Genomic DNA, 42,883 nt, shown 5'->3' on the forward strand with positions numbered 1-42,883 from the left:
GTCCGCCCCGTCGCCCAAAATGGCGATTCAGGTTTGGCGGCCTGACCACAGAGAATGCGAGGGCTATCCGCTTTATTGCAGGGGCCAACGTACCCGCAAAGCCGCTTTCAATGGCGGCTGTGCGCGGGAGACCTTCGGGTCTGCCGGTGTTCTCTGTGCCGGTTCGCCAACCTGCGCACAGCTGCCACCCAATCGTTTGGCGACGACTGAGTGAGATTGGCTGCGACACCGTGGTGCTGTCCGACTTCTCCAAACTGCTAGCCATTCCGCTGCGCGATGGTTGTGACTTGATGGATGTGATCGGCCGACGCTTGCAGGCTGCGGAGTAAATGAAAACGGGGGCCTTAGGCGCAATGCCGATCAGTTAAGGAGTCTGAGGTTCAACACTGTCCTCCGTAGCAGCTGGCGAAGCCTGCGTTCGGCTGCGCAGCAGTCGTAAAATCAGACGCTGCGGTACTTCAGACAAACCGTGCAAGCAGCATTTGCGACTGCTTCGCAGCCGAACGCAGCCTTCGGCAGCTGCTACGGTTCGCGTAACGTCTTAACTGATCGGCATTGGGCCTTAGGCGCCCATTTTGTTTAGGGCTACGTGCTAGCTTGACCGCCTCCCTCAGTAACACAGTGGTCTGCCCTCCCAATACCTGACCCCAAAGGTAGTATCAGGCAGCACAACGAAACGTACCTCTCACTGCAAAGGATTGCCATGTGAACACCCCCATTATCCTGCAACCCTTACTCGACACCCTGATATGGCTACTACCGCTGATGCTGGTGTTCGCGCTGCTGAAAACACGCATGTTCAAAGGCTGGTTCGGTGAGCAACTAATACGAGTGTTCGCCCACTTTCTATTGGATCGTCAGGTCTACCACCGTCTGCATGACGTAACGTTGATCACCCTGGACGGCACCACGCAGATCGACCATGTGTTTCTTTCGCCCTTCGGCATCTTCGTGTTGGAGACAAAGAATATGAGTGGCTGGATCTTCGGCGGTGAAAAGCAGGCTCAGTGGACGCAACAGCTTTACAAAAAGCGCTCACAATTCCAAAACCCTATTCACCAGAACTACAAGCACTTGAAAGCACTGCAAGCCGTGCTGGGGATCGGCCCGGAGCATGTGCACTCGGTCATCGCCTTTGTCGGTGGGAGCACCTTCAAGACCAGGATGCCGGCCAATGTCACCCAAGGCATGGGCTCTGTGCGCTACATCAAGTCCTTCCAGCAACCGGTGTTCAGCGAAGCACAGGTGATGACCATGTTGCATACCTTGCAAGCAGGTCGTCTGGCGCCGACGCTCGCTACCCGGCGTGAGCATGTGCAACGTCTGAAGCAGCGCAGCAATCCATCGGCCTCGCGCCAATGCCCGCGCTGCGGCAGTGCGCTGGTGGTCCGTACATCTAAAAGCGGCCATAAAATCGGCCAACAGTTTTGGGGATGCAGCACATTCCCCAAGTGCCGGACGATGCAACCCATAGCGCCCAGTAGCTAAGCTTTATCAGGAGGCCGCTTCGCGAAGTACTGAACAGTCAGGAGGTGAAAAATGAGCAAACAACCTCAACCCCGTAGTCGTTCCAACCCTCAGCCCAGATCCCGTCCGGTAGTGCCTGACCTGCCCAGCAAAACGGGCAACAAATCCGGGGGCTTGCGCGGCAACTACCCGGCGAAGCAGTCGAAATGAGCTCAGGCGTACGGCAGGCTTTGCAACTGAGTCTGCTGTGCCTCCCTGTCAGTCTTTATGAATGGTGGGTGCTCGTCGCAAGCTATCTGTCGATGACGCCCCTATCGCATTGCCCCTCTTCAATGATCCGCATTGAACGCTGAATGCCACTGGTCGAAACAACCTTGATCTGTAGACTCAATACATATAATTTTGAGTCTATGGATTCATGGTGAGGCATAGAACATGGCAGTCCCCCTCCAGGAACAAGCATTTACCAAGACCCAGTGCGTCACGGGCCTGCGTGCAGCGGTAGGCATACTCGAAAAATGGGGTGCGTCCAGCGATCAGGCCTGCCGCATCCTGCGCATTTCCCGCAGCACCTACACCCGAGCCCGGCAGCGCGATCCTGATTGGGCCGTGGCTCTGGATTCGGATCAGATGCAGCGCATCAGTTTTGTTCTCAACATCCACGCAGCCCTACGCGTTGTCTTCGATAACCCGGAAAACGTCTACGGTTTCCCGGCGATGGCCAACGACAACGAGTTTTTCAATGGCCGTAGCCCGCTCGAGGTCATGTCTCAGGGCGATATGATTTCCTTGTATGAAACCTTTCGGCGCATTGACGTGCTGCGTGGTGCGCAATGGTGAGGGTGAACGAACTCGCAGAGCTTGCGGGTGAGCAGATACAGGCCTACCGACTGGTTAATTCCAAGTTCCCCCCTATAACGTTGTTTGATGACGTGGCGGACAAGGACGAGTTTGAGGTGCTGTATCAGATACAGGCGCTGACTAATCCCAGACTGCAAAATGAAGTGGGTCGTCTTGAGTTGATTCCGCGAGATCAGATCCCGTTCGGTATTGCTGGCTGCTCTTACGCGACATCGCCTTTTACCCACGTCAACCCGGCAGGTTCGCGGTTCAGCGATGGCAGCTTTGGCGTGTTGTACCTGGCGGGCTCAATGGAAACGGCGCTGGCAGAGGTGCGACATCATCAGAGTCTGTATTGGTCGAATGTCCCCAGCCTGAACTATGAGCGCTTTGTTTTCCGCGGACTGTGCTGCGCCTTCGTGGACGTATCGATGAAAGATGCTGCATCCATCCCGATAACCGATCCTGTCTACGCGCCTGACGATTACACGCATTCCCGTCAATTGGGGAGGTCGATCAAAGAGGCGCGATGTCCCGGTCTTCGTTACAACTCCGTGCGTATGCAAGGCAGTTACTGCTGGGCGCTGATGACCCCGAAACCCGTTTCATCAATTATTCAAACCGCTCATTACGAGATGATCTGGAACGGTCAGATCACCAGTGTCAGCAAAATCAGCGAAGCCTGATCGCCATAGGGTGGGCGTTGCACTGTGCATAGAGCTCGGCGCTGTCGCGCATTACTTGCAGCAGTAGTCCCCCAGTATCAGCCCGGGCCATCAACCCACGGGATCGCCTAATCGAAAACAGCTTGACCGCGTCCCTCAGTAAAACAGGGATCTTCCCCAATACCTGCGACATTCCACAGGACTAAGTATCTACTTTCTGCCCTCGCAGTCTCTGACGACGAACCCGGCCCATATACAGAGGTCAAAGCAAGTGATGACATCGCCAATGATCAAAGGCCTCTGGCCTGCTTCATTCAAGGGCGAAGCCAGGAGCTCACACACTTTAGGGTGCGCCGGATAATTTCAGTAGGCTCGGATTCTGCCGGGGGCAGGCGCTGACTGCTGCTCACATCCAATGCTCCCGTATCGGAGTACGAAAATGACTCAGTCAATGCGGTTCTTCCTATCGATCGTCCTTGCGACAGCCTCACTGGCATCGGCGAGCTTCCTGAACACTGCAGGTGCGGCAACCGCCGAGGATCTGGATGTCGACTCTCGGCAAGCGTTGCAAACGCTCTACAAGTCCACGCCATTTGCCGAAACCATTTCGCACAACGCCAAAGCGATACTTGTTTTCCCGAAAATCATCAAGGCAGGCCTTGTGTTTGGTGGCAGCTATGGCGAAGGCGAATTGTTGAAGGGCAAGAAAGTAGAGGGTTATTACAACTCTGTAACCGGGTCATGGGGGCTGCAGGCAGGCGCCCAGTCGTATGGCTATGTGGTTTTCCTGATGACCGAAAAAGCCGTGAACTATATACGCGAAAGCAAGGGCTGGGAAATTGGCGTAGGACCCACTGTTGTTGTGGTTGATGAAGGGGTGTCGAAGAATCTGTCCAGCTCGACGCTGAAGGACGATGCCTACGCGTTCATTTTCGACCAGCAAGGGTTAATGGCCGGGGTCAGCATCGAAGGAACGAAGATTTCCCTGATCAAACGCTAAAGCCACAGGTCCTGGACGTCTACGGCCCTTTCGGTAACCGGATTCGGTTCCGCCAAAACTGACCCTGCTGTGCGGACTGGGTTGACCCAGTCCGCTTTGGGTCCGAAAGCCGCCCTTCTACTGTCCGTTCTCACTGCGCAGTCTCACTGCTCAGCCTCCTCAATGAGCCATAGCAGTTTTACCGGGACTGCCATGGAATGCACCAATAGCTTTAACAACCCCCACGACAATCAGTGTGATGCCGATCGCTTCAGGCGCCGTGGGCCACCGGTAATAGAACAGCAGACCCAGGCAGGTCGCAAAGACCATCTCCATTGACAGCAACTGGCTGGCCAGTGTCATGGGAAGCCGTTGGGACGCGATGGTCCAGGCCCATGCGCCGCCAATCGACGCAACAGCCGCCAGTACAAAAGCTGGCAGGTAAAGCTGGCTGATAGCGCTTTGCCCGAAACCGAGCATGGGGGCGTTGAACACATCCATGGCCGTACCCAGCGGGATGAACATCAGCGTTTGCAGGCTACCGCCAATCATCATCATGGCTGTCCAGACCCAGGCATTCATGCCGGGCCTTTTCATCAGTGCTCGTTGATTGGCCAGTCCAAACCAGGTCCACAGTGCGACCGCCGCCAGTGACGCGCCGATCCCGAGAGCCAGAGTGGTGTGTGATTGCCCCTCGAACCGGGCGATGTTCTGGCCGTTGACCAGGAGCAAGCCGAGCACGGCCAGTGCAAATGGCACTTGAAGCAAGCGCCAGGAGATCCCGCCATGAACATTTCCGCTGATGGCCAGCGCGATCGGCACGAGCCCTAAAAAGGCTGGCGCGACGACGGGGCCAGCGTATTTGGAGGCGATGATGACGGCGATGAAGTAGCCCACATAACCGATGAATCCCAGTCCGGCAGTGACCAGCCAATCGTTAAGGGTCAGGTGACGCCAGGCTTTGATATTGGCAATCAGGATCAGGGCGCCGATCAGCCCGGAAATAATGAATCTGCAGGCGGCAAGGTCGAATATCGAATACTCACCAATGACCAGGGGGGCGACAAAGTTCATCGACCATGTCAGGGAGGCCAATACCGCTGCGCTCACACCGGTGACGGATAAATGATGGCTGTGTGAGTCTTTCATCACGACCTCTACAGACGAATCAGGGATTGGTTATAGGGTCGGCCCGCTAGATCAAAATGGAACAAAGCGCGGGAGTTCCCTTTGGAAGAATTCTCAAGGATGCAAAAACAAAAGGGAATCCATTGATTTTGACCGACACCTGTTCCATAACGGAACAAAAGAGGCGCATATGGACAGGTATAGCGATATGGCGATCTTGATCGCCGTGGTGGATGCGCGTGGCTTTTCGCCCGCCGCGCGCAAGCTGAGGATGACCCACTCGGCGATCAGTAAAAGGGTTCAGCGCCTGGAGGAGCGGCTTGGCACGCAGTTGCTCTCACGCACGACGCGCTCAATGACGCTGACGCAAGCAGGAGAAATGTATGTGCAGGCAGCTCGGCCAATCCTGGAGGATATACAGGCGTTGGAAGCAGCCGTCGTGCATGATTCCGATGCACCGAGGGGGACGTTGAAAGTGTCTGCGCCCAATGCGCTCGGCCAGTACCATGTAGTACCTGCCCTGATCGACTTTATGCGGCTCTATCCTGACCTGAAGATAGATTTGACCCTGACCGACGCCATTGTCGATATCAGACATGAGCGCATTGACGTGGCGATCAGAAGCGGTGCGTTATCCGATCCAAGCCTTGTCGCCCATAAACTCAGTTCCAACGAGCGCCTTGTTTGCGCTTCCCCGGCTTATCTCGACGCACATGGGGTTCCTGGCGAACCTTGCGAACTCGCTGACCATCCCTGCTTGAAACTCAATTTTGAAAGCCGCTTCAACGACTGGGAATTTCGTGCCCCCAACAGTAGGGCGATTCCGATTGAGGGGGGATTTACCTGCAATAGTCTCGACGCTATTCGCACGCTATGCCTGGCGGGTTCGGGCATCGCTCGCCTGCCCAAGTACATGGTCAACGAGGATGTGCAAGCCGGGCGACTGATACCGCTGCTGCAGGCGTTTTCATGCCCAACCACCTCTGCCATTTATGCGCTCAGGGCCGCTGGCGATTATGTTCCGGCCAGAACCCGGGTGTTTATCGCCTTTCTCGCGGAACGCCTCACGGCAGCCTGCTTGAATGAACACCGATCCTCACGACAGCCCTAGCGAACCAGCCTCGTCCACCGCCGCCGGGAAGCCGCCCTCCTCTTTCAAGACCGGCAGTGGGTCAAGACGATCTGCACAGTACTCAATACGTTCAGAACCCAAGAGTGTGGAATCAAAGACAACAATGTCTCCACTCCCGACGTAAACCGCGCTGGGGTTTGAGTCACCACACTATTGGAAGCCTTTATCATGACTACCTTGAATATTGAGAACCACAGAACCATCGCCACATCGAAAAAATCATCGCTCGGCGTCAGAACCACGGCGTTTGGAACCTACGGTATTTTCTTCGCTCTCGCCGTCATCTACTTCTGGTTCGGCGGCATGAAGTTCACGCACTATGAGGCACAGGGACTGGTTCCGCTGGTGAGCAACAGCCCGTTCCTGGGTTGGGTTTATGACATTTTCAGTGTCGATACCTTCTCCAGTTTACTCGGCGTCCTGGAGGTCTCGATCGGGGTTCTGATTGCAGGTCGCCTGCTGTCACCAAAGCTTTCGTTGATCGGTGGTGCGTTGTCTGCCGGATTGTTCTTCACGACCTTGAGCTTTATGTTCTCGACACCCGGCGTGATTGAACCCGGCCTCGGTTTTCCAGCCATCACGGTTGCGCCGGGCCAGTTTCTCCTCAAAGACATCGGGTTGCTTGCCGCTTCCATCTTCGTGGCCGGCCATTCTCTAACTGCGCTGGAAACCCGTTAAACCGATGACTTTACTCTTGGGACGGCCTGAAGCAATTCGATGCTTTCAGGCCGTTGTCCCATCACCCTCTTCTGCCAAATCCTTCATCCAGCCCCGTGGGCTGCAGCCCGTCTTGCGACGAAACGCGCGTGCAAGCGCCGAGGGACTTTCGTAACCGACTTCGGCGGCGATGAGGGTAATCGGTCGCCCTTCACGCAGGCGCTTCTGCGCCAGGCTGATACGCCAACTCAACAGATAATCCGCAGGTGTCTGCCCTATTACGGCCCGAAAATGCACGGCATAGGCAGCGCGCGACATGTTCGACTCGCTCGCAAGCTCCGCAACCGACCAGGCACGATGAGGGGCGTTGTGCATCTGTACCAGAGAGCGCGCCAGCCGCAAATCGGCCAGCCCAGCCATCATTCCAGTACGCAACTGCTGGTGGTCGAGCAGATGCCGAAACAACAATATGATCAGTAGTTCGAACAAGCGTTCCAGCGCTGCCTCCCGGCCACAATGTCCGCCTGCCGCCTCATCGAACATCCATTTCAGTGTATCGGCCAGCAACGGCAGCTCATCCAGGGACAACACCAGAATGTCAGGTAACGATGCAGACAATGGGTTATCGACACCCCCCTCAAACTCCATTGACGCACACAAGAGTTGAGCCCCCTCGGAATCACCTGCGAACAGTTGATACCGGCTTGGGCGTGGCAGAAAAATCAGGCTGGGCTGGGTAAGCAGCAGGTCCTTGCGATCGGCCCCCTGCAAAGTGACGGTACCTGCCTGCAGCAGGTGAATATGACCGCGCCGGTCAGCGCCATCGTATGCCGCCATGCCGCAAAGCTTGCCGTTGTAAAACAGGTTTGCGCGCACGCCGAACTGCGAAAACAACGTAGACAGGCGATCCATGGGCAATCTCGTAGCGAGATATAGACGCTCGGTATCATATCACCGACTGTTTCGGTCTAATTGAACTCATTCCCCATCGCAGCCTTTGCTGGCCATCTCGTTGCGCGATGGCTGTGATGGATCTGATCGGCCGAACCCGCCCTCTCCCACTGCGGGAGAGGGCAACTGCCAACCTTATGTGTGATGAATTTCCCGATCCTTGGTTTCCGGCAGGAAGAACGTGCCAAGAATAGCCGTCATCACGGCGATGACGATGGGGTACCACAGCCCGTAGTAGATATCACCCGTGGCCGCGACCATGGCGAACGCCACCGTGGGCAGAAAGCCGCCAAACCATCCATTGCCGATGTGGTACGGCAGCGACATCGAGGTGTAGCGGATGCGCGCCGGGAAGAGTTCCACCAGCCAGGCGGCGATCGGACCGTAGACCATGGTCACGTAGATCACCAGGATAGTCAGGAGCAGCAGCACCATCGGGTAGTTGGTCTTGGCCGGGTCGGCCTTCTCGGGGTAGCCGGCGTCCTTGAGTGCGGTACCGAGGGTGGCGGTGAAAGCATCGTTGCGGGTCTTGAAGTCGGCGACCGGCATGGCGGTGCCGTCGAAGCTCTGGATCACCTTGTCGCCAATGCGGACCTGCGCGACCGCACCTGGCTCGGCCTTCTCGTTGGCGTATGGGATGGCCTTCTTCGCCAGCAGGCTCTTGGCGAGATCGCAGGAGCTGTTGAATTTGGCCTTGCCCACCGGGTCGAACTGGAACGAGCACTGGCCGGGATCGGCGACCACAGTGACCGGACTCTTCTCCTGTGCGGCGAACACGTCGGGGTTACCGTATTGGGTCAACGCATGGAAGATCGGGAAGTAGGTCAGCGCTGCGAGGATGCAGCCGGCCATGATGATCCCCTTGCGGCCGATGCGGTCGGACAGGCTGCCGAATATGACGAAGAACGGTGTGCCGATCAGCAGCGAGCCAGCAATCAGCAAGTTGGCGGTCTGCGGCTCGATCTTCAGCGTCTGCAGCAGGAAGAACAGCGCATAGAACTGCCCGGTGTACCAGACCACAGCCTGGCCGGCAGTGCCGCCGAGCAGGGCCATGATCACTATCTTGAGGTTGTCCCAGCGGGCGAAGGATTCGGTCAGCGGCGCCTTGGAGGACTTGCCTTCGGCCTTCATTTTCAAGAACACCGGCGACTCGCTGAGCTGCAGGCGGATGTAGACCGAGACGATCAGCAGCAGGATCGACAGCAGGAAGGGAATCCGCCAGCCCCAGGCTTCGAAGGCTTCGGTACCGAGGATAGTGCGGCAGGCAAGGATCACCAACAGCGAAAGGAACAGACCGAGGGTCGCGGTGGTCTGGATCCACGAGGTGAAGTAGCCGCGCTTGCCTTTGGGCGCATGTTCGGCCACGTAGGTCGCCGCGCCGCCGTACTCACCGCCCAGGGCCAGGCCTTGCAACAGGCGCAGGGTGATCAGGATGATCGGCGCCGCCACGCCGATGGTCGCGTAGCCGGGCAGAAAACCCACAATGGCCGTGGAAATACCCATGATCACAATGGTGATGAGGAAGGTGTGCTTGCGCCCGATCATGTCACCCAGTCGGCCGAACACGATGGCGCCGAAGGGGCGGACGGCGAAGCCCGCGGCGAACGCGAGCAGCGCGAAGATGAAGGAGGTTGTCTCATTGACGCCGGCGAAGAAGTGCTTGGCGATGATCGCGGCGAGGGAGCCATAAAGGTAGAAGTCGTACCACTCGAACACGGTGCCCAGGGACGAGGCGAAAATGACCTTGCGCTCCTCCTTGGTGATCCCGTGGTGGGGCGCGCTACCCGTGGATGTATTGTCGATTGCGGCCATGAGTCTTCTCCGTCTTGCTCTTGTTGTAGGCCGGAGCACCCTCACTACCCTTACCGCACCCAGGCCCTGGGGCTGATGTCATCGGATTACGGATTGCGCGAAGCATAAACACAGACTGACCGCCTCGCATCGCTGCAAGGTTTCTTGAAGCATAATCACCTTCGCGCAGATATCCACTCGCCCTCCCGCTCAAACTCAGGCTGCCGCGCTGTCGAAGGGCTGTTCAGACCTGTGAGACCTCACGCAAAGTGTCTGGGTTGCGCCCCCCCGTTCAAGCACGCAGCGTGATATTCGCTATTCCAAATGAGTCGAAGTCGCCAAGGCCAGGCGTCTGGACTCATGCTACCGTTTCAATTCGTATTGGCAGCGCGTTGGTTACACGCGAAGGCACTATAGCCATGTTCGAAGCCGCACTGCGTCAACTAATGATAGGTATCTTGTTGGCTATCATTTTCCTGATCTCGGGGTGCCTCACCTCGGATAAGCCTTTGATCGGCACTAGCGACTTCCCCATCCCTGCTGGCACGAAGATCTTGCAATACAGCGATAAGACGGGAACCTACGAAAAACCATCAGAATACTCTCTCAAGACATTGTCGATCCGTGACGGTTGGTACGTCTACTCCGAACCTGACGCGTCAGATATTTTCTTCAAGCTGCACAAAGTCACCGCCACGACCTGGGTAATGATGACCCATATCGGGATTGAAACCGGTCAGTACGCCTATGGCTGGATGAAACACGAAGGTGAGCTCTACGTGATATACCCTGGCGAAGCCAAGCAATTGCGCAACTGGAAAGGCCAAGCCGAGTTGAATGCTGACTGGAAAGTGCTGAATAACAACGTCCAGATTCTTACGCTGGACTACCTGGCAAGCATCATGCCTGCTGCCGTTGCCGCTCAGGCGCACGGAAAGCCAATAGCGTTCAAGGTAGCAGACGCGGCGACCCTTGAGGTTGATCGAAACTTTGAAATTTCCAGTCGGGCGGTGGAAAGTTTGCTTAAGGAGAACGAAGAGAAGCTAAAGAAGATCGATGAGGAGCTCAAGAAGTTGTGCGGTGGCCGGGTCTGTAGTATCGAGAATAATACCACTCTCTACCGCACCGAGAAGTATGACCCACCCATGTGGTACTACCAGGATGGCCGCCTGGCCCCTGAATCGGCATGGCCAAAATGAACATCAGATCAAGCCTTGCAAGTGTCCTTGCGCTTACCTGCATCTCAATGGGTGTGTGCGCCCAGTCCCGGCTAACGCTGTGCAATGAAGATCAGAAGGAGAACGTCAGCGCCGCCTTCATCTATCGGCACACCCAAGTCTTGAATGATAAATGGATAGCCTACGGATGGGTGAAAATCGCCCCAAACGAATGCAAGGTGGTAGCTGAAACGCCTACCGGCATTTTGGAGGTGTTCCTGTCCACGATCAGCCAAAGCATTCATGGCGGGGAACTCTACATCATGCATTATGCTTTCGAAGGCGAGACCCTGAAGGAGAATGATACGACGGCATCCGAGCGGTTTTACTGCGTACAGGACGAAAGCTTCAAGCGGACACTGCGAACGATTGAAGAACATCAAAAATGCCCATCTGGCTGGTATAAACAGTTGTTCAACCTATACGTTCATTCCGACCCCGACAGGGATTTCAAACTCCGCCTCTAGTCAGCATACAACAGGTTACGGGGGCTTATCGAAGCACCGGACAGGATGGAACTCACGCTCAATCTTCTGCCACATCTCTGGATAAGTGTGTGGGGCAGGCAAAAATCGGCCAGAAGCACTCAATGGGTTATGCGATCGTTTGTCATTGGATGTACCCGACATCGGTGAGAGGCTGTTGAGCTACTTGCGCTCTCGTTCTTCATACCACTGCATGAACGCTTCGGCGCTTACCGGTCGGCGTGCAAGGCATCCTTGCGTTGACTGTCGAGCTCGACACGCGTACGCCGCAGCACTTGGGCGAACAGACCGGCGACAAGCAGCCCGACGATAAAAATGATTGGAGTGGTATTGGCGTTGAAGGACTCCCGTGTGCGCAGCTTCTCCAGCGCCAGGATAGACTCCTTGTGTTGATCGGCCGATGCTTGCAGGACGGTTTTTTCGATGATTTCGAATCGCGGGTCAGCCTCGTCGTTGTCGATCCAGCGCACCTCGGCATCATGCCCACGGTCAACTGCCTCGAACAACTTATTGATGCTTTCAAGATAGGGAAGCGTTGCAGCGCGAACCTGTTCGACGAGAACTCGGTCCTCAAGCGATCCGGTACGATGAATCTGCTCAAGTGCATGAGTCATCTCCTGCACGGCTTCGTTGAAACGATGACGTACTTGCGGAGCCGGTATCCAAGCGATACAGGCGCTCCAGCGACTCGGCTGCGGCCACCGCAGTCGCAGCCGACGTGTAATGGTCGGACAGAACGCTCGAGGCAATCGCCTCCTGCCCCAAGCGTCCGGTGGTTATTGAAGACCACACCGCAAAGCCGCTGATTGCCAGCAGCACGGCGACCAGACCATAGCGCGGCCACCTGCTGGGTGTCCTCCATTGCATAAGCTTGGGTACGGCAATCACTTGCGCAAAGGCTTCAGGATGCTCCGGACTTGCGGGTGGTAAATTGCTCATGCGCTACTCCAGGAAAACGTGGCTGATTCCATTCTTCTTGGCAATGTCCACCAAAACTAGAGCTTAGTCGAAGACGAAACTAACCCTGAGTATTCGATAATGGCTGTGAGCGTTAACGCATCTAAAAATAGCCAAGTGATATTCAATTGGACGGTAAAACAACCTGAGTCTAAACAGACTCTATCAACCCCGGCGCACCGTCTCATGCGCAAGCCGTGGATTCTATTGGAACTAAGCCGTAACCACTGGCAGCTTCGAGCCCTGAAGACGTCAGTCAATTTGATCAAGGTTGTTGAGCAGCGCTGGACCCTTTTCAAGGCATTCAAACAGATGGGTTCGTCATAGCGTGTCCTGGCCTGCTCCGATGTATTCTGGCGATTTTTTAGTTTCGATAAGTCACGAATTTACGATTAGTAATTCGAAATCGACCAAGGTGAGAGCAGCCAGTCGTGAAAGGCAGAAATCAGCCAGAAGCGCTCCTCGTCCATTTCGTGAAGACGCTACTGCGGGCACACAGACATTCAGCGTCCCTGCGCCCGGCAGATTGATGGACTGCACCTGACAGACCCCCTGCTCGCGCTACAGGCGGTTGATCGCGTCATGGTCGGTCAGTCAGTGGAAGTCCTCGATCTGTCATTGTCATTTGTCGTCCATCTTGGTTGACGATTGTGGCCGACTCTCAGTGCTCTCTTCGGCGTTGGGAGCTTCTGGAAAACTTCCAGGCGTGAACACATGGGTCTGCAAGTCGCTGGCATCGATTTCGGTGACACCATGAACCGAACGGGCCAGACCGATAGCCTTTTCACACTCCCTATGGGTGTTGACGCGGCCGCTCAACGCCACCACGCCCGCATGGGTTTTGACATTGATATGCAGGCTAAGGGATGGGTCGGAAAATGCCAGGGCCGACTTCACCTTGGTGGTAATCCACGCGTCGTGAACGGCCATTTCCAGATCATGAGAGTAATGCTGGAAGGAGTGATTTTTCATGGCTGAACCCTCTCTCACGTAATCAGATGTACTGTCCGTCTCATTTGCTGTGCTGCCCTCTACCTCTCAAGCGAGCGTTATGGAGGTACAGACACACATTAATTATAGTGCGGCCATTGCCTGCGGTCGGGGTGCAACCCCGAAGCTGTTCTAGGTCTTCTTCGCAGCGGATAACGACTCTTCGATCTCCTGTGCGACCAGGCTTTGTATTCGCCACATATTACGGTCACGAATGCCGTACTCTTTCAGCATGGTCACGGTCCGGAATAGGTATTGGGCTGACGAGCCCCAGTGCCCAGCGGCGCGCGCCAATACATGTGCAACCTTTTCCATGGGCAATTTGCCTGCATCGGCCATTCCGTCGCGTGCCGCGACAAAGGCTAATGCACGCACCACCCCAGACTCGGTTTTAACCGAAATCCAGCGCGGAACATTGGTCGGTGGGTTTGCGTCGATTTCCCGGAACATCAACAGTCCCAGTTGCTTGAAGTGGTCTTGCGCTGGAAGCCGGTATGCCAACCCGTTGCAGCTTCCGCCTCGGTCGAGGGCCAGCATCAGGGCTGGCAACTCGCGTGTGCCGCGCCAGCGAGTCAGTTTCAGGCAGAACGAGCGATGCCAGCCATAGGCGGTGGCGCTACGGCTCTCCACAACCTCGAACTCCGGATTCCATATCAGTGAGCCATAGGCAAAGACCCAAAGCTCTTGCGGTTGGTATTCAAGTAAAAGTGCCTCCACCATCGCATCGAACTCTGCCTGGGTGTGTTCGCTCGTGCCTGGTTCGGGTCCAGGATCGGGCTCAAACCGCTCGACACAAGCGACGTGTTCCGCAGTCAGATTTCGCTTTTTAAACTGCGACGTTTTTTCTTTGGCCATACCGGCCTCTCAATAGGGATAACTCCAGGATCAGCGCCCTTCTACTCGTGGTAATAATAAAGCTTATTAACAATCATCCAGCGATGATCAACTTTCAGTAGCGACAGGTAATCGGTAAACCTCATGCCGATATAATCATCTATGATTTTTACCGCTGCGGCATCACCGGTTATATCCAGATTAATAATCTCCCAAAAGGGCGTTACCTCTTTTGCGGCCGGGCCTGCGGTCTTGATTGCGCCGATAAACTCATCAAGGGATAACCAATCAAGCTCTTTAAGGTAGTGGCCAATGATGCGACAGTCTGGGTGGAAGGCCTGCCGCAGCAATACTTCGTCTGCGAATACCATGCCCTCTACATAGTTGCGGACCACAAGGTTGATGAGTTCTTTATCCAACGATTGAGTAGTCATGTCGAACCTCTGGTTTTCTAGTCCTCGCACCGCAGGTGCAGGTGCAGGTGCAGGTGCAGGTTGATCGACTGTCTCCCCAGGGGCTGATCAACCTGAAAGTCTAGCACCGCGTGCTGAATTGTCCTGGACCGAGTAGACATGCTTTGAGCGTCCGTATGGAGTCGACCGGTGCTCCCTGTCGACTCCATGAACAGCTAGCGATCAGCCCGCCGCGACCACGGTAATTTCCACCAGCAAATCCGGCGCCGCCAGACGCGATTCAACGGTAGCCCGCGCAGGTGCATGGCCTTGCGGTGCCCAGGCGTCCCACACCTCGTTCATGCCGGCGAAGTTAGCCTCGATGTCCGACAGCCAGACCTGCGCGGTGAGGATACGGGTCTTGTCCAGGCCGGCCTGGGCCAGGAAGTTGTCGATCTTTTCCAGCACCTGGGCGGTCTGGCCCTTGATATCCTGGGTCCGGTCGGTGGCGGTCTGGCCGCCGAGAAAGGTGAAACCGTTGCATTGAACGACACGGCTCATGCGTTGGTTGGTTTCGATACGGGTAATTTCCAGCATGTTAACTCCTCGATAGTGCTCGATGGTTGAAGGGGGATGAAGGCAGCGTAACAGCAGCCTCATTAAATCGGTCGATGGCGAACGGTTCCAGGGAGATGTCCGAGTGTTCGCCCAGTATGAGCTGGGCCAGGCTGGGTCCCGCTAACCGGAGCGCTGGGCCCGTTCCGATTCATCCAGATGCTCCAGCAGCGCCGCTATCGTTGCATCTCGCAGCCTGATTGCCTCCATCCAGCCCGGCCCCTGCGCCAACAACGGGGAGCAGACGTTGACGTGGATGGCTCCGTGGCGCGGGAACCAGTGACCGTCGCGCAGCACCCTGCGCGTGCCGCGGATGGCGACCGGCAGCAGCGGTACGCCGACACGCCCGGCGAGCACGAAGGCGCCCATGTGGAAGGTGCGCAAGCCTGGCTCGCGGGTAAAGGTTCCCTCGGGGAAGAACACCAGCGGCTGGCCAGCCTGTAGCGCCTCGGCCAAGGGCTCGGTGTCGGCGGCGCTGCGCTGCAGGTCGAAGCGCTCGACGAAGCGGGCGCCGAGCTTGCGCAGGAACAGGCCGGCGATCCACTGGTCAGCCAGTTCGCGCTTGGCAACGAAGCTGAACCGCGGCGGCAGGGCCGCGCAGAGAATGACGCCGTCGAGGTAGCTGGCATGGTTTACGGCCAGCACGCTGCCTCCTGCCTCAGGCAGACGCTCCAGCCCGGTGACGCTGAACGGCACACCCGCCAAGCGCACGAACAGCCGTGCGGCCGCGCGGGTAAAGCTGCGGCACCAATGCTGGCGCGGCAGGATCGCGACGCCCAGCCAGGTCAGCGGTGTGACCAGCCAGAACAACAGCCAGATGTAAGCGGCATACAGCGTGGCGCGGCAGGTTCGCCAGGAGCGGCCGAAATTCCCGCGTACAGCCTGCAGCACCAGGCGCAGAAGCTGGCGCCACACGGCGAGGTGCGGCCGACCCACTTCGCCGCGCTCATACAGTTCGCGGCTGGCAGCACGGCGAATCTTGCCGCTGGAAGTCTTCAGTACGCTATGCGGTGGTGCCAGGACGATATCGTCGGGCGCCACCCCGGTGAGGTCGACCACGATGCGGTTGACCTCCTGCTGCAGGCGTTGCCGCGCGGCAGCTTCCTGCTCGTTGCTTTCCGCCAACACCACCAGGCGCTCGGTGCCGGTGGCCGGATCAGGACTGCCGAACACCGCGATGCAGCCTTTACGCAGGCCGGGCAAATTGCCGACCGCCGCTTCGACATCGTAAGGGTAGATGTTGCGCCCGGCACGGATGATCAGGTCCTTGGCCCGGCCGGTCAGGTAGACCTCACCGCCTGCCATGTAGGCGAAGTCGAGCGAGTCGAACCAGCCATCGCGCAGCACCCGGCGGGTCTCTTCGGGGTTATGGTAGTAGCCACCGGTGGTGGATGGTCCGCGAAATTGCAGGTGACCTTCACTGCGCTCGGGGAGTTCGACCCCGCTGCCATCGACGATGCGAATCTGATGGCCCGGCAGCGGCCGGCCGCTGGAGACGAAGCGCAGTGTTGCGCTGGCGTCCGCTTCGGCGGGCAGTGCATTGCCGCGGACCTGAAACGCCTCGCGCTGCACCCGGTCGATCAGCGGCCCTCGGCCCAAGGGCGGAAAGGCCACGCCCAACGTGGCCTCGGCCAACCCATAGACCGGCGCCAGCGCGGTGGGCGCAAAGCCGTAGCGAGCGAAACGTTCGGCGAAGCGCTGCAAGGTATCCGGGCTGACCGGCTCGGCGCCGTTGAAGGCCACGCGCCAACTGCTCAGGTCCAGGCCCTCGAGGTCGTCGTCAGCGAGTTTGCTCAGGCACAGTTCGTAGGCGAAGTTGGGTGCCGCCGACATCGTGCCGTGAAAGCGATCGATGGCCCATAGCCAACGCACCGGCCGCGCGAGGAAAGCCAGCGGCGACATCAGCACCAGGCTGTAGCCGTAATACAGGCTGCCCAGCCAGGCACCGATCAGGCCCATGTCGTGGTACATGGGCAGCCAGCTGACGAACACGTCCTGCGGCCCCACTTTCAGAACCCCACCCATGGCGCGCAGATTGGCCAGCAGATTGGCGTGGCTGACCATCACCCCCTTGGGCTGGCCCGTGCTGCCCGAGGTGTACTGCAGGAAGGCGATGTCATCCGCTTGCCGCGGCGGTGTGATGCACTCGTCCCCCTCGCCTGTCAGCTCGGCCACGCTGGCAATGCGCGTCAGGCTCGGGACCTGCGGCTGGAGCAGCCGGGCGAGCAGTTTCGCTTGAGTGACGGTAATCAGCAGTTTGGCTTCGGCGTTGCGCAGGATGCCGGCCTGGCGGCGCAAATGATCCTCTATTTGCGAGAGGCGCAGCGGTGGGTAGATGGGCACCGGCACGCCACCGGCCAACAGGATGCCGAAAAAGCCATAGAGAAAGTCGCGCCCTGTGGGCAGCATCAGGGCCACGGTCTGACCGGCCTGCAAACCACAACGTTGCAGCCCCGCGGCAACGGCTTGGGCGCCCTGGTGCAAGGCGCCATAGCTGATGTCTTCCGGCTGGTCGCTTTCACCCAGCAGGCGCACGTGGGGATACTGCGGCTGATGGCGCACATGCCATTCCAGCACCTCGATCAAGGTCCGCGCGGCGTCCGGCGTCTGCTCTGTTGCTGCCCGGGCCTCGCTGGAGTCGCTGGAGTCGCTGGAGGGCAGCGGACGTACCACCTCGGCGCCCTGTCTGCTGTGCAACACGCGTAAAATATCGGCGGGGGTGTCCGCCGAGGCGAACAGCGATTCCGGCAAGCGCACAGCGAATTCGTGCTCGATGCGTGACCAGAGCTCAACCCGGGCCAGGCTGTCTACGCCCAGGTCCCGATCCAGCACGCTGTGCAAGGTGATTTGCAAAGCTTCTGCCGCCTGCGGGCGCAACTCGACCACGGTGCGCCGGACAATGTCGAGCAATTTTTCCGCGTCCTCACCGGAATGGGGAACGGCACGGGTTTCTGGAGGCGGACGAGACATCGGCGGCCCCTCATGACAACGCACTCTGTGTGTGTAAATCCTTGCCAATTGCCATTATGCGCCTATGGCGGGAGCTGGGAATGCCCTCATCGGCAGCTGCTACGGTTTGAGGCTAGGCTCTTAAGGACTCATCGCCTGCGAGAGATCGCCATGCCAGCCATTCTTGCCCCCGGAGTGACACGCCGAGAAATCTGGGCCTGGGCGATGTTTGATTTCGCCAACTCCGGCTACACGACGGTGGTGATCACCGCCGTGTTCAACGCCTACTTCGTCGCGGTGGTTGCCAAGGGCGAAGCCTGGGGCACGCTGGCCTGGACCAGCGCCACCGCCCTCTCCTATGTCCTGATCATCCTGACCGCGCCGCTGATCGGCGCCTACGCCGATGCCTTCGCCTGCAAGAAGCGCCTGCTGCTGTTCAGCACGGTCGGTTGCGTCGCCTTTACTGCTGGACTCGCGCTGGCCGGGCCGGGGGAGCTCGGTATCGCGATCCTGTTCATCGTCCTCTCGAACTTCTGCTTCGGCAGCGGCGAGAACCTGATCGCCGCCTTCCTGCCCCAACTCGCCCGTGCAGATGCCTTGGGCAAGGTGTCCGGCTGGGGCTGGGGGTTCGGCTATATCGGCGGCCTGGTCAGCCTGGGTGCCTGCCTGGCCTACGTCAGCTGGGCCCAGGCGCAGGGCCAGACTGCGGCGCAGTTCGTGCCGGTGTGCATGCTGATCACCGCGGCGTTGTTCGCCATCGCCAGCGTACCGACCTTCCTGTTCCTGCGCGAACGCAGCCAGCCGCAGCCAGGGCGCGGCGACACGCCTATCGCGCAAGCAGCGCTGGCACGCTTCGCGCAGACGCTGCGCGAAGCCGACCACTATCGCGACCTGCTGCGCTTCCTCGCCTGCACCGTCTTCTACCAGGCCGGGATCTCGGCGGTGATCGCCCTGGCTGCCATCTATGCCAATCAGGTCATGGGCTTCAATACCCAGGACACGCTGCTGCTGATCTTCGTGGTGAATATCACGGCCTCCATCGGTGCCGTGCTGTTCGGTTGGCTGCAGGATCGCCTCGGCCATCGCGCCACGCTGGCGCTGACCCTGCTGGGCTGGTTGGGGATGGTCGGTCTGGTCTGGGTCGCGCGCGGCCCCGAGCTATTCTGGCTGGCGGCCAACCTCGCCGGTCTGTGCATGGGCGCCAGCCAATCGGCCGGCCGCGCGATAGTCGGTCTGCTGGCGCCGCCGACGCGTCTGGCGGAGTTCTTCGGCCTCTGGGGGCTGGCGGTCAAACTCTCGGCCATCCTCGGCCCCATGACTTATGGCCTGGCCAGTTGGCTGTCCGATGGTGATCACCGCCTGGCGATGTTGATCACCGGCAGCTATTTCGTGGTCGGCCTGCTGATCCTCGCCGGGGTCGACCTCGAGCGCGGGCGGCAGGCAGCTGTCAGCCCTGCCGAGAGTCTCGGACAGTGAGAGGGACTGCCCTGCCGGGTCAGTTTTCGCCTGTCGCGACCGGCTCATTCGGCCAAAAAACGAACAATGCTCCCGAGCTTTGTGGGGCCAGGTGGCGGTTGTACAGCTGGAATGTTTTTCGTCCACTGGTAGATCGGCGAGGCTTTGGTTCAGCGCAGGCTCTATATAGGCTGATCCAGCCCAACGAGCGTTACCCGGCCATCAGCGAGGTGAGCGTACTGCCGGGTTCGCCTCTATTTACTTGTGTTGGTTCCGGCGCGCGATGGCGAAGCCTGCAGCCAGGCACCAGGTAGAGGCGATGGTCATCATGCTGAGAAGAACGTAAACCCAAGTCATGCTTCTCCTCCAGACTTCTAGTGGGACACAGTTCAGTTCACCCTGCTTTCGTCATCTGCCAGAAACTGCTTTATGCCGGTCGCACCCGCAGTGAGTTCATCGGGCGGATGGGGGTCTTGAGTGACCGGCCCCATCGGGTCGCTCCTCACGCCCACTGGCGGTTCGTGTTGTCAAGCATAGCGAAGTGTGAGCGAACCCTCGGCTTGGGTTACGGACGGTCATGAAGCATGGCGATGTCAGGCGGCGACATCATTTCGCCATCACCCTCTCATCGCCCAGTGAGAGTCGCTCTGGATGTCGGCGCAGTATTCCAAAAGCAGACCGCTATTTTCATGACCTTCAATAGCCACCTGGCAGCCCTTTGGCCACTTCTTATCGCATGATTGCGCGATGGCCAGGCTTGAAACCATTGGCCCTGGCTAGCCAAACCACGGACAGACCGAGCAGCGCCAATACCAGCAGTGTCGGGGGAAAAGAGCTCGGCCCCGCATGCTCCAGCAACACGCCACCCGCGATGCCACCTGCGGCCACTGCCAGGTTGAAGATGGTCACCAGCATCGACTGCGCGACATCGGCGCCATCACCGGCGGTATCGGCAATGGCCGTCTGCAGCAGCGTGGGCGCGCCGCCGAACGTCAGCCCCCAGAGCGCAACGCTGAGGAGCACAATGTCGGGAGAGCTGCTGGCCATTCCCAACACCAGTGCCGCCATCGCGAAGACCGCCAGACTAAGCAGCGTCAGCACACGCAACCGACGATCCACCCACATTCCTGTGACCCCGATACCGACGATAGAGGCGACACCAAAGAGCAGAAGCACGAGGTCTATCCGCTGGCCAAGCCCGACCCAGTCCAGGAATGGCGCGATGTAGGTGTAAAGGATGTTGTGCGCCAGTATCCAGAGGAAAATCACCAACAGTATCGAGCGCAGGCCGGGGGTCAGAAGAATGCTGCGGATCGGCTGGCGTTGACCTTCAGTTTGTCCCGCGTAGTCAGGCACGCCAAACCGCACCCACACCAACAGCAGTAACGCGAGGGCCGACATGATCCAGAACACCCCACGCCAATCAAACAGAGTACCCAGCCAAGTGCCCAGGGGCACACCGAGACACAAGGCAACGGGTTGACCGATACCGACCACCGCCAGGGCTCGCCCCTGCAAATCATCGGGCACCATGCGTCGTGCATAACCGGCCAACAGTCCCCAGATCACGCCTGCCGCCATTCCGGCGATGAACCGCGCGACCAGAGTCAGCACATAGTGGGAGGACAAGGCCGTCACGCTGTTGAAGACCAGCAACCCGCCGATCGCCAGCAGGAACAACGGCCTCCTGCGCCATTTTCGCGTAGCCGCAACGACTGGGATCGCCGCCAGCACCGAGCCTAAGGCATACAGTGTGATCAACTGCCCCGCCATGGCCTGTGAAACACCCAGCCCCTGCCCGATCAGAGGCAGCAGGCCGGCTGGCATGGTTTCGGTCATGATGGTGATGAAGCCCGCCAGCGTAAATGCCAACAGCCTCCACACGGGCAGCCGTTGCGCAGAAGGCGTTTCATCGAGCCCCGTTGCTATCAATCCATTGTCGCCGTGGGTGGTCATCGTGGTATCCCTGATAAAAAATACATGTCCTGTTTCCTGATCGGCTGCCCGAGTCACGGTGGCGCTCTTAAACGGTTTTGAACCTCAGTATTGGAACGATCATTCCAAAACAAGGCAAATAAACCCTGGTCGCTGTCAGTCTTTCACTTGAAGCGTGAGAACCCTCCTCGGTTACAACGCGTCTATCGCGACCTCGACTACATCCAGCAAGCGTTGCCGACGGTTATGGTGAGCACTGCCTTTACTCAAGACCCGCAGGCCCTGAATCGTGTTCACGATAAAGCGTGCGAGCGCGCGCGGTTTCTTGTGCGTGGCGATTTCGCCCTCGGCCTGACCACGGATGAGTGCGCGCTCCAAAGCTTTCTCCAGGCGCAGGAAGTTGCGCGAGACCAACTCGGCAACGGATTCGTCCTGGCCGGCCAGTTCCAGTGTGGCATTGGCGGCAAGGCAGCCACGTTGCCCGGTATCGCTGAGTTCATCATTGACGATCCTCATCAGCAGTTGCTGGATCAGCCCTTTGACCGAGCCCGATTCCTGAAGCAGCGCTACGTTCGCGGCAGTCAGATCGTGATAACGACGCAGTGCATGCTCGTACAATCCATGCTTGTTCTCAAAGGCGTTGTACAGGCTGCTTCGAGACAATCCGGTACCGTCAACCAGATCCTGTATCGACGTGGCGCTATAACCGAGTTGCCAGAAAACCTGCATGGCTGCGTCGACAATCTCGTCTTGCTTGAATTCCTTGGGACGCATTGGGCCAGCCTTTCTGGAATGATCATTCCAGAAAGGTACTGACTTCCTTTTCGCTCGTCAAGGATGGCGGTGCCTCGGCCGAAAGCGGACACCGGAACGGCGCACTTCGATACCTGGGAAAAAAGAGGATGTTATTCTCAGTACGTAACCCGTTGAGGGGTAGTACGCACTGCTGGCGAATCGAGCTGGCACGCAAGGATTTGCAGCCCGTCATAGTCGGCAGCTCGCAGGAATCCTGGATGATTATTTTGATAACGAGGAGCGCTGGATGATTGATTTCAACAACAAGGGTTTCTTCAAGCTGAAACAAAACGATGAGTACGCAGAACGTGTCACTTCCCTTCTGCTGGAGGGAGAGCAGGTCATCGATTCCTATAAATCCATGCGTGATGGCGTGGTATTTACCAACAAAAGAATCATCGCGGTAAACGTGCAAGGCATCACCGGAAGCAAAAAGGACTTCACCTCCCTGCCCTACAAAAATATCGTCGCCTATTCCGTGGAGACGTCTGGAACCTTTGACCTGGACTCCGAACTGGAAATTTATTTTTCGTCGCTGGGCAAAGTAAAATTTGAATTTACCGGAAAGACTTCGATGGTAGAAATTTCGAAGCTCATATCCAGCTATCTTCTCTGAGCCGGGTTCGGACCACCCCGCGCTTCAGGACCGGCAGTCACCAGCAGGCAGGAGGATTGCCCTCTCCCTCACAGGAGAAGGCGGGTGCCAACCTTATGTGTGATGAATTTTGTCCCTGCCTCCAGGATCCAGCGTAATGAAAACACTCACCGCATCCCCATCAGCAGCCGGTGGTAACAGCATGATCGAGGTCACCGAGGTTTCGATTGCTGAACTGCGTGCTGCGCTCGAATCAGGCCGAACAACGGCGGTTGAGCTGGTCCAGGCCTATCTCGCCAGGATCGATGCCTATGACGGACCCGACACGCCCACTGCCCTCAACGCGGTGGTGGTTCGAAACCCCGATGCACTCAAGGAGGCGCAGGCGTCCGATGTCCGTCGGGCCAAGGGCCAGACGCTGGGTCCGCTCGACGGCATCCCCTATACGGCCAAGGACAGTTATCTGGTGAAGGGGCTTACCGCAGCCTCTGGAAGTCCGGCATTCGCCAACCTGATTGCGTATCGCGATGCGTTCACCATCGAACGGCTTCGCGCCGCTGGAGCGATCTGCCTGGGCAAGACCAATATGCCGCCCATGGCGAACGGTGGCATGCAACGCGGCGTGTATGGCCGCGCAGAAAGCCCGTACAACGCTGACTACCTCACTGCCCCCTTCGCCTCGGGCTCATCGAACGGCGCAGGTACTGCAACCGCAGCCAGCTTCGCGGCATTCGGCCTCGCTGAAGAAACCTGGTCGAGCGGACGCGGGCCTGCGTCGAACAATGGCCTGTGTGCCTATACGCCTTCGCGCGGGGTGATCTCGGTGCGTGGCAACTGGCCGTTGACGCCGACCATGGACGTTGTCGTGCCGTTTGCCAGAACGATGGCGGACCTGCTCGAGGTGCTTGATGTGGTGGTGGCGGAGGATCCCGACACACGGGGCGATCTGTGGCGGATGCAACCCTGGGTGCCCATCCCGAGTGTCGCCTCGGTGCGCCCCGCCGCCTATGGGTCGCTTGCCGCGAACACCGATGCGCTCGCTGGAAAGCGCTTCGGCGTTCCCCGTATGTACATCAACGCGGATCCCGCAGCGGGTACGAGCGACGCGCCGGGTATTGGTGGGCCGACGGGGCAGCGAATCAACACCCGCTCTTCGGTGATCGAACTCTGGGAAAAGGCTCGCCAGGCACTCGAAGCCGCGGGTGCCGAAGTGCTCGAAGTGGATTTCCCGATGGTATCCAATTGCGAGGGTGATCGCCCTGGAGCGCCGACGGTGTTCACCCGGGGCCTGGTGTCCAAGGAATTCCTTCATCATGAGTTGTGGGATCTGACGGCCTGGGCGTTCGATGATTTTCTTCGGGCCAACGGCGATCCAGAACTGAACCGTCTGATCGATGTCGACGGACCGCTGATTTTCCCCCACGACCCGGGGACTCTGCCCAACCGGGAGGGAGACCTTGTCGCTGGCATGGACGAGTACGTGCGGATGGCCGAGCGCGGCATTACACCCTGGGACAAGATCGCCACGGTTCCGGACGGACTACGGGGGCTTGAAAAGACCCGTCGAATCGATCTTGAGGACTGGATGGATCGGCTCGGGCTCGATGCGGTGATATTCCCGACGGTAGCCGACGTTGCGCCGGCGAATGCCGATGTCGATCCGAAGTCCGCGGATATCGCGTGGAGTAATGGTATCTGGGTTGCCAATGGCAATCTCGCCATCCGGCACCTGGGTGTTCCCACGGTCACTGTGCCGATGGGCATAATGCCGGACATCGGCATGCCCGTCGGGCTGACATTCGCGGGTCGTGCCTATGACGATTCGACGCTGCTGCGCTTGGCGTCGGCGTTTGAGTCGATCGGGACGAAGCGCTTGATCCCCCCTCGAACCCCACCATTGCCAGGCGGCAAAAAATAGGAATGGCGGGATTGGGGCAGTACACGCTCCAATCCCGACCACCTCCAGCAAGCCAGAGCAATCTGCCCTGCTCAAAACCATCGCAAGGGTGCGCGGACTCAAAAATGGCTTTTACTTGACGAGTCGCGTTTCCTTGGAAGGTCTGTAGCCGAAATACGAGCTATAGCACTTGCTGAAATGACTGGGCGAAACAAAACCACAGGCCACCAGCACGTCCACTTGGGATAGCTCTGTGTGCTGCAGGAGTCGACGTGCCTCGGTGATTCGCAGCTCCATGTAATACCGTTGCGGCGTCGTGCCCAGTTGCTCCTTGAACAAGCGCTCGAGTTGTCGCCGTGAACGGCCGGCGTAGACCGCCAGCTGCTCCAGCTCCAGCGGTTCTTCGAGGTTGGCATCCATCAGCTTGACCACCTCGCGCAAGGGCGCGCTCACACAGATATTCTCAGCCGGTTTGATGCGCCGGTAGCGAGACTCTTCGAACGCCAGAATGTCCTCGATACCCTCGACCAGGGCTTTATCGTGCAGCCCTTTGATCCAGTCCAGGGCCATATGGAATGCCCCAGAGGGACTGGACGCCGTGAGCCGGTCTCGATCGATGACATAGGGCTCACTGGTGACATGCGTCGCCTTGGAGATTTCCGCGAGCGCGGGACGATGTTCGGGGTGAATGGCGCAACGATATCCATCGAGCAAGCCTGCGCTGCCCAGGAACCATGCGCCATTCCACAACCCGGCGAGACTGACACCCAGGTCTGCCGCCGCTCGCAACAGGCTGATGAGCTCATCGGTTGCCTTGAGTTCTGTCCTGTAGCCGCCGCAAATGACCAGCAGGTCCAGGTTGTGAATGGCTGAAGAATCGATACGTGCGTCTGGACGAATGACCAGGCCCAGATCGCTGACGACCTCCCCGTCATTCAGGCCGAACGTTCGGGACGAGAACAACCCGGGTCGTAGAAGATTCGCGGTGACAATCGTATCCAGTGCCTGGGTAAACGCAGGCAGCGAGAAATGCTCGAGCAGCAAGAAGCCTGTCCGAGTCATTTGAGCGGGCTGCCCAGGGTTTTCATTCAGATAGCGAAGGTTTTTCCCCTTCATGCCTCCGCTGAATTGACGTCGTTCGATCAATGTTTGACCCACTCGGTTACGTTAACCAACCTGTCGCTTGACGCGCTGATAAGGCGTAATGCTAACCGCAGAAGCGCAAAAAGCCCTAGCACCATTATGCGACTGATCAGGCAAGCTGGAAGCCGTGACGTAGCGGGTCTTTGTCATCGACAAAAATGGTGTTGTGTCCGGTGATCTGCGCCCAGCCACCGATGCTGGGCCGGCGATTGCCACCGATATCAGAACCGCGACCGAGACCAGTCCACCTCCACGACGCGCGACGTCGGGGCGACCATATCCGGCAAAGCAGGAAATGTCGCCAACTATTCCGGTCACCGCTCGTCGAGCAGGATGCTCAAACAGGTCGTGCACAATGGCGCAGTTGTACAGTGACTGAGCCAGGACCTCGACAGAGCCACTGAGCTAAAGGCTCTGCATCAGTTATTTATACTCAAATGCCAGCTTAATAATATTTTACCGATCCAAGGGCGATCCCTAGTCTTGACCCCAAGAAATGGCAGGCCACAACCGACCTGAATCCAACTTCGAAGGGTATAGAGATGACCACTGAAAAAATAAAAACAGATACGCTGATTGTGGGTGCCGGTCAGGCTGGCGTGGCCATGAGTGAGCACCTGAGCAAACTCGGCGTGCCGCACCTGGTGCTGGAGCGCAATCGTATCGCCGAACGCTGGCGCACCGGCCGCTGGGATTCGCTGGTGGCCAATGGTCCGGCCTGGCACGATCGTTTTCCGGGGCTTGAGTTCGACGATGTCAGCCCTGACGGCTTCGCCCCGAAAGAGCGGGTAGCCGACTATTTCGAAGCCTATGCCAAGAAGTTCAACGCGCCGATCCGCACCGGCGTAGACGTGAAGAAGGTCGAGCGCAATGTCGGTCGGCCTGGCTTCACGATTGAAACCTCTGAGGGGGTGATCGAGGCCAACCGCGTGGTGGCCGCCACCGGGCCTTTCCAGCGTCCGGTTATCCCGCCGATTGCACCGAAAGACCAGCAATTCCTGCAAATCCATTCCGCCGAATACCGCAATCCACAGCAACTGCCCGAAGGTGCCGTTCTCGTCGTCGGCGCTGGGTCGTCGGGGGTGCAGATCGCCGATGAATTGCAGCGTGCCGGCAAGACAGTTTACCTCTCCGTCGGCGCGCACGATCGCCCTCCTCGCGCCTATCGCAACCGAGATTTCTGCTGGTGGCTGGGGGTGCTCGGCGAATGGGATCAGGCAGCCATGAAACCTGGTCGGGAACACGTGACAATCGCTGTGAGCGGTGCCCATGGCGGCCGCACGGTGGACTTCCGCGGGCTGGCCCATCGCGGCATGACGCTGGTGGGTCTGACGCAATCGTTCAATGGCGCGGTGGCAACCTTCCAGCCGAATCTGGCCGACAACCTGGCGCGCGGCGATGAGAACTATCTGGCGCTGCTCGATGCCGCTGATGCCTACATCGAGCGCAACGGTCTGGACCTGCCGCAAGAGCCTGAAGCGCGCATTACCTTCCCGGATCCTGAGTGCGTGACCAAGCCGATTCTGCAGCTCGACCTGGCCGAGGCCGGGGTAACCTCGATCATCTGGGCCACCGGTTTTGCCACCGATTACAGCTGGCTGAAGGTCGACGCCTTCGACGACAACGGTAAGCCACAGCATCAGCGCGGTGTGTCGAGCGAGCCTGGCGTGTATTTCCTGGGCCTGCCGTGGCAGTCGCGTCGTGGCTCTTCGTTCATCTGGGGCGTTTGGCACGACGCCAAGTATGTGGCTGACCACATCGCCATCCAGCGTTCATACCTCGACTACCGGGATGCCCTGCAGCGTGAGGCTGAGACCGTCCCGGTCGCCCATAAAACGACCGTCAGCGCTTGATATCCGCGCCAGCGCTTGAACAGCGCCGGGCCGAATTTTTCTTTAGGAGCTTCAAATGTCCACGCCAACCCATACCCGCATTCGCATGTTCAACACCAAGGAAACCTACCCCAACCAGAGCCTGGACAACGACCTGTGCCAGGCGGTCCGTGCCGGCAACACCGTGTATGTTCGCGGTCAGGTCGGTACCGATTTCGACGGCAACCTGGTGGGCCTCGGTGACGCTCGCGCGCAAACCGAGCAAGCCATGCGCAACGTCAAACAGTTACTGGAGGAAGCCGGCAGCGACCTCAGCCACATCGTTAAGACCACCACCTACCTGATCGACCCGCGTTACCGCGAGCCGGTCTATCAGGAAGTCGGCAAGTGGCTCAAAGGGGTCTTTCCGATCTCGACCGGTCTGGTGGTTTCGGCATTGGGGCAGCCGCAGTGGTTGATGGAGATTGATGTGATTGCGGTGATTCCTGAGTAAGCAGGTAGACCGAGTCGCCCCAATCGCGAGCAAGCTCGCTCCCACAGTAGATCTTCAGTGGGCAGAGATTTGTGTACGACAGTGATCAAGTGTGGGAGCGAGCTTGCTCGCGATGGCGCCAGCACAGACAACCCTTTCGCCAAGGCTAAACAAGGAGCAAAACCATGACCTTTTCCATCGCCGCACGTTGCCCCGAAACCGGTCAGTTCGGCATTGCGATCAGTTCCTCAAGCATCGCCGTCGGCGCACGCTGCCCCTGGTTGCTTCCCGGTGTCGGCGCCGTATCGACCCAAAACATCACCCTGCCGTCACTCGGCCCGGAAGTCCTCGCCCTCATGGAACAAGGCCTCGCGCCAGCCGAGGCCCTGGACAAAGTCTTGACCCGCAACGGCTACAGCCAATATCGACAAATCACCGCGATTGACCACCTCGGCCGCACCGCACACTTCAGCGGCTCGGAAACCTTGGGCAGCCACAACGCCGTGTCAGGCGAACAATGCGTGGCCGCCGGCAACATGCTGGCGGATCGTTCGGTGATCGAGGCCATGGTCAGGGCGTTCGAGAACGGTGAGGGCCAACTGACCGATCGCTTGCTCACGGCGATGAAAGCGGCGGTGGTGGCGGGCGGCGAAGCCGGGCCGGTGCATTCGGCTGCCGTGGTGGTGGTCGGCGAGCTGACCTGGCCGATCATCAACCTGCGGGTCGATTGGGCGGATGAGGATCCGATCGGCCAGCTTGAGAACATCTGGGACGCCTATCGCCCGCAGGTTCAGGACTACATCGACCGCGCCCTGGCCCCGGACAAATCGCCTGGCTACGGTGTCGCCGGAGACGACCGATGAGCAACAGTCTCGATTTGCTGAAAGCGTTGGTGGCCTTCGACACCACGAGCCGCGAATCAAACCTGCACCTCATCGAATTTGTCCGGGACTACCTCGCAAGCTTCGATGTGCCTTGCGAGCTGGTCTACAACGAGCAGTGCAGCAAGGCCAATCTCTTCGCGACCATCGGCCCGAAGGATCAGCCCGGCATCGTGCTGTCGGGACACACCGATGTGGTCCCCGTTGACGGCCAGCCGTGGACCGTTCCTGCGTTCCAGCTCACTGAGCGCGACGGCAAGCTGTACGGCCGCGGCACAGCGGACATGAAAGGCTATATCGCCTGCGTACTCGCCTTGGTCCCATCCCTGGTGAAGGCCCCTCTTCGGCTGCCGGTGCATATCGCGCTGTCCTACGATGAAGAAGTCGGCTGTCTTGGGGTCCGCTCGCTGCTGAAAGCGCTCGAACAGCGCCCGGTCAAACCGATGCTCTGCATCATTGGCGAACCGACCGGGCTCAAACCGGTGCTGGGCCACAAGGGCAAGCTGGCCATGCGTTGCGATATTCACGGTGAAGCATGCCATTCGGCGTACGCCCCGCTCGGGGTGAATGCCATTGAATACGCCGCCGAACTGATCGGTGAACTGGGGCGCATTGGCAACAGACTCAAAGCGCCAGAGCATCACGACGGCCGTTTCGATCCGCCATTTACCACGGTGCAAACCGGCGTCATCTCCGGCGGCAAGGCCTTGAATATCGTCCCCGCCGATTGCCGCTTTGATTTTGAAATCCGCGCGCTGCCCTCACAGGACCCAGGCGTTGTGGCGCAGGAACTGAAGACCTATGCCGAGCAGCAAGTGTTACCCCGCATGCGCGCCGTGAGTGATCAGAGCGCTATCCGCTTCAGTGAGCTATCGGCGTATCCCGGTCTGGCTACCGATACTCACAGCGAAGCCGCTGAGCTGATCGCTGCATTTTCCGGCTCCCGGGAGTTCGGTACGGTGGCTTTCGGAACCGAGGGCGGGCTGTTTGACGCGGCGGGGATTCCAACGGTGGTCTGTGGGCCGGGCAGCATGGACCAGGGGCATAAACCGGACGAGTTTGTCAGCCTGGCGCAATTGACCGGCTGCGACGACATGCTGCAACGGATGCTGTTATCGATCTGCTGAGTCGCGATGATCGGCCCGACGCTCAGGTATACAGCCGGGCCAGTTCTTCCCGGCAATGATCAACGAACAGCTGCACCGGTTTGGTCAGTTGCGCCCGACGCAACCAGGCCGCTGACAAGCCCGAGCCGGTCACGGTTTCGGCAAGCGGTACACACACGACTTTTTGCCCGTCATAGGTGTATTCGCCAAAGGGCCTGGTGACCAGGATGGAGAATCCAAAGCCGCGCCCGACCATGCCCCTGACCATCTCGATGGACGGTGAGCTGAACACGATGTGCGGGGTCAGCCCGCGCTCTTCAAAAATGCTGACGAAATAGGTTCGGCTCGGCACCACGTCCAACAAAATCATCGGCTCCAGCACCAGATCGTGCAGCGATACCTTCGCCTGTTGCGCGAAGCGGTGGTCCGCCGGCAGCAAGGCGTAGGGCTGCTGCGGCGGCATCAGCGCAACGGTCTCGATCGTGCTGTCCAGGTCATGCTCGAACAGCATCGCCAGATCAATGCTGCCGGCCGTGAGTGCCTGCACCAACTCCTGCTGCTCGCCATCGCGAATCCGTATCTCGACACCCGGCCAGCGCTCTTTGAAACCGGCGATCAACCGTGGCAGATACAGCGGCGCAACCGTTTCAAAGCAGCCAATATCGATCTGCCCCGCCACCACATCATTGTCCGCGAGGGCATTCTGCTCAAACTCGTGAGCGACCCGCAGCAGTTCCTGCGCTTTTCGGTAAAAACGCGACCCGCTCGGTGTCAGTGAAACACCCTGGGCGTGATGCCGGATAAACAGCTGCACGCCGAAGCTTTCTTCAAGGTGTTTGATCGCCGTCGACACCGACGGCTGGGCGATGTAGAGCTTGCGCGAGGCTTCAGCCACACTGCCGCAGTCGGCGGTGGTGACGAAATACCTGAGCTGTCGCAGGTTGTATGCGGCCATGCGGACCTCCAGAAACAGAACATCAGGATCAAAAGATCGTTCCGAGCCACATGGCCTACACGGTCTTATGGCTGCACACGGTCCCTGTAGGAGCTGGCGAAGCCTGCGATCCTTTGATCTTGATCTTGAAAAACAAAGTCATAAGATCGCAGCCTTCGGCAGCTCCTACAGAGATCTGAGGCGACCCGCGATCAAGCCTGAACATACCGGAGGCGGAAAAACCGCGGGCATATTTTTTTTAAGGTCTGAAGCAACAAACTTAATAATTTATCTATCCCAAGGCATTGCACATGATGACTCCAACAAGAAAAGCGTCGTTCACGCGGCGCTCACCGAAGTACGTCCACGTACTCACTTTGCCTTGGAGTTCGTCATGGTTACCGCTACAACACCCTCCGCTCCGCTCATCGAAAAACACACGATTGGATACGTGCCTCCCGAAGATCGCCATGGAAAGGTAAGAGACCTGTTCACGCTCTGGTTCGGTGGCAACATCGCGCCGTTGCCCATCGTCACCGGTGCTCTGGGTGTGCAACTGTTTCAGCTGAACCTGGTGTGGGGCATTGTCGCCATACTGGTCGGGCATCTGGTCGGCGGGGTGCTGATGGCCCTGCACTCGGCCCAGGGCCCACAGATGGGCATTCCGCAGATGATCCAGAGCCGCGCCCAGTTCGGCTCGCTCGGCGCGCTACTGGTGGTGCTGATCGCCGGGGTCATGTACATCGGCTTCTTCGCCTCCAACATCGTCCTCGCCGGCAAATCGCTGCATGGCGTGGTCGATAGCGTGCCGGTGCCGGTGGGCATTGTCATCGGCGCCCTCGGTTCGGGCATCATCGGCATCATTGGCTACCGCTTCATTCACGTGCTCAACCGTATCGGCACCTGGGTGCTGGGCATTGGCATCGTGCTGGGCTTCGGCTACATCCTGACCCATGTCCAGACCGCCGACTTCCTCACCCGCGGCAGCTTCAACATTTCCGGCTGGTTGGCCACGGTATCGCTGGCAGCGCTCTGGCAAATCGCCTTTGCACCCTACGTATCGGACTACTCGCGCTACCTGCCGGAGGATGTGCCAGTCGCCGCAACGTTCTGGACCACCTACCTCGGTTCGGCACTGGGCTCCAGCCTGTCGTTCATCTTCGGCGCCGTCGCGGTACTGGCAACGCCCGTGGGCATGGACACCATGGACGCGGTAAAACTCGCCACCGGCTCCATTGGCCCATTGATGCTGGTGCTGTTCCTGCTCAGCGTGATCAGCCACAACGCCCTCAACCTCTACGGCGCCGTGCTGTCGCTGATCACCCTGGTGCAAACCTTCGCTCACCGCTGGATCCCCACCGCCAAGAGCCGCGCCGTCATCTCGGTCATCGTCCTCGCGGGTTGCTGCTTCGCCGCCGTCGGCGCCTCCGCCGACTTCATCGGCCACTTCGTCGACATGGTACTGGTGTTGCTGGTGGTACTGGTGCCGTGGACCGCGATCAACCTGATCGACTTCTATGCGATTCACAAAGGTCAGTACGACATCGACTCGATATTCCAGGTCGATGGCGGGATTTATGGGCGATATAACCCGCAGGCGCTGTTGGCTTATGCGATCGGGATTGCCGTGCAGATTCCGTTCATGAACACGCCGTTGTATGTCGGGCCGATTTCAGAGCACATCAATGGCGCTGATTTGTCCTGGGTGGTGGGATTATTGGTGACTTCGCCGTTGTATTTCTGGTTGGCCAGCCGCGACAGCGCCTATAAGCGCCGGTTGTCTATCGGGAAACTGGCTAACGGCATGTGAAACAGCGGGATAGACCACGATTTCAAAATCCGCAGAACGGAAAAATCGTGGTCTGTCCCTAATGTGTTCGAATGAGACCGACAGGACCAGGGTTCAGCCGCCCTCCTGGCACCTGAACCGATCATTAACCTGGCCCAACGTGCGCTCTGCGTATGAAAAGCTGCACTCCTCCCGCTGAAGACACAACGAAAGCTAAGGAACAAATACAGACTCAATCGTGGGCTTTGCTTAAACGCGTGAATAGCTCTTCGGGCGCGTCCTTGCCGTTGGATTGGTAGACTTGCTTCATGTAGTTATAGGTTTCGGCCTCGGAAAGGAAACCATTGTGGTCGGCGTCGATCACTTCGAAATCCGCGCCTCGGGTTGGCGCCACGGCCAGGAACTCCTTGCGCGAAACCTGGCTGTCGTCGTCGGTGTCGGTGCGCGAAAAGGAAGCGTCACCACACTTACCTTCACCACACTTGCCTTCGGCCTCCGCCACCTTGTCGCTGGCGCCAGTGGCGCCGCATTTTCCTTCACCACACTTGCCCTCTGCGGCCTTGGTAGCGGAAGCCAGCTGATACCCCTGTGGCAACGCCTGCGCAGCGAAGGCGGAAGAAGTAAGGTTAATACCGCCGACCAGGGCGACGGCGATCAAACCCATACGGGTATTGGTCGAGATTCGGGACATGGTATTTCTCCGGATAGTGTGCACGGCTAACTCGTGCGGGTAATGCCATGACATCGTGGGTTCTCGTCGGTGTCATGCGCAGGGTCGAACAGCGAAGTTCGGTCGACGTCGCTTACTTCTCCAGCACTAACAGTGGCTCACCTTTTTTGACAATGTAGGTGGCCAACTCTGATGCATTGCTCTGACCGATATTCTTCGCGACATGCGCAACGCCAGCGGGGATGAACAATGAATCACCCGCTTTAAGCGTGACAGGTGCCCGCCCCTCGAGCTGATACTCGAACGTGCCCTTGAGTACGTAGGCAACCTCCACGCCAGGATGAGAATGCTTGGGGGAAGCCACACCTGGATCGATATCAACACGTGCCTGGATAACCTCGTGCTCGGCGGTGCCCAGGTCCTGACGCAGTAGATCCGTGCGCTGGATACCGGTCTGCCAGCTTTTTACCGGCTGCGACTCATGGCCAGCCTCAGCAAGCGGCTTCACCTCTTGAGCTTGAGCGTAGCCAGCCATTGCGGCGAGTACCGCAGTGGTGGCCAGGAGAAGATTGCATCGCATGATCATGCCCTTTCAAAGTAGTGGAGGCCCTACTTTGTTCGCAGCATGTATTGGCGATGTGTCGCAATGGCGGAGTTTTTAAAGCACGTGTGTACGCGGCCCGAATAGATACATGAGAATACAAAAGCCCCCACGTACAGACCGCTGGCATTGCGCGCTAACGGCGCGCCAACTCATGCTTGATGCAGCCCTCATAGTAGGCCTGCTTGACGCTGGCAGGCTTCATGCGGGAACTGCTGTTATAGGTTTGTTCGGTGATGCCCATCGCCATCATTCGCATCCAGGGCTGAGTGAACTTGCGGGCCTGGAGCTTTCGTCGCGCTCCGTACAGACTCACTCCGGAAAGCTTCGTTTCCTGGGCAACGCCAGCGATTCCTGAACCCCAACTGCACACGAACCGATCGTTTTTACTCAATTCCTTTGCCTGTGCCGAAATAGCGGCGCCAGCCAGGACGCATGTTGCCAGGGTCAATACCAAAATCCGCATGCCGCTACGCCTAACTTACTGAAAATAAAGAAAGTTCGACAATAAGTCCAAGACGAAGGTTCCAGCAATGTGCCCAATGCCAGTCAATTAAGGAGTTGGAGACGAACAATGCACCTGTGGCGAGGGAGCTTGCTCCCGCTGGGCCGGGGACGCGCTCGTTCGCCCTGCCCTGGCAAACTTCGCTCTACACCAACACCGTCAACCAGGCCGATACCAGCAGCAAAACACCCAGGGCATGGTTCATGCGCTTGAACGTCCGTGGTGAGCCAAATGCCCGCGCGCTCGCCACGCCGAGCAACGCCCACAGGGTCATGCACGGCAACGAGACCAACAGAAACACCAACGACAGCAACAGCACCCGCAGGGTCTTGTCGCCACCCCCGGCAAACACGCTCACTACCGCCACCGCCATCATCCACACCTTGGGGTTGACGAGTTGCAAGAGGGCGGCACCCAACACACCCATGCCCTCCTCACGCGGCGCGGCCCGGTCCAGGCTCGGCGGCGCGTTGTGAAAGATTTGCCAGGCCAGCCAACTCAACCAGAGCACCCCGGCCCAGCCCATTGCATCCTGCACCCGCGGAAAACGCAGCAGTGTCTCGCCCACGCCCAGCCCGACGGCCAGCACAATCATCGCCGCGGCCACGCAGGCGCCAAAGATGATCGGCAACGTAGCGCCCAACCCCCGCCGCGAACTGTGGCTCAGCACCAGAATATTGGTCGGGCCCGGGGTGATCGAGGCCACGAAGGCAAACAACAGAAAAGGCAGCATTGATTCCATCACTTACCCGCCCAACGGCGTATTGGCGGGAAAGCAAACAACAGCGAAAAAGACATGGCAGGACTCCTTGATCAGACAGGAGCCCATGGTCGCGAGTAAACAGGTGTCAGTCTGGAAGGTTTGAGCAGCGCTTGCGGTAATCTGCCGGCGTGAGCCAGTAGGCACGGCGGAACCAGCGCCCCAAATGGCTTTGATCGGCAAAACCCAGTGCACTGGCCACTTGCGCCGGCGTCTCGCCCCGCGCCAGCAATTGCCGTGCCTTGGCCAGGCGCAGCTGGATCAGATACGCATGGGGCGCCAGCCCAAAGGCCGACTTGAACGCCCGCGTCAGGCGAAAACGATCAACGCCACACACCCGGGCCAGATCATCCAGCCCGATGTCCTCATAGACATGGGCATGCAGGTAGTCACGCGCAACCTGGGCCACCAACGGTAGCCGCGGGTCAAAGGCCGCCTGCTTGCGCCAATCCAGGTGGCGCGTGAGTGAACCCAATAAACCGTCGATAGCGCTCTGACGCACGATGCGCAAATCACCCTCATGCAACGCATGGAAGGCCCGGTAAATGGCGGTGGCCAAGCCAGGGTCCTGACTCAGGGTGTCGGCAAAACCCGGCTGACTGTTGGCCGGCGCGTGCTCGAACAACGCGTGCATTTCCCGCTCCAACCAGTGCGGATCGAGGTACAGCATGGAATAGGTAAACCCCTCCTCGGTCGGCGCATGCCCATCGTGGATTTCCCCCGGCTCAAGCATGAACACCTTGCCTGGCGTGCTGAAGTGGCGAACGCGCCGGCAATTGAACTGCTGCACGCCTTGCTCGGTGACACCGACCAGGAAGCTGTCGTGCCAGTGGGGGTCGTAGGCATGGCTCTGGAAATGGGCGCGGATTGACTCGATCCCGGTATCGGCATCCTGGGAAAGCTCGATCCAGTTGCGGTTGTCCACGGAGGGCTCCAGGGGTTGTGGTGGAGTGTTGAGGGTTGTAGTGAGTATTTGGGGGCTGGAGGACTAAATTACAGCTGTTTGGAGAGCAGTGTTTAGAAGATTTGTGCAGGTTGAGTGAGGGTTGAGGGGGTTGGGTTTTTGCTGGAGTTGATCCCTGGCTACCGATTCTGAACGGCGGAAAATGGCCAGAAGCAGCAACGGGATCATTGCGGGTCCAGACGACCGACCACTCGTCGCCGAGGCGTAGGACTACCCCTTGACTCCGATTGGCATCGGCGCGATTATTGTTTGCATCGCATACGATCTAATCGTATACGTCAAGAAACTCTTACCTATCGCAACTGTTGAGGATCCATCCCATGAGCAAGATCGAAAAAGTCCTGGCCTCCGGCAAGACTCACACCACGCTCAGCGACACGGGCAACACTTCGCGTGGCCATAACGGCAGCCTCGACATCGAGCTTTCGTCGCCCGGAAACGCGAAGCCGGCGCATGTGTTCGCCGCCACCCAGCCGCACCCACACGCCGAACAACTGTTCGCGGGGGCCTGGTCGGCCTGTTACATCGCCGCCGTCGGAGTAGCCGCCAAGGAGATGAAAGTGACGCTTCCAGCCGATCTGTCCGTCGACATCGAGGTTGATCTGGGCCAGACCGGTCCGGCCTATTTCATCCAGGCCCGGTTCGATGTCTGCATACCGGGCGTGGCCCAAGAAGTCGCGACGGCGATAGCGCACAAAGCGCACGAAATATGCCCGTACTCGAAGGCGACTCGAGGCAACATCGACGTGGCCCTGAATGTCCGCACGGCGTGATGCACCGCGCGACCGGTTCGACTTTGCCATGCTCGTCGAACCGGCCGCCGGCCTCCACTGCCAGCAACCGGTTCGCCCGAGCGCGGACCGGCCGATCGGGGGCAAGCCCTAATTCCGTTCAGTTAAGGAGTCTGAGGTTCAACACTGTCCTGCGTAGCAGCTGGCGAAGGCTGCGTTCGGCTGCGAAGCAGTCGTAAATCCTGCTTGCACGGTTTGTCTGAAATACCGCAGCGCCTGATTTTACGACTGCTGCGCAGCCGAACGCAGCCTTCGGCAGCTGCTACGGTTCGCGTAACGGCTTAACTGAACGGAATTAGGGCAAGCCCCCTCGCCACAGTTTTCGGCAGCCCTAGAAAAGTGTGTAGATACCTACGCCACGTAACCGCCGCCGACAGTTAGAGCTCTTCCGACACAATCGCATACGATGTATATTTCACGCTTGCGAAACATCAGACTTTGGCCAAGAGGATGCACATGAAACCCACCGACAAGACGCTCCCCGCGGACCTGAAGCTCTCTGACTTCCTGTGTTTTGCGGTCTATTCCACGAACCTGGCCTTCGGCAAGGCCTACAAGCCGATACTCGAGCAGCTTGGGCTTACCTATACGCAATACATCACCATCGTTGCGCTATGGGAGGAAGACAATCAGACCGTCGGCAGCCTGGGCGAAAAGCTGTTCCTCGAATCAAACACGCTTACGCCGATCCTCAAGAAGCTGGAGGCTATGGGTTATCTGCAGCGCCAGCGCGATCCCGAGGACGAGCGCCAGGTGCGGATCAGCCTGACGAAGAACGGTCGACGGCTGCGCGAAGGCCGCCCGGAAATGGGCCTCTCCGACGCGACGGGCCTGACGCCGGACGAATTCACGCAAATGCAGAAGTCGGTCGCGAAGCTGCGCAACAATCTCATCCAGTCGGGTAAAGCCGGGGAATGAGCGCTTGCCGGCCGCAATGACGCAATCCCCTTCGCGACGCAACGATCCTGCCAGGCGTGCATACGGGACGGCCTGCTTTTGTGGCGGGCGTCCGAACGCTTTGGCTCGAAAGTCGACTGTCATTTGTCACCACTCGTGGCCAACCGTTCAGAGCTGGATGAGGCCGACGAACCCTGGAATGCTCAAGTCAAATTCCGAGTTTGGTTGCACTTCAAGTCAGCGTCGATTTGGCGCCAATTTTCCAGTTCCCGAAAGGGTTCGCCATAGCACGATTCAATTTCTGTTTACCGCTGCTTGATACTACTTTGACTCTATAACGCCATCAGAGCATTTCAGCCATGAGGGAACGAGTCATGCGTGTAAGAGGGAGCGAATATTGGGCCTGGGCCGATCACCAGCTACCCGAAAAATCTCATCAAGAGAGTCTGAGCGACGGTGTCGAAATGGATGTTCTGGCTCGGCTCTCACGTTCGGGCGCGACCCAACTCTTTATCGGGGTATATGCACAAAGCGGGGCGATTGTCGCCGAGGAGTATTACCCGCTGATGCATGATGAAACGGTTACCAGCGCTCTGGCATGGGGTGCTCAACGAGCTCGAGCGATAGCGACAGGCGCTCAGGCTCCGACCAGGTATTTTCTCAAACCCCCTACGGGAGGTGGCTTCATGGATAGCTCGCCGGGCTAATACGGGTATGAATCAACCACCCGCTTGACCTTTTCGAGCGCTTCCTGGAGCGCGGCTAGCGATACCGATCCTAGCGCCAGGCGGATCGCATGGGGGACATGGGCAGACGTCGCAAACGGTTCGGCAGTCGATACCGAAACCTGCTCGCGCATAAGCGCCGCCGCTACCTGGTCGGCTCGAACCTCTTCCCCCAAAGGTAGCCAGACAAAATAGGAGGCGTGGTGGCTGATGCAGGGGAGTCCCGAGAGGGCTGCGTTGGCGATTGATTGACGAGCCCTGGCATCGCGACGCTTCTCTTCCTCCAGTCGGGTGACAGTGCCATCCTCAAGCCAGCCACAGGCGATAGCCGTCATGACGCTGGGTGTGTTCCAGGTGGTGGCCCTGATGATACGTTCAATCGCGCCCACCCATTGAGTGGGCGCTGCCACACATCCAACGCGAATCCCGGTGGCAATACTTTTGGAAAATCCTGAGACGTACACGGTTGTTTCTGGCGCGAGTGTCGCCAATGGCGGGGATGGATCCTCTGCCAAAAAAGCATAGGCCGCATCCTCGATAATCAGCAGACCGTATTCACGGGCTATCGCTACCATCCTGAGTCGCCATTGCAGGCTGGTCACCCATCCCAGCGGGTTGTGCAGTGTCGGCATCGTGTACACGGCACGTACTCGCCGGCTCTTGCACAGCAGTTCCAGAGCATCCAGGTCGGGCTCATGGCCTGCCGAAGGAATGGCTGCCAGTTCGAGGCGGTATGACTGCGCAAGCAGTTTGAATCCTGGATAGGTCAAAGCGTCGGTCGCCACCACGTCACCGGGGCGAAGCAACGCCATGACAGTGGCCGCCAGCCCATGCTGTGCTCCACTCACGATTAACACTTGATCCTCGCACACGGCCAACCCGCGACACTCGAGATGGCGCGCCACCATGGCCCGCTCATGCTTGCGCCCGGCATGCGGTTGATAGCGCAGCATGGCCTCCATGTCGCCGGAAATCGCCAGTTGGCGCAGTGCACCTCGGAGCAACTCGGCCTGGCCAGGCACAGAGGGGTAGTTAAAGTTGAGATCGAGGAGGCCTGAAGCAAGCGCATGCTGGTCGATGCCCAGCCCTAGAGGTAACGAGGTTTCCCGAACAAAGGTGCCTCGCCCGACTTCCCCGCTGACCAGCCCCATAGCCTCAAGCTCTGAATAAACTCGGGTAGCCGTCACCAAGGCCAGCCCCTCCTTGGCCGCGAGTTCGCGGTGTGTCGGTAGCCGGGTGCCGGGCTGCAATCGCCCGGCCTGGATATCGGCAGCAAAGGCATCGACCAACACTTTGTAGCGGGAGCGAGCCATGGACAATGTATCCATTACAATAATTTGATTGTACTGATTCTCAGCCCTAGCATCTTCCTGCGCAACTGATTCGCTTGGCCATCACGGCCATCGTCTTGAGCGGCGATAGCAGCAGTCATTTCTCAACCCGATTTGCACAGGAAGGCGTCGACATGCACATCGCTATTTTGACCTTCGAAGGCTACAACGAACTCGATTCTCTCATTGCACTGGGTGTACTGAATCGCATCAAGAAGCCGGGTTGGCGCGTGTCGATTGCCAGCCCCACTGCCCGTGTTCGTTCGATGAATGGGGTGGTCATCGAATCACAAGCAACGCTTCGAGAAGCGAGTGACGCCGATGCGGTCATTGTTGGCAGCGGTATGCAGACCCGTGAGGTGGTCGCTGACGCCGCCCTGATGGCGCAGTTGCAGTTTGATCCAGGGCGACAGCTGTTGGCTGCACAGTGCTCTGGCACGCTTGTATTGGCGAAGCTGGGCCTGCTTGAAGGTGTTCCCGCCTGTACCGATCTGACGACCAAACCCTGGGTTCAGGCAGCGGGTGTGGACGTGCTTAACCAGGCTTTTTTTGCGAAAGGCAATGTGGCCACCGCCGGAGGCTGTCTTGCCTCGCAATACCTTGCCGCGTGGATTATTGCCCGTCTGGAAGGTATCGAAGCAGCGGCAAGCGCGCTGCATTACGTCGCGCCGGTGGGGGAGAAAGAGGACTACGTGTTGCGTGGGATGCGGCATATCACGCCTTACCTGCACAACGAATAAGTCTCTGGCAGGAAAAGCTGAACGCAGCGTCCGAGGAGAGTCAACGAAGCGCTGCCAAACGAGCCTGAGGTCTCACGCCCCGCACGCAAGCATTCATGGGCGATGGGACCTGCCCGGACAACAGCGCAATGCCACCTATACTACAAGCCACCTACCCCCCGGGGCCTGCACTGAACAATAAAAAGCAGAGGTGGAACATGGTCTGGCAGCAAATCTACGACCCCTTCGGTAACTCGGTGCTATCGACCATCCTGGCGGCAGTGCCGGTGGTGGTGATGCTGGCAGCCCTGGCGTTTTTCCATATCAAGGCGCATCTGGCGGCGCTGCTGGCTCTTACGTCGGCCTTGCTGATCGCGATCTTCGCCTTCGGCATGCCCGCGAACATGGCGGGCTCAGCCGCGCTGTATGGCGCCGCCAACGGCCTGCTGCCGATTGGCTGGATCGTGCTCAACATCATCTTCCTGCATCGGCTTACCACCGAGAACGGCTCGTTCAAGGTGCTGCAAGACTCCCTGACGCGCATCACCGACGATCGCCGTCTGCAATTGCTGCTGATTGCCTTCTGCTTCGGGGCTTTCTTCGAAGGGGCTGCCGGCTTCGGCACGCCCGTGGCGGTCACCGGGGCCATTTTGATCGGGTTGGGCTTCTCGCCCCTGGCCGCGTCCGGCCTGGCGTTGATCGCCAATACCGCGCCCGTGGCATTCGGCGCCCTGGGCACGCCCATCATCACCCTGGCCAAGGTGACCGGGCTGGATGAAATGGAGCTGTCGATGATGGTCGGCCGGCAATTGCCGTTCTTCTCGGTGATCGTGCCGTTCTGGTTGATCTGGGCCTTCGCCGGCTGGCGCAAGATGCTGGAAATCTGGCCGGCGATCCTGGTCGCCGGGGTCAGCTTCGCCGTGCCGCAGTTCCTCGTGTCCAACTACCACGGGCCGATGCTGGTGGACGTGATCGCCGCGCTGATTTCCATGGCCAGCCTGACCGGTTTCCTCAGGGTCTGGAAGCCGGCCACCGTGCATACCTCCGCAGCCCTGTCCGGGCGGGTCGACAACTCCAAAATAGCTGAGGAGCATGACGAACAACCCGTGGCCAGCGCGACCTTTGCCAGCGATGTCAAACCCGCGGTCATGCGCGCCTGGATGCCGTGGATCATCCTCACGGTCTTCGTCTTCGCCTGGGGCACCCAGAGCTTCAAAAACATGTTCGATACCCGGCAGGCTGTAGATCCGCAAACCAGCTCGGCCAAGCTCGATCCCCAGGGCAAGCCGATGCGCGAAGCGAACCCGATCTTCGCCCCGACCCTGACCTTCACCACCATTCACCAGCAGATCGAGAAGGTTCCGCCCGTGGTGCCCGCGGCCAAAACCGAGGAAGCGGTCTACAAGTTCAACTGGTTCACCAGCACCGGTAGCGGCATCCTGCTGGCGGCGATCCTGGGTGGATTGCTGATGGGTTATTCCATCCCGCAACTGATCCACCAATACCTGCGAACGCTGTGGGTGGTGCGTTACTCGCTCATTACGATCGTGGCCATGCTCGCCCTCGGCTTTCTCACCCGCTACTCCGGCCTTGACGCCACCATGGGCCTGGCCTTCGCCGCCACCGGCATCTTCTACCCCTTGTTCGGCACCCTCCTCGGCTGGCTCGGCGTGGCCTTGACCGGCTCGGACACGGCCTCCAACGTACTGTTCGGCGGCCTGCAACGGGTGACCGCCGAGCAACTGGGGATCAGCCCGGTATTGATGGCCGCCGCCAACAGTTCCGGCGGGGTCATGGGCAAGATGGTCGACGCCCAGTCGATCGTGGTGGCCTCCACCGCCACCCGCTGGTACGGCCATGAAGGGGAAATCCTGCGTTATGTGTTTTTCCACTCCATCATCCTGGCCATTCTGGTCGGTGGGCTGGTGACGTTGCAGGCGTATGTGGTGCCCTTCAGCCATATGGTGGTGGGCGGGCCTTGATGACGCGACGTGGTTGATTTTCTCGGCCCAAGGACGGGGCTCTCGTAGCAGCTGC

Annotated in this window: 42 protein-coding genes and 1 pseudogene; 22 read left to right on the plus strand and 21 right to left on the minus strand. The window is 58.9% G+C overall.

Going from position 1 to position 42,883, the window contains the following annotated elements; all coding sequences use genetic code 11:
- Nucleotides 1–110 precede the first annotated feature (110 nt).
- The 6 genes from F8N85_RS24340 to F8N85_RS24360 all read left to right on the plus strand — a co-directional run bounded on the left by F8N85_RS24340 (nucleotide 111) and on the right by F8N85_RS24360 (nucleotide 3,972).
- Complete coding sequence (locus F8N85_RS24340; RefSeq protein WP_150806065.1) at nucleotides 111–329, plus strand: hypothetical protein; 219 nt, start codon at nucleotides 111–113, stop codon at nucleotides 327–329.
- 436 nt (nucleotides 330–765) lie between these two features.
- Nucleotides 766–1,488 carry an NERD domain-containing protein gene (locus tag F8N85_RS24345; protein WP_150806103.1) on the plus strand — a complete coding sequence of 241 codons (723 nt, stop codon included), beginning with the start codon at nucleotides 766–768 and terminating at the stop codon, nucleotides 1,486–1,488.
- A 51-nt stretch (nucleotides 1,489–1,539) separates the two neighbouring features.
- Nucleotides 1,540–1,677, plus strand: coding sequence for a hypothetical protein (locus F8N85_RS34630; protein ID WP_191636250.1), 138 nt, complete (start codon nucleotides 1,540–1,542; stop codon nucleotides 1,675–1,677).
- Nucleotides 1,678–1,902: 225 nt separating this feature from the next.
- Nucleotides 1,903–2,307, plus strand: coding sequence for an antitoxin Xre-like helix-turn-helix domain-containing protein (locus tag F8N85_RS24350; protein ID WP_150806066.1), 405 nt, complete (start codon nucleotides 1,903–1,905; stop codon nucleotides 2,305–2,307).
- Complete coding sequence (locus F8N85_RS24355) at nucleotides 2,301–2,993, plus strand: RES family NAD+ phosphorylase (RefSeq protein ID WP_150806067.1); 693 nt, start codon at nucleotides 2,301–2,303, stop codon at nucleotides 2,991–2,993. The genes F8N85_RS24350 and F8N85_RS24355 overlap by 7 nt, the downstream gene beginning before the upstream one ends.
- A gap of 418 nt (nucleotides 2,994–3,411) precedes the next feature.
- On the plus strand, nucleotides 3,412–3,972 hold the full coding sequence (locus F8N85_RS24360) for a YSC84-related protein (protein ID WP_150806068.1): 561 nt from the start codon (nucleotides 3,412–3,414) through the stop codon (nucleotides 3,970–3,972).
- A 159-nt stretch (nucleotides 3,973–4,131) separates the two neighbouring features.
- Here F8N85_RS24360 and F8N85_RS24365 read toward each other — a convergent pair whose 3' ends face one another.
- Nucleotides 4,132–5,061, minus strand: coding sequence for a DMT family transporter (locus F8N85_RS24365; RefSeq protein WP_191636251.1), 930 nt, complete (start codon nucleotides 5,059–5,061; stop codon nucleotides 4,132–4,134).
- A 208-nt stretch (nucleotides 5,062–5,269) separates the two neighbouring features.
- Between F8N85_RS24365 and F8N85_RS24370 the strand changes: the two genes are divergently transcribed.
- Both F8N85_RS24370 and F8N85_RS24375 read left to right on the plus strand, forming a co-directional pair.
- Nucleotides 5,270–6,190, plus strand: coding sequence for a LysR family transcriptional regulator (locus tag F8N85_RS24370; RefSeq protein WP_150806070.1), 921 nt, complete (start codon nucleotides 5,270–5,272; stop codon nucleotides 6,188–6,190).
- 189 nt (nucleotides 6,191–6,379) lie between these two features.
- Nucleotides 6,380–6,889 carry a YkgB family protein gene (locus F8N85_RS24375; protein WP_150806071.1) on the plus strand — a complete coding sequence of 170 codons (510 nt, stop codon included), beginning with the start codon at nucleotides 6,380–6,382 and terminating at the stop codon, nucleotides 6,887–6,889.
- Nucleotides 6,890–6,934: 45 nt separating this feature from the next.
- Here F8N85_RS24375 and F8N85_RS24380 read toward each other — a convergent pair whose 3' ends face one another.
- Together F8N85_RS24380 and F8N85_RS24385 are read right to left on the minus strand one after the other, a co-directional pair.
- A complete protein-coding gene (locus F8N85_RS24380; RefSeq protein ID WP_150806072.1) occupies nucleotides 6,935–7,780 on the minus strand; it encodes a helix-turn-helix transcriptional regulator in 846 nt (281 codons plus the stop codon).
- A gap of 174 nt (nucleotides 7,781–7,954) precedes the next feature.
- A complete protein-coding gene (locus F8N85_RS24385) occupies nucleotides 7,955–9,631 on the minus strand; it encodes an MFS transporter (protein WP_150806073.1) in 1,677 nt (558 codons plus the stop codon).
- Nucleotides 9,632–10,029: 398 nt separating this feature from the next.
- On the opposite strand from F8N85_RS24385, the gene F8N85_RS24390 reads away from it, so the two are divergent.
- Both F8N85_RS24390 and F8N85_RS24395 read left to right on the plus strand, forming a co-directional pair.
- On the plus strand, nucleotides 10,030–10,809 hold the full coding sequence (locus F8N85_RS24390) for a hypothetical protein (protein WP_150806074.1): 780 nt from the start codon (nucleotides 10,030–10,032) through the stop codon (nucleotides 10,807–10,809).
- Entirely contained in the window at nucleotides 10,797–11,294 is a 498-nt protein-coding gene (locus F8N85_RS24395) for a DUF1036 domain-containing protein (RefSeq protein WP_150806075.1), read from the plus strand. Before F8N85_RS24390 ends, F8N85_RS24395 begins: the two co-directional genes overlap by 13 nt.
- Nucleotides 11,295–11,521: 227 nt before the next feature.
- Here the strand turns inward: F8N85_RS24395 and F8N85_RS24400 are convergent, their stop codons facing one another.
- The 7 genes from F8N85_RS24400 to F8N85_RS24430 all read right to left on the minus strand — a co-directional run bounded on the left by F8N85_RS24400 (nucleotide 11,522) and on the right by F8N85_RS24430 (nucleotide 18,070).
- A complete protein-coding gene (locus tag F8N85_RS24400; RefSeq protein ID WP_150806076.1) occupies nucleotides 11,522–11,926 on the minus strand; it encodes a hypothetical protein in 405 nt (134 codons plus the stop codon).
- Nucleotides 11,910–12,251, minus strand: a complete 342-nt coding sequence (locus tag F8N85_RS24405) for a hypothetical protein (RefSeq protein ID WP_150806077.1) — start codon at nucleotides 12,249–12,251, stop codon at nucleotides 11,910–11,912. The genes F8N85_RS24400 and F8N85_RS24405 overlap by 17 nt, the downstream gene beginning before the upstream one ends.
- Before the next feature lie 639 nt (nucleotides 12,252–12,890).
- Nucleotides 12,891–13,241, minus strand: coding sequence for a BON domain-containing protein (locus F8N85_RS24410; protein WP_150806078.1), 351 nt, complete (start codon nucleotides 13,239–13,241; stop codon nucleotides 12,891–12,893).
- A gap of 150 nt (nucleotides 13,242–13,391) precedes the next feature.
- Nucleotides 13,392–14,114 carry a gamma-glutamylcyclotransferase gene (locus tag F8N85_RS24415; protein WP_150806079.1) on the minus strand — a complete coding sequence of 241 codons (723 nt, stop codon included), beginning with the start codon at nucleotides 14,112–14,114 and terminating at the stop codon, nucleotides 13,392–13,394.
- Nucleotides 14,115–14,155: 41 nt separating this feature from the next.
- Nucleotides 14,156–14,527, minus strand: a complete 372-nt coding sequence (locus F8N85_RS24420; protein ID WP_150806080.1) for a nuclear transport factor 2 family protein — start codon at nucleotides 14,525–14,527, stop codon at nucleotides 14,156–14,158.
- A 201-nt stretch (nucleotides 14,528–14,728) separates the two neighbouring features.
- Nucleotides 14,729–15,079: a RidA family protein gene (locus tag F8N85_RS24425; protein ID WP_412072508.1), complete on the minus strand. Its 351-nt coding sequence runs from the start codon at nucleotides 15,077–15,079 to the stop codon at nucleotides 14,729–14,731.
- Between the two features lie 144 nt (nucleotides 15,080–15,223).
- On the minus strand, nucleotides 15,224–18,070 hold the full coding sequence (locus F8N85_RS24430; RefSeq protein WP_191636252.1) for an AMP-binding protein: 2,847 nt from the start codon (nucleotides 18,068–18,070) through the stop codon (nucleotides 15,224–15,226).
- A gap of 150 nt (nucleotides 18,071–18,220) precedes the next feature.
- Between F8N85_RS24430 and F8N85_RS24435 the strand changes: the two genes are divergently transcribed.
- On the plus strand, nucleotides 18,221–19,525 hold the full coding sequence (locus F8N85_RS24435; RefSeq protein WP_191636253.1) for an MFS transporter: 1,305 nt from the start codon (nucleotides 18,221–18,223) through the stop codon (nucleotides 19,523–19,525).
- Between the two features lie 708 nt (nucleotides 19,526–20,233).
- Here the strand turns inward: F8N85_RS24435 and F8N85_RS24440 are convergent.
- Both F8N85_RS24440 and F8N85_RS24445 read right to left on the minus strand, forming a co-directional pair.
- A complete protein-coding gene (locus tag F8N85_RS24440) occupies nucleotides 20,234–21,460 on the minus strand; it encodes an MFS transporter (protein WP_150806082.1) in 1,227 nt (408 codons plus the stop codon).
- 171 nt (nucleotides 21,461–21,631) lie between these two features.
- Nucleotides 21,632–22,213 carry a TetR/AcrR family transcriptional regulator gene (locus tag F8N85_RS24445; RefSeq protein ID WP_150806083.1) on the minus strand — a complete coding sequence of 194 codons (582 nt, stop codon included), beginning with the start codon at nucleotides 22,211–22,213 and terminating at the stop codon, nucleotides 21,632–21,634.
- A 268-nt stretch (nucleotides 22,214–22,481) separates the two neighbouring features.
- Here F8N85_RS24445 and F8N85_RS24450 point away from each other — a divergent pair, with 268 nt between their 5' ends.
- Entirely contained in the window at nucleotides 22,482–22,850 is a 369-nt protein-coding gene (locus F8N85_RS24450) for a PH domain-containing protein (protein WP_150806084.1), read from the plus strand.
- A 181-nt stretch (nucleotides 22,851–23,031) separates the two neighbouring features.
- Nucleotides 23,032–24,747, plus strand: a complete 1,716-nt coding sequence (locus tag F8N85_RS24455; RefSeq protein ID WP_150806106.1) for an amidase — start codon at nucleotides 23,032–23,034, stop codon at nucleotides 24,745–24,747.
- Between the two features lie 111 nt (nucleotides 24,748–24,858).
- On the opposite strand, the gene F8N85_RS24460 is transcribed toward F8N85_RS24455, so the two are convergent.
- Together F8N85_RS24460 and F8N85_RS24465 are read right to left on the minus strand one after the other, a co-directional pair.
- On the minus strand, nucleotides 24,859–25,872 hold the full coding sequence (locus tag F8N85_RS24460; protein WP_191636254.1) for a GlxA family transcriptional regulator: 1,014 nt from the start codon (nucleotides 25,870–25,872) through the stop codon (nucleotides 24,859–24,861).
- A gap of 106 nt (nucleotides 25,873–25,978) precedes the next feature.
- Nucleotides 25,979–26,074 (minus strand): annotated as a pseudogene (locus F8N85_RS24465) (proline racemase family protein); the annotation flags it as partial.
- A gap of 337 nt (nucleotides 26,075–26,411) precedes the next feature.
- Here F8N85_RS24465 and F8N85_RS24470 point away from each other — a divergent pair.
- The 4 genes from F8N85_RS24470 (at nucleotide 26,412) to argE (ending at nucleotide 30,181) form a co-directional block, all read left to right on the plus strand.
- Nucleotides 26,412–27,722: a flavin-containing monooxygenase gene (locus F8N85_RS24470; RefSeq protein WP_150806086.1), complete on the plus strand. Its 1,311-nt coding sequence runs from the start codon at nucleotides 26,412–26,414 to the stop codon at nucleotides 27,720–27,722.
- Nucleotides 27,723–27,777: 55 nt separating this feature from the next.
- The gene (locus F8N85_RS24475) at nucleotides 27,778–28,194 is read left to right on the plus strand and encodes a RidA family protein (protein WP_150806087.1); all 417 of its coding nucleotides are present in this window, start codon (nucleotides 27,778–27,780) and stop codon (nucleotides 28,192–28,194) included.
- Between the two features lie 164 nt (nucleotides 28,195–28,358).
- A complete protein-coding gene (locus F8N85_RS24480; RefSeq protein ID WP_150806088.1) occupies nucleotides 28,359–29,036 on the plus strand; it encodes a DUF1028 domain-containing protein in 678 nt (225 codons plus the stop codon).
- A complete protein-coding gene (argE, locus tag F8N85_RS24485; protein ID WP_150806089.1) occupies nucleotides 29,033–30,181 on the plus strand; it encodes an acetylornithine deacetylase in 1,149 nt (382 codons plus the stop codon). The genes F8N85_RS24480 and argE overlap by 4 nt, the downstream gene beginning before the upstream one ends.
- 22 nt (nucleotides 30,182–30,203) lie before the next feature.
- Here argE and F8N85_RS24490 read toward each other — a convergent pair whose 3' ends face one another.
- Entirely contained in the window at nucleotides 30,204–31,115 is a 912-nt protein-coding gene (locus tag F8N85_RS24490) for a LysR family transcriptional regulator (RefSeq protein ID WP_150806090.1), read from the minus strand.
- Between the two features lie 373 nt (nucleotides 31,116–31,488).
- Between F8N85_RS24490 and F8N85_RS24495 the strand changes: the two genes are divergently transcribed.
- On the plus strand, nucleotides 31,489–32,904 hold the full coding sequence (locus tag F8N85_RS24495) for a purine-cytosine permease family protein (RefSeq protein ID WP_150806091.1): 1,416 nt from the start codon (nucleotides 31,489–31,491) through the stop codon (nucleotides 32,902–32,904).
- 211 nt (nucleotides 32,905–33,115) lie between these two features.
- Here the strand turns inward: F8N85_RS24495 and F8N85_RS24500 are convergent, their stop codons facing one another.
- From F8N85_RS24500 to F8N85_RS24520, 5 genes are all read right to left on the minus strand, one after another.
- Nucleotides 33,116–33,574 (minus strand): hypothetical protein, encoded by a 459-nt coding sequence (locus tag F8N85_RS24500; protein ID WP_150806092.1) that lies wholly within the window; start codon nucleotides 33,572–33,574, stop codon nucleotides 33,116–33,118.
- 112 nt (nucleotides 33,575–33,686) lie between these two features.
- The gene (locus tag F8N85_RS24505) at nucleotides 33,687–34,133 is read right to left on the minus strand and encodes a cupin domain-containing protein (protein ID WP_150806093.1); all 447 of its coding nucleotides are present in this window, start codon (nucleotides 34,131–34,133) and stop codon (nucleotides 33,687–33,689) included.
- A gap of 157 nt (nucleotides 34,134–34,290) precedes the next feature.
- Nucleotides 34,291–34,620, minus strand: coding sequence for a hypothetical protein (locus tag F8N85_RS24510; protein WP_150806094.1), 330 nt, complete (start codon nucleotides 34,618–34,620; stop codon nucleotides 34,291–34,293).
- A 184-nt stretch (nucleotides 34,621–34,804) separates the two neighbouring features.
- A complete protein-coding gene (locus F8N85_RS24515; protein ID WP_150806095.1) occupies nucleotides 34,805–35,401 on the minus strand; it encodes a LysE family translocator in 597 nt (198 codons plus the stop codon).
- A 106-nt stretch (nucleotides 35,402–35,507) separates the two neighbouring features.
- Complete coding sequence (locus tag F8N85_RS24520; RefSeq protein WP_150806096.1) at nucleotides 35,508–36,344, minus strand: AraC family transcriptional regulator; 837 nt, start codon at nucleotides 36,342–36,344, stop codon at nucleotides 35,508–35,510.
- 359 nt (nucleotides 36,345–36,703) lie between these two features.
- On the opposite strand from F8N85_RS24520, the gene F8N85_RS24525 reads away from it, so the two are divergent.
- Both F8N85_RS24525 and F8N85_RS24535 read left to right on the plus strand, forming a co-directional pair.
- A complete protein-coding gene (locus F8N85_RS24525; RefSeq protein ID WP_150806097.1) occupies nucleotides 36,704–37,156 on the plus strand; it encodes an Ohr family peroxiredoxin in 453 nt (150 codons plus the stop codon).
- Nucleotides 37,157–37,630: 474 nt separating this feature from the next.
- On the plus strand, nucleotides 37,631–38,092 hold the full coding sequence (locus F8N85_RS24535) for a MarR family winged helix-turn-helix transcriptional regulator (protein WP_150806098.1): 462 nt from the start codon (nucleotides 37,631–37,633) through the stop codon (nucleotides 38,090–38,092).
- A 682-nt stretch (nucleotides 38,093–38,774) separates the two neighbouring features.
- On the opposite strand, the gene F8N85_RS24545 is transcribed toward F8N85_RS24535, so the two are convergent.
- Nucleotides 38,775–40,109: a PLP-dependent aminotransferase family protein gene (locus F8N85_RS24545; protein WP_150806100.1), complete on the minus strand. Its 1,335-nt coding sequence runs from the start codon at nucleotides 40,107–40,109 to the stop codon at nucleotides 38,775–38,777.
- Between the two features lie 152 nt (nucleotides 40,110–40,261).
- Between F8N85_RS24545 and F8N85_RS24550 the strand changes: the two genes are divergently transcribed.
- Both F8N85_RS24550 and F8N85_RS24555 read left to right on the plus strand, forming a co-directional pair.
- The gene (locus F8N85_RS24550; RefSeq protein WP_150806101.1) at nucleotides 40,262–40,867 is read left to right on the plus strand and encodes a DJ-1/PfpI family protein; all 606 of its coding nucleotides are present in this window, start codon (nucleotides 40,262–40,264) and stop codon (nucleotides 40,865–40,867) included.
- Between the two features lie 197 nt (nucleotides 40,868–41,064).
- A complete protein-coding gene (locus F8N85_RS24555; RefSeq protein WP_150806102.1) occupies nucleotides 41,065–42,828 on the plus strand; it encodes an L-lactate permease in 1,764 nt (587 codons plus the stop codon).
- The last annotated feature ends 55 nt before the right edge of the window (nucleotides 42,829–42,883 follow it).

The sequence above is a fragment of the Pseudomonas fluorescens genome (assembly GCF_902497875.1).
Taxonomy (GTDB): domain Bacteria; phylum Pseudomonadota; class Gammaproteobacteria; order Pseudomonadales; family Pseudomonadaceae; genus Aquipseudomonas; species Aquipseudomonas fluorescens_BR.

What these genes read in the sequence shown, in the direction of transcription:
- F8N85_RS24340 (WP_150806065.1), top strand. Translation starts at nt 111, where the DNA reads ATGGCGGCTGTGCGCGGGAGACCTTCGGGTCTGCCGGTGTTCTCTGTG.
- F8N85_RS24345 (WP_150806103.1), top strand. Translation starts at nt 766, where the DNA reads ATGCTGGTGTTCGCGCTGCTGAAAACACGCATGTTCAAAGGCTGGTTC.
- F8N85_RS34630 (WP_191636250.1), top strand. Translation starts at nt 1,540, where the DNA reads ATGAGCAAACAACCTCAACCCCGTAGTCGTTCCAACCCTCAGCCCAGA.
- F8N85_RS24350 (WP_150806066.1), top strand. Translation starts at nt 1,903, where the DNA reads ATGGCAGTCCCCCTCCAGGAACAAGCATTTACCAAGACCCAGTGCGTC.
- F8N85_RS24355 (WP_150806067.1), top strand. Translation starts at nt 2,301, where the DNA reads ATGGTGAGGGTGAACGAACTCGCAGAGCTTGCGGGTGAGCAGATACAG.
- F8N85_RS24360 (WP_150806068.1), top strand. Translation starts at nt 3,412, where the DNA reads ATGACTCAGTCAATGCGGTTCTTCCTATCGATCGTCCTTGCGACAGCC.
- F8N85_RS24370 (WP_150806070.1), top strand. Translation starts at nt 5,270, where the DNA reads ATGGACAGGTATAGCGATATGGCGATCTTGATCGCCGTGGTGGATGCG.
- F8N85_RS24375 (WP_150806071.1), top strand. Translation starts at nt 6,380, where the DNA reads ATGACTACCTTGAATATTGAGAACCACAGAACCATCGCCACATCGAAA.
- F8N85_RS24380 (WP_150806072.1), bottom strand. Translation starts at nt 7,780, where the DNA reads ATGGATCGCCTGTCTACGTTGTTTTCGCAGTTCGGCGTGCGCGCAAAC.
- F8N85_RS24385 (WP_150806073.1), bottom strand. Translation starts at nt 9,631, where the DNA reads ATGGCCGCAATCGACAATACATCCACGGGTAGCGCGCCCCACCACGGG.
- F8N85_RS24390 (WP_150806074.1), top strand. Translation starts at nt 10,030, where the DNA reads ATGTTCGAAGCCGCACTGCGTCAACTAATGATAGGTATCTTGTTGGCT.
- F8N85_RS24395 (WP_150806075.1), top strand. Translation starts at nt 10,797, where the DNA reads ATGGCCAAAATGAACATCAGATCAAGCCTTGCAAGTGTCCTTGCGCTT.
- F8N85_RS24400 (WP_150806076.1), bottom strand. Translation starts at nt 11,926, where the DNA reads ATGACTCATGCACTTGAGCAGATTCATCGTACCGGATCGCTTGAGGAC.
- F8N85_RS24405 (WP_150806077.1), bottom strand. Translation starts at nt 12,251, where the DNA reads ATGAGCAATTTACCACCCGCAAGTCCGGAGCATCCTGAAGCCTTTGCG.
- F8N85_RS24410 (WP_150806078.1), bottom strand. Translation starts at nt 13,241, where the DNA reads ATGAAAAATCACTCCTTCCAGCATTACTCTCATGATCTGGAAATGGCC.
- F8N85_RS24415 (WP_150806079.1), bottom strand. Translation starts at nt 14,114, where the DNA reads ATGGCCAAAGAAAAAACGTCGCAGTTTAAAAAGCGAAATCTGACTGCG.
- F8N85_RS24420 (WP_150806080.1), bottom strand. Translation starts at nt 14,527, where the DNA reads ATGACTACTCAATCGTTGGATAAAGAACTCATCAACCTTGTGGTCCGC.
- F8N85_RS24430 (WP_191636252.1), bottom strand. Translation starts at nt 18,070, where the DNA reads ATGTCTCGTCCGCCTCCAGAAACCCGTGCCGTTCCCCATTCCGGTGAG.
- F8N85_RS24435 (WP_191636253.1), top strand. Translation starts at nt 18,221, where the DNA reads ATGCCAGCCATTCTTGCCCCCGGAGTGACACGCCGAGAAATCTGGGCC.
- F8N85_RS24440 (WP_150806082.1), bottom strand. Translation starts at nt 21,460, where the DNA reads ATGACCACCCACGGCGACAATGGATTGATAGCAACGGGGCTCGATGAA.
- F8N85_RS24445 (WP_150806083.1), bottom strand. Translation starts at nt 22,213, where the DNA reads ATGCGTCCCAAGGAATTCAAGCAAGACGAGATTGTCGACGCAGCCATG.
- F8N85_RS24450 (WP_150806084.1), top strand. Translation starts at nt 22,482, where the DNA reads ATGATTGATTTCAACAACAAGGGTTTCTTCAAGCTGAAACAAAACGAT.
- F8N85_RS24455 (WP_150806106.1), top strand. Translation starts at nt 23,032, where the DNA reads ATGATCGAGGTCACCGAGGTTTCGATTGCTGAACTGCGTGCTGCGCTC.
- F8N85_RS24470 (WP_150806086.1), top strand. Translation starts at nt 26,412, where the DNA reads ATGACCACTGAAAAAATAAAAACAGATACGCTGATTGTGGGTGCCGGT.
- F8N85_RS24475 (WP_150806087.1), top strand. Translation starts at nt 27,778, where the DNA reads ATGTCCACGCCAACCCATACCCGCATTCGCATGTTCAACACCAAGGAA.
- F8N85_RS24480 (WP_150806088.1), top strand. Translation starts at nt 28,359, where the DNA reads ATGACCTTTTCCATCGCCGCACGTTGCCCCGAAACCGGTCAGTTCGGC.
- argE (WP_150806089.1), top strand. Translation starts at nt 29,033, where the DNA reads ATGAGCAACAGTCTCGATTTGCTGAAAGCGTTGGTGGCCTTCGACACC.
- F8N85_RS24490 (WP_150806090.1), bottom strand. Translation starts at nt 31,115, where the DNA reads ATGGCCGCATACAACCTGCGACAGCTCAGGTATTTCGTCACCACCGCC.
- F8N85_RS24495 (WP_150806091.1), top strand. Translation starts at nt 31,489, where the DNA reads ATGGTTACCGCTACAACACCCTCCGCTCCGCTCATCGAAAAACACACG.
- F8N85_RS24500 (WP_150806092.1), bottom strand. Translation starts at nt 33,574, where the DNA reads ATGTCCCGAATCTCGACCAATACCCGTATGGGTTTGATCGCCGTCGCC.
- F8N85_RS24505 (WP_150806093.1), bottom strand. Translation starts at nt 34,133, where the DNA reads ATGCGATGCAATCTTCTCCTGGCCACCACTGCGGTACTCGCCGCAATG.
- F8N85_RS24510 (WP_150806094.1), bottom strand. Translation starts at nt 34,620, where the DNA reads ATGCGGATTTTGGTATTGACCCTGGCAACATGCGTCCTGGCTGGCGCC.
- F8N85_RS24515 (WP_150806095.1), bottom strand. Translation starts at nt 35,401, where the DNA reads ATGGAATCAATGCTGCCTTTTCTGTTGTTTGCCTTCGTGGCCTCGATC.
- F8N85_RS24525 (WP_150806097.1), top strand. Translation starts at nt 36,704, where the DNA reads ATGAGCAAGATCGAAAAAGTCCTGGCCTCCGGCAAGACTCACACCACG.
- F8N85_RS24535 (WP_150806098.1), top strand. Translation starts at nt 37,631, where the DNA reads ATGAAACCCACCGACAAGACGCTCCCCGCGGACCTGAAGCTCTCTGAC.
- F8N85_RS24545 (WP_150806100.1), bottom strand. Translation starts at nt 40,109, where the DNA reads ATGGCTCGCTCCCGCTACAAAGTGTTGGTCGATGCCTTTGCTGCCGAT.
- F8N85_RS24550 (WP_150806101.1), top strand. Translation starts at nt 40,262, where the DNA reads ATGCACATCGCTATTTTGACCTTCGAAGGCTACAACGAACTCGATTCT.
- F8N85_RS24555 (WP_150806102.1), top strand. Translation starts at nt 41,065, where the DNA reads ATGGTCTGGCAGCAAATCTACGACCCCTTCGGTAACTCGGTGCTATCG.